Here is a 57,671-nt window from a genome sequence, read left to right on the forward strand (position 1 = left end):
CAGGTCGCATCACCTATCAAGCGCCCACACTTATCGGCTGTAAATTTTTAAAGAACAATTTCGTCTCAATCGCTTCGTTTTCGTTCGCAGCGATCAGCGAAGGAGGCGAATTATGAATGCGATCCGACCTCGCGTCAAGCATATCTGCAAAATAATTTACGCGCCCTCTCGAGGCTGCGTCAGCCTTCAAAAATTGCGGCAAATCGGTAGTAGGCAACTACATGACATAGAGTCACGCCCCCCCCGGGCAGCTACCGTATTACAGCGCGCCAGGCAACGTGCCTGGTACTTATCATCCACCCGGCTTTAAAGGCCCACGACTTCTCGCACGACGCATGCATTAGCCTGGGCGGCCAAGTCCACGCCACCTGGCTAACGGAGCGTCTAAGTCGCTTGGGGCGGTCAGCGACCATCGGCAGACGGACACAATGGTTCTCCGTCATCCACTCGCACACGCGCGGTTACACACTCTGTTGACAAATCAAGACGACCGGTCATATTATGCGTTCAACCTAGGAGCAAAGATCGATGGCCCGTCCGAGCATGAAGCAGGAAATCATTGAAGCCGGTCTTCAGACCCTTCATTTGTATGGATTCAACGGATCGGCGGTCGGCGACATCACTGGTGCGGCGGGCGTGCCTAAGGGCTCGTTCTACAACCACTTCGAGAGCAAGGACGCACTGGCCCTCGTCGCGCTGGACGCTTACTGGGAACGCGGCGCGGACCGGATCGCCGTGCTCGCCGATTCCAGCATCGACCCGGTCGAGCGTCTGCGCCACTATTTCGCCGCCCTCGCCGACTTCATCGCCGATAAGGATTTTCGCTACGGTTGCCTGATCGGCAATTTCAGCACGGAGTTGGCTTCGCACCATGAAGCGGTGCGAAGCCGCCTCGCGTCTTTATACGAAACCTGGACCCGCGCGATCGAAGCCTGCGTGCAGGAGACCATCGATGCAAAGCGCACGCCGCCAGCACTTTCCGCCCGCGACATCGCATCGTTCCTGCTGAATTCGTGGGAAGGCACGGTCCTCCGCGCCAAAGTGCAGCAGGATCGCGGTCCGCTCGACCTGTTCGCCAGCGTCATCTTCAGCACCCTGTTCAAATAACTCGCAAAAAGCCTTCGGGCTTTTTTTGCAGACCATCTAAAACGACCGGTCATATTGGAGTTCGGCATGAAACTGTTTGCGCCCTTCGCGTTGGGTCCGTTCCCTCTGAAGCATCGCGTCGTCATGCCGCCGCTCACGCGTATGCGGGCGGATGCCGATGGCGTGCCGTCGCCGTTGGCCGCGACCTACTACGGGCAGCGGGCCAGCGAGGGCGGACTGGTTATCGCCGAGGCCACGCAGATTTCACAGCAAGGCCAAGGCTATCCGCAGACGCCCGGCATCGTCACCGACAATCAGGTCGTCGCCTGGCAGCGCGTCACGCAGGCCGTGAAGGCACGCGGCGCGGTGATGTTTCTCCAGCTTTGGCACGTCGGCCGCATTTCCCATTCGTCGTTCCAGCGCAATGGTTCGCCGCCCGTCGCGCCGTCCGCCATCCAGCCCGCCGGCAACGCATTCACGAGCACGTTTGCGCGCGTGCCGTACGAAACGCCCCATGCGCTCGACGTGAACGAAATCGCGGCGATCGTCGCGGATTTCCGCAAGGCCGCAGAGAACGCGAAAGCCGCGGGTTTCGATGGCGTGGAGATTCACGGCGCGAACGGCTATCTCCTTCAACAGTTTCTCGAAGACAAGACCAACCACCGCACGGACCGCTACGGCGGATCGATCGAGAATCGCGCGCGCCTGCTTTTCGAGGTCATCGATGCTGTTGCCGACGTGTGGCCGCTCGAACGGATCGGGGTTCGCCTGTCCCCGTACTGCAACGTCGGTGACATTGCGGACAGCGATCCGCAGACGCTTTATCGATACGTCATTGGCGAGTTGTCCGAGCGGGGCATCGCCTATCTGCACCTGATCGAGTCGCAGACAAGTTGGGCATCCGCATCCGTGAGCACCACCCAGCGCGAAACGCCGAAGTCGATTGCCGCGCTTTTCCGCCCGTATTTCAAGGGCCCGTTGATCGCATCAGGCGGATTCACGCGCGAAAGCGCGGAGCGCACGCTCGTGGAAGGCCACGCGGATCTGATCGCGTTCGGCCGGCCGTTCATCGCGAACCCCGATCTGCCGGACCGTCTGAAACGTGGCGCGAGCCTGAACGAAGCCGATCAGAAGACGTTCTACGGCGGCGCCGAACACGGCTACACCGACTATCGGGAACTCGCCGAAACCGCGCTTTAAGCGCACTTCCACAAGCCCATCGCAATCGGAGACAGCAATTGGTCGAACACATAAAACAGGCACTTTCGCAGGGCATTCTCACGCTCACCATCGCGCGCGCGGACAAGAAAAACGCCTTGACCAACGATATGTACGGCGCGCTCGCCGACGCCCTGACGCAAGCCGAAAAAGACGACGCCATTCGCGTCGTACTCATTCAGGCAGACGGCGACATGTTCACCGCGGGCAACGACCTCGCGGAATTTGCCGAGCAATCCGCCGGAAACGGGCCGGAAGAATGCAGGTCGTTCGCTTCGTGCGCGCGCTCGCCAACGCGACGGTCACGATCGTCGCGGCGGTGAACGGCAAGGCGGTCGGCATCGGCACGACGATGCTGCTCCATTGCGATCACGTGCTGCTCGCCGACGATGCACAGCTCATCACGCCGTTCGTCAATCTCGCGCTCGTTCCCGAAGCGGCGTCGAGCTATCTGCTGCCGCTCACGATCGGCCATGTGAAGGCGTTCGAGATGTTCGCGCTGGGCGATCCGGTGGACGCCGCCACCGCGGTGTCATGGGGCGTCGCGAACCGCGTGGTGCCCGCCGCGACGTTGCGTGAGGAAGCGCAACACGTTGCGGAGCGATTCGCTTCGAAGCCAGTCGGTTCGCTCACGGCGATGAAGCGACTGATGCGCGACGCGGCCCGGATCACCGATCAGGTCAACAGCGAGCGCTTCATCTTCAGGAAGCGCCTCAAGAGCGCGGAAGCCAAAGAAGCCTTCGCGGCGTTCGCCGACAAGCGCAAGCCCGACTTCACGAAAATCTCGGGCTAACGCGTAACGTCCAACGATCATGCGGCGCAATTGCCGCCCGCATTCAACCGATCCATCCGGAAACGAACATGAAAATTGCCCTTCTCGCCGCGACCGGTCGCGCCGGTCTCACCATTCTTGCAGAGCTGGTCGCACGCGGCCATAGCGTCGTGGCCGTCGCGCGCAATCCTTCGAAGCTTCCCGAGCCGCTTCCGGGAACCGTGCAGGTCGTCCGCGATGATCTGGGCGATGCCGAGCGTCTCGCGCAAATCATTGCGGGCGTCGATGCCGTCGTCAGCGCGTTTGGTCCCGCGACCAGCGATCCGCGCTTCACGACCGACACGAGCTACACCGATCAACTGGTTGAAGTCACCGAACGGGTCATTGCGGCCGTCGATCAAGCCGCGATCCCGCGTTTGCTCGTCGTCGGCGGCGCGGGATCGCTGCAGTTCTCGCCGGGCGTGCGTGTGCTCGAATCCGGACATTGGCCCGCGCCCTACGTGCCGATCGCGACTTCGCATGTGAAGGCATTCGCCGCGCTGCGTGCATCGACGATCGACTGGACCTATTTCAGCCCGCCGATCCTGATCCAGCCGGGCGAACGCACCGGAAAATTCAGGCTGGGCAAGGACGATCTGATCCGCGACGCGGACGGCAAGAGCCACGTCTCGTTTGAGGATTATGCGGTTGCAGTAGTCGACGAACTTGAGCAGCCGCAGAACCGCCGCGCGCGCTTCACCGTCGGTTACTAGCGCGGCCTTACATGCCAATCTATTTGCCGACGATCTTAGTCTGCGGGTGTCGGCGATTCTGCTGGCTCTGCGTGGCAGGTCGGCAAATGAAACCTCTCGTCTCGCGGCTTTCATGAAGCCGCGGGCAGTTGAATGAACCGATGTGGACCGCTTGCCAACGTATACCTGCCGCTCAGGTTTGCAGGCCACGAAGCCGGCTCGGGGTTTCGCATGAAAGGCCGCGCCCACGGCAAGCGCCACGCCTGGTCGTCGGGCGCTAGTCGGCCATGAGCCGTCGTTGCCAAGCTGTCGTTTGGTGGCAGCTTTAGGCTTTGCAGCCGACATCGTAATTTTGGTTTTCGTCTGGCGAGCGAAGAGCTCATCAACGTCCAATAATGGACTACCGTCAGGATTCCTTTGCACGTCACGTTGACGCAATACGAACGGCCGGGTTCTCACTGCAGCGAAACCATGCGGCAATTGGCTCAAGGTCTAAGTCATCTTTATACGGACTGAGCCCCGGGCGCCTCATGGAATCTCCATCATCACTATCGCCTGCCGGTTTGCGGCATTTCCGAATCCTCAGCAGCCTGGACTTCGCCGGGACTAGGGATTCGCGTAGCCGTGCAAGAACGCCGACACCGCCGACGCAACAGCCTTCTTCAATCTGATCTCGTTTGGCTGCCGTTCAACACACCAAAGCTGGCGCTCCAGAATTGACGACTCACACAAAGCCTTAAAATGCAAAGCAAGCGTCGTTGAATCCACCGGCCTTATAGCTGAGTTTGCCAATAGTTCGTCGAATACCCGGATGAGCGCTTCGATCGTTCGCTTGGGTCCGTTTTCATAGAAGATCCGAGCAAGGTCAGGCAGTCTCCTGGCTTCACTGATGATCAGGCGATCCAGCGCGACCACGTTTGGCGTCGTGATCAGCCGAAGAAACTCAAGACCAAGCTTTGTCAGCGTCTTCTCAATGTTCCTCCCGTCGACCGGGACATCAATCAGTCGCTCAACGGCACTACGGCCCGCTTCAACAACGAAAGCCTCGAACAGTTCTTCTTTCGATGCAAAGTAGTTGTACAACGTGACCTTTGACCCACCGACGTCGGCCGCGATCATGTCCATTGAAACTGACGAAAAACCACGATCGACGAAAAGTCGTCCAGCTGATTCTATGTAAGCAAGTCGTCGGCTTTCTGTCTTGACGCGCAATTTCTATCTCGCATGCAATAACTGTACCCCATCGTACATTTTTATTGACCTCACGTCCAGGCCACTTATAACAGTGCACATTAGTACAGCTTTGTGGCCGTTCATGCCGACCTTAGCAACCGGTTTTCTAGCTGTCCATCTCTCCTCGCCGAGCAGGTGAAGTCGTGACAAGTTCTCCCCCTCCTCTCCGCCCACGCATCGACACCTGTGTCCTTCGCGCGTCATACGAATTGCGCGGCACTGCTCGCCCGGCAGCAGCGGCTGCATTCGGTCGGCCGCAGGGGCTGTTGCAGGCCATGTCTATCGGTGCAGCACGAACCGCGTCCGTATCCGTTCTGACACCTACTTGCCATGAGACACGCCTGGTGGAAGGCGCGCCAGACGAACAGACTGCCCGACATATCTGTACTTAATCGTACATTTATGTTGACTTTACCTCCGCCATTGCCGATCATATGTGTACGGTCAAGTACAGTTATGTCGAAGGGAGAAAGTCATGAGTTCGCAGTTTCCGAGCACACCCGAATTCGTCGGGCTTTATCAGCCAAGCCGCGTTGAGGCGGATGTGACGGACCTTGAGGTCGAGGGAACACTGCCAGACTGCATCAGCGGCGTTTTTTACCAAGTGGCGCCGGATCCCCAGTACCCGCCGATGCTCGGCAACGATATCTTCTTCAACGGTGATGGCGCCGTTTGCGCCTTTCGCTTTGATCACGGAAAGGTCAGCCTGAAACGGCGGTACGTTCAAACCGACAGATTGCGCGCGCAACGCCGGGAACGCCGCTCGCTCAATGGCGTTTACCGAAACGTCTTTACAAACGACCCGCAGGCAGCCCAGAACAACAGTACGGCAAACACAACCGTACTGAAGCACAACGGTGTCTTACTCGCGATGAAGGAAGACAACCTCCCATACGCGATGGATCCGGACACGCTCGAGACCTTTGGAGTGTGGGACTTTGATGGGCAAGTGCGATCTGCGACATTCACCGCTCATCCAAAAGTGGATCCCGAAACCGGCGATCTGCTCTGCTTCGCCTATGAAGCCAAGGGCGACGGCACTCCTGATATTGCCTACTTTGAGATCGGCGCATTCGGGGAGTTGAAGCGTGAAGTGTGGTTCAAGGCGCCGTACGCTGCGATGATTCACGATTTCGCGATCACCGAACATCATGTTGTCTTCCCTGTTATCCCTTTGACTGTCGACGTCGAGCGAATGAAAAACGGCGGCCCGCATTTTCAGTGGCAACCAGACCTTCCGCAATTGTTTGGAGTTCTTCCGAGGCTCGGTTCTGCTGACGACATTCGTTGGTATTACGGTCCGGCAAATGGGTTTCAAGGTCACACGCTGAATTCCTTTGAAGAGGGGAGCCGCATTCACGTGGACATGCCGGTGACGGGAGGGAATGTCTTTTACTTTTTCCCACAGGAAGACGGCTCTGTTCCGCCACCAGAAACGCTTAAAGCGTCATTGATGCGCTGGACTTTTGATCTGGACGCCACGATCAATAAAGTCGAGCCCAAAGCACTGATGGACTTTCCGTGTGAATTTCCACGCTGTGATGAGCGCTATACAGGGCGGCCGTATCGCCACGGATTCGTTCTCAAATTCGATCCAGGTTTGCCGTTTGACGGTGAAAACCTTGGTGCTCCACCCTTCCAGTTTTTCAACGAGATCGCACACGTCGATGTTGTATCGGGCGATACCGAAGCATGGTTCGCCGGGGACGCAGAGTGCTTACAAGAGCCGATTTTCGTTCCACGGAGCCCCGACGCACCTGAAGGCGATGGGTTTGTGATCAGCGTTCTTAACCATCTTCGATCGCAAACAAGTGAACTGGTGGTGCTTGACGGAATGAAGATGTCGTCGGGACCTGTGGCACGGATCAAGATTCCATTCCGGTTGCGCATGTCCCTGCATGGCAGCTGGTCCCCTCTTTGAGGGAAACCGATTAAGCCGCTTCTATTGAAATTATCACAAATGGAAGCGGTAAATGAGAGGAGGCCACAACATCATGAGTCGCATAGCATCCATAGGAATTTTACTGTTAGGCAGTACATTTTTTACAAATGCTTCGTTTGGCGCACCCGGGCTGGAGCAGACGGGTACGCCTATACAACAGTCGACTACGGCCACGCAGATCGAAGTACCAGCGCCCAGCGTTTCTGTCAAAGCCAGGGAAAGCCCGTCTCAGGAAGAACGCGAACGACAGAAAGCGAGGCTTGAAGAAAACGTTCGCACAATTGTCCGGTACGCGAGAGGCTTTTGATAGAGTTTTTTTAGCACAGCGCCTGCGAGCGTCAATCGGCAAGGCGTGGCTTGCCCAGCACCGGCTTCCTGGCGATGTGCGTGACAACCGGTCATGATGCTCCCGAAGCCCGACCAGATGTCGCTGGTTCTTGAATCGATCTACAGAAAGCTTTCGCGTGTTGATGCGTGCAACGCAGTAAATTTTCCTTACCACAGCCTGCATCCAGCACCAAATCATCGGCAGATAAATTGTCAGTTACGCTCCGGATAAATCCAAAATCCTTGCGACGTGAAAGCGGATTGAGATAGCGGTGATTACGATGCGCGATTGTCGAAAAAAGAAAGGGATGGTGGTTCGTGTTGGTTATGGCTCTCTTGCGAAAAGGAATTGATGAGTTCTTTCAATATCGTTTCGCAAAGAGCCTTCATACACGGACCCCCCAAATGTTTTCATTTTTTACCTTGAGCGCGAGTCTACGCCGTTTACCAAGGGACCAGAATTCCTGAATCGAGTGACCGCTTTGGGAGTTTTCGAATGGCTGGTTCGGGTCGACATCGCGTGTTCGATTTGAAGTCAGCACAGCGGGCATGGGTCGGAACTTATCTCTCGCCTGATACACTTGCTCGGAAACTGGTAAGAAAGAGGCGCATTTAATGACAACAATGTGGATGGTACGAGCGAAAGGCGGTCTGCTGTACGAAGAGTTCCGAGAGAAGGCCGTTGCCGCCATCGGTTGGGTACGAATCGCTGAAGAAGCGAGCAAGGGCGCGACGCGAGAGCAGTTGGCCGACGCTTACCGAGAGGTTTCACCTGGCACCAAGGAGGGAACCATCATCGCGGGCGTGTCACAAGTGTATCGGTTCATCCATGAAATCAAGAACGACGACTGGGTGGTAACGTATTCGACCGAAAATCGGACGTATCTCGTGGGGCAGGTAAAAGGGCCTTGTGAATACCGCCCTGAATGGACAGACTTGAACATGGCCTTAGCACGGCCGGTGGCATGGTTGCAAAAAGAGGTAGATCGCGACTTGCTCCTTACTGGCAGCAAGAACAGTCTTGGCTCGGTTCTGACGATATTTAAGGTACCGGAGTCGGCGCAGAGAGAACTACTCGCAATCGCGAAAGGGGCGGTCCAGATACCTCGACCGACAAGCGATGAACTCGTTGAGGTCGAAGTCAACGACCCTCTGCGACAGACTGAAGTTATCGCGTTTGAGCGCATCAAGGACCAAATCAACAGACTCGATTGGGACGAAATGCAAGAACTCGTTGCTGGCATCCTACGGGCGATGGGTTACAAGACCCAAGTGTCCCCTGCAGGTCCTGACAGAGGGAAGGACATCCTCGCTTCCCCGGATGGCTTCGGATTCCAACAGCCACGCATTGTGGTGGAGGTAAAGCATCGCGATGGAAAGATGGGAAGCGCACAACTCCGAAGCTTCCTTGGCGGCAGGCATAAAGACGACCGAGGCCTTTACGTCAGCACCGGTGGGTTCACGAAGGATGCGCTGTATGAAGCCGAACGGGCGGCGGTTCCCCTCATGCTCTGGAGCTTGGACGAACTTGCACGAGCACTGACGGACAACTATCAGACCGCTGATGCCAAAACCAAGCAACTGATGCCGCTGCGATACTTTTACATGCCGGCGTAGATTCGGTGCAGTGAGGCGATTATTTCTGCCATGCGGACGCGAGAGCCGCGATAACGCCAACGCTGTGGAGCGGGATCTGCTTCATTGTGCAGCAGACCTAGTCCGCGTCAAGTAGATCCCCTATCGATATGCGGGCGAAGGTACGGCCGGAAACCGGCCACCGAGGACAGCAAGGCGTCGCGTTTCGAATTAGCTCGGTCGTGATTGACGACGCGCATGACCTCTTCCGTGCAAGAAGAGACAGAGCGGCACGCCGTCGGTGAATTGCAGAGATGGGTCGCGCTCAGTCGCACGGCGCGCGTACTCATACCATGTGATATGAAAGAAGAAGATCGCCGCCCTGTTCAGCAGCAGCAGCGCGATTCTCACGCGACCAAAAAAAATTGGCGGAAAGCAGATGGAGTCGAACCATCCCGGGAACGGCTGACGTCCCCAACCGGGTTTGAAGCCCGGCCGCACCACCCGATGCGATTGCCTTCCTGTGACCACTCAACCTGCCAATGTCATCGCCCTTTGACCATATTTCACAGCCATTCATGCATACGGCTATCGGGTCTCAACACATGCAGTTCGCGCTGGAAACGAGTATATCCAACGCGATCGAAGAACTCCAGAATCTGAATCGCGCGTTTTCTCCCAAGACCCGACGCATCGCGAAACGCGGCCGCGCCCACGCCCTGCTCCTGAGCGAGCTTTGCCACCAGACGCGCAAGCTCATGCACGACATCCTGATCGTAAAACAGATCACGCACAATCTGATAAAGCCTGCCCAGCCGCGCCAATTTCCGCAACAGCGCGCGCACCTTTTCTTCGGATTCCTGCACGTCTTTCGCCAGATCGCGCACCCACGGCGGATCGTAGCGGCCTAGCGCGATCAAGGGCATGAGGCGCGCGGCCAAGGCTTCCTCCTGCGCATCCAGCGTCACCGCATGCGAGGGCAGATGCAGCCACGGCCCGCTTCTCGCGATACGTCCTTCGTCGACGAGCGCATCCACCGCCGCGCGCCAGACCGTATCGCTGACCAGCGGCGCCGCCATGCGCCGCAAGCGCGACGCGTCCGGCCCCTGCTCGTCGGGCGAGCGCGCATGAAAATCGCCCAGCACCTCGACGATGCGCGCCGCGAGACGCGTCCAGTGATCGCGCGCGAGCACGACCGCTTCCTCGGTGCGTCCTTGCGCGGCGATCGTCACAGCATCCGCGGGCAATGCGAGCGTATCGGCGGCCTGTCCGGTTAGCTGCGTGAGCGTCTCGAACGCGAGACCGCGCGGCGCTTCGGCAATCAGCGCATCGATGCGTCCTTCGTCGAGCCACACGCGCAACGCGTCGAGCCACGCGCACCGCTCCGGCGTGCGTCTGCGCCGCGACGGACCGAACGGATCGAGCACGCGCCCGCCGCCCACCGTGCGGCTCGCCTGCGCATTGCGCACGATAAAACGGTCGCCCGGCAGCGCATGCAGCGGCGCGTCGAACACGAGTTGCACGCGCGCCGTTTCGCCCGCGCCCAGCGCATCGCCGTCGAGCAGCGCGACGTTGGCGACGCGATGCGTCGTCACCAAATGGACGTGCAGCGGCGACCAGTGCGTGAGCGTGATGCCCGCATCGACGAGCAGATGCAGTTCGACGTCGAGACGCGTCGCCGTTTGCGCAAGCCGCGCGTCGACGATCCAGTCGCCGCGCGCGATCTGCGCCTTGTCGATGCCCGCGAGATTGAGCGCGCAACGCTCGCCCGCGCGTCCGGTGTCGGCGGCGCGGTTTTGCGCGTGGATGCTGCGCACGCGCACCGTTTCGCCGGCGGGCGCGAGCAGCATGGCGTCGCCGGTCTGCACGCGTCCCGCGAACACCGTGCCGGTCACCACCGTGCCCTGCCCCGTCAACGTGAATACGCGATCGACGGCCAGCCGGAACAGGCCGTCGTCGCGGCGCGCCTGCCACGCGGTCGCGCGCTCACGCAGGAACGCATCGAGTTGCGCGACACCCGCGTCGCCGGGCTGCGTCGCGTTCGTTTCGAAGCACGGCGCGCCCGCCAATACGCCCGGCGCGAGCCACGCGTCGATTTCCGCGCGCACTTGCGCGAGCCGCGCGGCGTCCACGCGATCGGTTTTGGTCAACGCGATCGCACCGTGCGTGACGCCCAGCAATTGCAGAATCGCCAGATGCTCGCGCGTTTGCGGCATCACGCCGTCGTCGGCGGCAATCACGAGCAGGGCGAAGTCGATACCGCACGCGCCCGCCGCCATCGTATGCACGAGTTTTTCGTGGCCCGGCACGTCGATGAAACCGAGCACGTCGCCGTTCGCGAGCGGCGTGTACGCATAGCCGAGTTCGATCGAAATGCCGCGCGCCTTCTCTTCTTTAAGGCGGTCCGTGTCGACGCCGGTCAGCGCGCGTACGAGCGTGGTCTTGCCGTGATCGATATGCCCTGCCGTACCGACGATCACAGGCGCAGCTCCGCGAATTGCGCGATGAAGGCCGCTTCGTCCGCGCCTTCGACGCAGCGCAGATCGAGACGCAAGGCGTCGTCGGCAATGCGGCCGATCACGGGACGCGGCAGCGCGCGCAACGCGCGCTCCAGCTTGAGCAACGCGCGCCCGCTGCCGCCCTTGCCCGCGTGGCGAATCGCGAAGCCGCTGCTCGGCAGCAGATCGACGGGCAATGCGCCGCTGCCGATCTGGCTGAACATCGGTTCGATATTGGCCGTGTAGCCGTCGCCGAGCGCGCGCTGCAAAGCAGGCAATGCGCGCGTGGCGGCGTCGTGCATCTCCTGCGCGGGACGCGTGAGCAGACGCAGCGTAGTGAGCCGTTCACGCAGCAGTTCGGGCGCGCGATAAAGCCGCAGCACGGGTTCGAGCGCGGCGAGCGTGAGCTTGCCCACGCGCAGCGCGCGCTTGAGCGGATGCTTCTTGATCTTCGCGATGAGTTCCTTGCGCCCGACGATCAAACCGGCCTGCGGTCCGCCGAGTAATTTGTCGCCGCTGAAGGTCACGAGATCCGCGCCCGCTTCCACGGTTTCGCGCACCGTGGGTTCGGCGGGCAGGCCCCATTGCGTGAGGTCCGCGAGCGTGCCACTGCCGAGATCGACCGCCACGGGCAAACCATGCTGACGCGCGAGCGGCGCGAGTTCGTCGAGTTCAACGATCTTCGTGAAGCCACTGATCGCATAGTTGCTGCAATGAACTTTCATCAGCAGTGCGGTGCGTTCACTGATCGCAGCCTCGTAGTCTTTCAGATGCGTGCGATTGGTCGTGCCGACTTCGCGCAGACGCGCGCCCGCGCGGCTCATGATGTCGGGAATGCGAAACGCGCCGCCAATCTCCACGAGTTCGCCGCGCGAGACGATCACATCCTTGCGCGCGGCCAACGCCGAGAGCGACAGCAGCACCGCCGCCGCATTGTTGTTGACGACGGTCGCCGCTTCCGCGCCCGTGAGTTCGCAGATGAGTTCGTCGATCAGATCGTCGCGATCGCCGCGCTTGCCGGTCGCCAGATCGAATTCCAGATTCGCGGGTTGCGTGAGCGCCTGCACGACGGCGCCGACCGCTTCGTCGGGCAATAACGCGCGGCCCAGATTCGTGTGGAGCACGGTGCCGGTGAGATTGAACACGGCGCGCAGCGCGCTTTGTGCGCGCGCCTGCAAGGTGGTCGAAGCGGCGGCGATCACGCGGGCGATGGAAAACGGCGCGGCGTCGGCGCTGGCGTTCGCGTCGGGTTTCAAGGTGCCCGCCTGCGCTTCGCGCCGCCAGCCGTCGAGGGTCGCGCGTATCGCCGCGAGCACCTGCGTGCGCCCGTATTCGACGATCAGCGGTTGCGCGTCTTCAGACGCGATCACGCGTTCCACCGCAGGCATCTGCGCGAGCATCGCGTTGAGCGCGCGCGCATCGGTCGTGCCGGACTCGCCGGACTCGTCGGACGAAGCCCCGTGTTGCAGTTCCGTTTCGCTCATGGGCGGCGTGGGCGTCATTGCTCGGCAGGCGCTTCGGGATACAGCAGCGGATTCGCACTCGCGCGCCGGTAACCGGCCTCGCCCATCAGCAGGTCGAGCGTGAGGCTGGCGAGATCGTCGGCGAGCGGTTCGAAGTCGAGGTCTTTGTCCTGATAGCCGATCTTGCGGTACGTATGGCATTCGTCGCACGATTCGGCCTTCACGGCGTCACTGCCGCCTTCGATGCCGTGATACGCGATGCCCTTGGTCGAATCGCAGTTCGTGCATTTCACGCGTACCACGTGGTGCTCGGTGGCGCACAGGCTGCATTGCGTGAAGCGATACCCCTGCAACGCGCCGCCCACGCGCACGATGCTCGCGACCGGCGGCGTGCCGCACACGGGACACACGCCTGGCGCATCGACATACGGCACGTCGCGCGTGTTCAGGCGGCTCGCGAGATCGGTCCAGACCACTTGCAGCGCGGCCATGATGAACGGCGCGGTGGCCGGCGACACTTCGGCGTGACGCTGCGCGAGCAGCGCGTCGGCTTGCGCGTCGAGCTGCGCGTCGCTCATCGCGCGCAGGCTGTCGAGCACGTTCGCAAGCGCGGGCGTGACCGCGCCCGCCGCTTCCACGCGGTCGGCGAGACGGCGCAGCACCTCGCGCCATTGCGGATCGCGTTCGCCGCCGAGCGCGGGCAGGATCGGCATCGAATGGCGTTGCGCGTGATCGATGGCCTCGCGCTCGGGCATGCGTGCATCGAAATGATCGAGCGCCTGCTGCTGCGCGTCGACGAGCGCCGCCATCAGACGCATATAGCCGCCGATGGGATTGTGATCCGCGAGCTTGCGCAGCCGCGCGGCGCGTTCCTTGAACAGGGTGCCGCGTTCGGGCAGACGAATGCGCGGAATCGCGGAAGGATCTTGTGCCTGAATCTGCTCAGGGTCGAGAATGCGTTGCGTCACGGCGAGTCTTCTCCCACACCTACTCCGACAAACAAAAAGCCGCCGCGCCTTCGCAGGCGGGCGGCTTGCCGGCGGCGCGCGCCACGCGCCATGCGCGAGCGCACGCGCGCCTTATTTGATGCTCTCGCGGAACCAGCGCGGATGATGCTTGCGCGCCCAGCCCCACGTCACATAACCGCGCGTCATGGCGCCGATCGAACCCTTGACCCACAGCGCCGCATAGATATGCACGACGATGGAGACGATCAGCACGAAGGCCGCGGCCGCATGCACGACGGAGGCCACGCGGATCACCGTGATCGGGAAATAGAACGAGAAATAGCGACGCCAGATCACGATGCCGCTCACGAGCAGCAGCACGAGGCAAACCACCAGCGTGAAGAATAACAGCTTCTGTCCCGCATTGTATTTACCGATTTCCGGCAGCTTGTCCTCGCGGTTATTGAGCACGTCGTCCATCTGTTTGAGCCATTGAACGTCGGCTTTGTCCAGATAGTTGTGATGCCAGAAACGCAGCGCGAGAATCATGAACGACACGAACATCACCAGGCCGATGAACGGATGCAGAATGCGCGTCCACTGACCGCCGCCGAACAGCGCGGAGAGCCAGAACATCGCCGGATGAAACATCGCGAGGCCGGAGAGCGCGAGCAGCACGAACGTGATCGCCGTGATCCAGTGATTGCTGCGCTCGTTGGCCGTGTAACGCTGGATCAGACGCGGTTCAGAATCGTTCATCGTTGCGCTCCTCGGGAGGTTCGCCGCGGGACTCGCGAATGCGCCGCGCTTCGTCCACGGCGGCCTGTTCGTCTTCGGCATGCGTTTCGTTCGGGCCGATGCGCGTGTAGTGGAAGAAACCCGCCAGCGCCGCGACCGCGATACCCGCGAGCGCGAGCGGCTTGGCGAGGCCCTTCCACACACGCACGAGCGGACTGATGCGCGGATGGTCCGGCAGACCGTGATAGAGCGACGGTTTGTCGGCGTGATGCAGCACATACATCACGTGCGTGCCGCTGACGCCCGGCGGGTCGTACAGCCCCGCGTTCTCGAAGCCGCGTTCCTTGAGGTCTTCGATGCGCTCGGCCGCGTGTACTTTCATGTCCTCCTTGGTGCCGAACACGATCGCGCCCGTCGGGCAGGTCTTCACGCAGGCGGGCTCCTGGCCCACGGCCACGCGGTCGGAACAAAGCGTGCATTTATACACGCGATGTTCGGTCTTCGAGAGCCGCGGAATATTGAACGGACAACCCGTGATGCAATAGCCGCAACCGATGCAGTTTTCCTCGTGAAAATCGACGATGCCGTTCGTGTACTGCACGATCGCGCCCGGCGAAGGACAGGCCTTCAGGCAACCCGGATCCTCGCAATGCATGCAGCCGTCCTTGCGGATCAGCCATTCGAGGTTGCCGTCCGGGTTCTCGTATTCCGTGAAGCGCATCACGGTCCACGAGTGCTCGCTGAGATCGCGCGGATTGTCGTACACGCCGGTGTTGATGCCGACTTCGTCGCGCAGGTCGTTCCATTCCATGCAAGCGGTCTGACACGCCTTGCAGCCGATGCATTTGGTGACGTCGATGAGCTTCGCGACCGCGCCCGTGACGGGCTCGCGCACGCCCGGCGGCGGCGTGGTGGTGGCCGAGAGGCGTTTGACGTCGAGTGACTGTAGTGCCATGTTCCCCCCTTAGGCCTTTTCCACTTTCACGAGGAAAGACTTGAACTCGGGCGTCTGCGAATTGCCGTCGCCGACGGGCGGCGTGAGCGTATTCGTCAGATAGCCGGGTTTCGTCAGTCCCGTGAAGCCCCAGTGCAGCGGCACGCCCACGGTGTGCACCTTCTTGCCCTCGATCGTGAGCGCCTTGATGCGCTTGGTGACCACGGCCACCGCGATCAGATAGCCGCGGTTGCTCGACACCTTGACGCGTCCGCCGTCGACCACGCCCACTTCCTTGGCCAGCTCCTCGCCGATCTCGACGAATTGCTGCGGCTGGATGATGGCGTTCAGCCGTGCGTGCTTGGTCCAGAAGTGGAAGTGCTCGGTGAGGCGATACGTGGTCGCGACGTGCGGGAAGTTCTGCGCGGTGCCGAACGTCTTGCGGTCATCCGGGAACACGCGCGCCGCCGGATTGCTGGTGGCCTGCGCATTGTTGGGATGGAACGGGTTGTAGCCGAGCGGATTCTCGAAGGGCTCGTAATGCTCGGGGAACGGTCCTTCGTTCATGCCGTCGCGCGCGAAGAAACGCGCCACGCCCTCGGGGTTCATGATGAACGGACCCATGCCGAGATCAGGCGCTTCATCGACCTTGTAGTCGGGCACGTCCGCGCCGGTCCACGCCGCGCCGTTCCAGCCGATCAGCTTGCGGGTGGGATCGAACGGCTTGCCCGCCGTATCGCACGAGGCGCGGTTGTACAGAATGCGCCGGTTCACGGGCCACGCCCACGCCCAGTTGAGCGTCTGACCGATGCCGGTCGGGTCCGAGTTGTCGCGCCGGCCCATCTGGTTGCCCGCCTGGGTCCACGCGCCGCAGAAGATCCAGCAGCCGCTCGCGGTCGTGCCGTCGTCCTTCAGTTGCGCGAAGCCGGCAAGCTGCTCGCCCTTCTTCACGAGCACCTTGGTCGCGTCCTTCGGGTCGGTCTGATCGGCGAGCGCCTTGCCGTTGTATTCCTTCGCCAGTTCCTCGGGCGTGGGACTCGCGGGATCGGAATACGGCCAGCTCAGCTTGACGATCGGATCGGGCAGCTTGCCGCCATCCTTCTGATACGCCGCGCGAATGCGCAGGAACAGTCCGGACATGATCTCCAGATCGCTCCGCGCCTCGAACGGCGGCTCCGCGCCCTTCCAGTGCCATTGCAGCACGCGGCTCGAACTCACGAGCGAGCCGTTTTCCTCCGCGAAGCAGGTGGTGGGCAGACGGAACACCTCGGTCTGGATCGACGCCGTATCGACGTCGTTGAAGTCGCCGTACTTCTTCCAGAACTCGGACGTTTCGGTCGCGAGCGGATCCATGACGACGAGCCACTTGAGCTTGCCGAGCGCGGACAGCGTCTTGGCCTTGTCGGGCGCCGACGCAATCACGTTGAAGCCCTGGCAGATATAACCGTTGACCTTGCCCTGATTCATCAGCTCGATGGTCTGCAGCAGATCGTAGGGCTTGTCGAGCTTGGGCAGCCAGTCGTAACCCCAGTTGTTTTCCTGGGTCGCGTTGTCGCCCCACCACGCCTTCATGAAGCTCACGAAGAACGCGCCGTAGTGCTGCCAGTAGCTCAGCTGATTGGGCCGCATGGGCTGCGAGGCGCGCTTCTTGATGTAGCCGTCGTAGTCCTGCTCGGCCTCGCTCGGGAGCGTCATATAGCCCGGCAGCAGGTTCGACATCAGCCCGAGGTCGGTGAGACCCTGGATGTTCGAGTGCCCGCGCAGCGCGTTCATGCCGCCGCCCGCAATGCCGATGTTGCCCAGCAGCAGCTGCACCATCGCGCCGGTGCGGATCATCTGCGCGCCGATCGAATGATGGGTCCAGCCGAGCGCGTACAGAATCGTCCCGGCGCGGCCCGGCACGGCGGTGCTCGCGAGCATTTCGCAGACCTTCAGGAATTTATCCTTCGGCGTGCCGCAGACCTTCTCCACCATTTCGGGCGTATAGCGCGAGTAATGCTGCTTGAGCAGCTGATACACGCAGCGCGGATTCTGCAAGGTGTCGTCGGTCTTCACGAAACCGTCGTCGCCGATTTCGTAGTTCCACGACGCCTTGTCCGGATACGCGTGCTTCGCCGGATCGTAGCCCGAGTAGATGCCGTCGTTGAACGCGTAATCGTCGCGCACGATGAACGAGAAGTCCGTGTAGTTCTTCACGTACTCGTGCTGGATCTTGTCGTTCGTGAGCAGCCAGTTGATGACGGCGCCAAGGAACGCGATGTCCGTGCCGGTGCGAATCGGCGCGTAATAGTCCGCGACCGATGCCGTGCGCGTAAAGCGCGGATCCACCACGATGAGCCGCGCCTTGCGGTGCGCCTTCGCCTCCGTGACCCACTTGAAGCCGCACGGGTGCGCCTCGGCCGCATTGCCGCCCATCACCAGAATCACGTCCGCATTGCGAATGTCGACCCAATGGTTCGTCATCGCTCCACGGCCAAACGTCGGGGCAAGACCTGCCACCGTCGGGCCGTGTCAGACACGCGCCTGGTTGTCGAATGCCAGCAGGCCCATCGAGCGGGCCACTTTATGCGTGAGATAACCGACTTCGTTGCTGCCCGCCGACGCGGCCAGCATGCCGGTGGTCAGCCAGCGGTTGACGGTCTTGCCGTCCGCCGTTTTCTCGACGAAATTCGCGTCGCGGTCTTCCTTGAGCAACTTCGCGATGCGGTCGAGCGCCTCGTCCCACGAGATGCGTTTCCACTCGTTCGAGCCCGCCGCGCGGTATTCCGGATACTTGAGCCGGTTCGGGCTGTGGATGAAGTCGATCAGGCTCGCGCCCTTCGGGCAGAGCGTGCCGCGGTTGACCGGATGATCGGGATCGCCCTCGATGTGAATGATGCTCGCGGTGGCGTTCTTCGCGCCGTCGCCGAGACCGTACATGAGGATGCCGCAGCCTACCGAACAGTACGGGCAGGTATTGCGGGTTTCAGTGGTGCGCGCCAGTTTGTATTGTCGGACTTCGGCAAGTGCGTCGGCGGGCGCGAAGCCCATTAACGCGAGGCTGGATCCTGCCAGCGACGTCGCCGTGACCTTGAGGAACTGACGCCGGGACATCTGCAACATGATTGCGTCCTCGGCTTTCTGGTTGTGGGTCGTTTCAGTATAAGACGTTTTGGGCTCCGGATCGCGCGAGATGCACCGCGCGCACAGGTGCGGCGCGCCCGGGCACCCAGCTTGCTATATTCGTGTGACGAGCGCGTGGAGCCGCCGGCCGCGCCGGCGCTGGCGCGAGGCGCGCCCGCGGCGGGCGACCGGGCCGGATCTGCGGGCTGCCGAAGTGCGGTTCGCGCGGCATCGGTTGCGTGTTCCGCCACAGACCGGGCGCCACTGCCGCTGGCCGCATGCCCGTCACCTTGTCTTCAGGACGAACCGCGAGACGTCGATCATGGCAACTATTTCCTCCGAGCGGCTCGAAACGGCCGCACGCAAAGAAGCGTCGTGGGCCGTGGGCGCCTGCCGCCAGTTCATCGCCGACCGCTGCCCGTCGCTCGCCGCCAGCATCGCCTTCTATTCCGCGTTCTCGCTCGCGCCCACGCTCGTCATGGTGATCGCCGTGGCGGGCTGGTTCTTCGGCGCGGATGCCGCGCGCGGCCAGCTGTTCCGCGAAGTCCACAACGTGCTCGGCAACGACGCCGCCGCCGCCATCACCACCATCGTGCAGAACGCCCATCGCGCGGGCGACGCGGGCGGCGTGGCCGCGCTGATCTCGCTGGCGATGCTGGCGATCGGCGCTTCCGCAACGTTTTCGTCGCTCAATTCCGCACTCAATATAGTGTGGCCGCTGGAAGGGCCGCGCGCCTCGTCGGTCATCGCGCTCGTGCGCGTGCGGCTGATCTCGTTCGGCCTCGTACTGGGCGTGGCTTTTCTTCTGATCGTTTCGCTCGTGCTCGACGCGGGCATTACCTTCGTCGGCCAGTGGCTGATGGGCGAGTCGACGTACTTGATCATCGGCAACATCGTGCAACTGGTGGTCGGGCTGCTGGTGCTCGCGGTCGCGTTCGCGGGATTGCTGCGCTTTCTGCCCGATGCGCCCGTGCTCTGGCGCGATGCGCTGGTCGGCGGCCTCGTCGCGGCGGTGCTCTTTTCCGTCGGCAAGAAACTGTTCGCGCTCTATCTGGCGCACGCGGGCATGGCCACGGCGTTCGGCGCCGCCGGTTCGCTGGCCGTGCTGCTGATGTGGCTGTACTTCTCGGCGGCGGTGCTGCTGCTCGGCGCGGAATTTTCCGCCGCGCGCGGCCGCCTGCACGATCCGCGCGGCGCGTGGGGCATGCTCGAGGAAACGCCGCCGGGCAGCCGTGCCAAGCTCGCTTCGGTGCTGGCCGCGTCCACCATCGCGCCGATGCGCGAAGCGGCGGCAGGCTTGCAGACGGCGCGCGCCGCGGCGGCGGAAGGTGCGAATGGCGTGAAAGGCGTGAATGGAGTGGTCGGGGCGGGTGGCGTCGGCAGCGTCGATGGCGCAACGCTCGATGCCGCGGTCGGCGCCGCGCCGCCATATGCCGCCGCCGTCGCTGCGAGCGTGCAACCCGGAAAAACGCCGCGCCCGGCCGATGCGCCGCTGCACGCGATCGGCAAGGCCCGCGCCACGGGCGGCGCCTTTGCGCGCCTTCACGGCGGCAGCCTGCAGATCCGCCGCTCGGTCGTGCGCATGGAAGACAGCGCGACCTACGCCGCCGCTTTGACGCTGGTCCAGGCCGGTCGCACGGTTGCGGCCGCCGATCGCTATGTCAAACGCCATCCCTGGAGTTCGGTCCTGCTCGTCGCGAGCGCGGCGGTCGCCATGACCGCCGCCGCGGGGCGCCGTCACGCCGGCGTCCATCGCAAGGACTGAGCCAGGCGGCGACCTCGCGCCATCGGCTTCACGCGCCCTCCTTCCCGCACGCCAGACGGGCGCTCGACCGGTACAACCTCACGCCTTTGCAGCGCAACCAGGGCACATCCCTAGTTGCACCATACTTACCCGTAAACCGCATTAGGCGAGGTTGCACATTTCGCGACTTGTATCAGAAACGACAATAATGCAGAGTCAACAATCCAATATTTCATTATCCGGAATAATCGCTCAATAGCCCGTCTCACAAGGCTTCCTGGGGTGGTGTCAGCTTTTTGCGACACTGATTTTTTTTCAGTTCAAGGGAATTGCACCCCTGCGTTATTCTCCATCGCGCAACAGCAACAATTAAACCAAACATCTGCGTGGAGAAAACTGGATGAAACGAATCGCACTCTCGACCCTTTCCGTGGCCCTGCTGGCCGCAGCGGGCGCAGCACACGCTCAAAGCAGCGTGACCCTGTATGGCGTGATCGATGAATCGATCCAGTGGGCTCACAACACGGTCGACGCCAACGGCAACAACGCGAATCTGTTCGGTCTGTACGCCGGCAACATCTCGGGCGATCGCTGGGGCCTCAAGGGCACGGAAGATCTGGGCGGCGGCCTGAAGGCCATCTTCCAGTTGGAAAACGGCTTTGACCTGAACACCGGCGCGGCCGGCCAGGGTGGCCGTATGTTCGGTCGTCAGGCATTCGTCGGTCTGACGCATGACCAGTACGGCACCGTGACGCTGGGCCGCCAGTACGACCCGCTGGTCGACATGGTTCAGCCGCTGACCGCCGACAACTACTTCGGCAGCACGTTCACGACGCCGGGTGACATCGACAACAACGACAACAGCTCGCGTACCAACAACGCGATCAAGTACGTCTCGCCGGTTCTGAGCGGCTTCCAGTTCGAAGGCATGTACGCACTGGGCGGCGTCGCTGGCGCAACGGGTTCGGGCCAGACGTGGGCGGCAGCCGCCACGTACGGCATCGGTTCGTTCAACATCGCAGCGGGCTACTTCCGCGCCGACAACTCGTCGAGCTTCGCAGACCGTTCGACGTCGGCATGGAGCACGGTGTCGACCTCGGGCGCCGTGTTCGACAACCAGATCACGGAAGGCTTCCAGACGGCCAAGTCGCTCGGCATCGCTTCGGTGGCCGCGCAATACGTCGCCGGTCCGTTCACGTTCGGCGTGCGTTACAGCAACGTCCAGTTCAAGCCGGACGCGTACTCGACGGCTCTGAACCCGGGCTTCGCTTCGACCGAGCGTTACAACATCGCTGCCGGCTTCCTCGGCTATCAAGTGACGCCGGCCATGCTGCTGGGCCTCGGCTACACGTACACGCACGGCGCGGGCAACGTGTCGAACACGTACCACCAGGTGTCGATCGGCGCGGACTACAACCTGTCGAAGCGCACCGACCTGTACGCACTGGCTGCTTACCAGCACGCCAACGGCAAGCAGCTGAACGCAGACGGCACGACGTCGACGGCCGGCGCGGCAATCGGCTCGTACGGCTACAACTCGGCTTCGAGCTCGCAAGAGCTGGTCAGCCTCGGCATCCGCCACAAGTTCTAATCAGTCTGCCTGGCCGGGCGCGAGCCCGGCAGCGCGAAGAGACCTCGCAGCTAAAAATCACACGCTGCACGAGCCAGCCTCAGGCGAAAGCCGGGCTGGCTTTTTTATTGCCTGCTCGCCATTGAACCAGCGTTGTTGACTCGCGTCAGGCCGCTCGGTTTGCGCGAGCGCACAGCCGGGCCGTGCCGCGTTCGCTCAACGCAGCCTGCCCAACGCCGCCACCGCCTGATCGACGAATGCCTGCGCAAGCGGCGCGCGCGCCGCGTCCACATGATGCGCCACGTAAAGCGGCTCCGGCAGCGCGGGCGTAAAGCGCTTGACCGCCACGCGCGCGCTCGCGGCCGCTGCCGTGAGCGGATCGATCAGCGCGATACCCAGCCCCGCTTCCACGAGCGTCACGACCGCCTGCGCGAGGCTCGCCTCGACGCCCAGACGGCGCGTCACGCCCGCCTCCGAAAACGCACGGTCGATACGCAAACGCGCCTCCGTACCCGCCGCGAACGAAACGAACGCCTCGCCCTCGCAATCCGCCGCGCTCACCGCTCGCTTGCGCGCAAGCCGATGACCGCGCGGCACGATGCAGCGCATCGGCCACTCGCCGAGCGGTTCGAGCCGCACCGAACGCGGCGCCGCCACCGCGCCGACGAACGCCAGATCGCAGCGCCGCGCGGCGACGCGTTCAAGCGCGAGCAACGGCTCCAGCGCGAGCAGCGCCACGTCGACGCGCTCGTGTTCGTGCGCGAACGCCGCCGCCACGCGCGGCAGAAAATCCGCGCCGAACTCCGGCGCGCCCGCGATGCACAACGCCCCCCGACGCTGCTCGCGAATCTGCGCCGCCGCTTGAATCACGCGCTCGAATCCCGTGAAGGCCCGCTCGACTTCCTCGTGCAGCGCATGCGCGTGCGCGGTTGGCCAAAGGCGTCCGTTGCGACGCTCGAACAGCGCAAATCCCACGCCGGCTTCGAAGTCTGCGAGCAGTCGGCTCACCGCCGGTTGCGAAACGCCGAGGGCCGCCGCCGCGCGCGTCGCGGTGCGCGTCTGCATCAGCGCGCGAAACGCTTCGATCTGGCGGATGCTGGGTTCGGAATCAGGCATAACACGGGAACATGAATAAATTAGAAACGACAGATTCAAGCTATCGAACATCACGGCGATTGGCGTTATCGTTCTTTAAAAAACGGTGCAAAATCGCCATCTCAATCGATAACATCTGAACATACATCATACGCGCGTGACCTCGCCCCACGTTTCTCGCGCACAAATAAAAATCCCCGCGGGCGCGATGCCAACGGGGATTCTTTGGGTACTACCGCAATGCTGACGCAAGCCGCGACCGCGAAGTCGCGGCGAAGGCGATTAGCCTGCTGCTGCGTCCTTCAGTTTCTTCAGTGCGCGTGCCTTGACGCGGACCGATGCCGGCTTGGCCGGGAACCAGCGCTCTTCACCCGTGAACGGGTCCTTGCCGAAGCGCTTCTTCTTCGCCGGCACGGCCTGAACGACGATCTTCAGAAGACCCGACAGCGTGAATTCGCCGGCGCCCTTCTTGTGGACCGAACCCAGGATCGTGTCTTCCAGCGCGGCGAGCACGGCCTTCGTGGCCTTCGGCTCGACGCCAGCGCGCTCAGCAACGTGAGCAGCCAGCGAGGCCTTCGTGAAGGTGTCCTTGATCGGCGACGAAACGCCGGACGCCTTCACGGCGACCTTCTTAGCTGCGGCCGTCTTGGCGGGCGCTTTCTTTGCGGCAACTTTCTTGGTGGCCGGGGCTGCTGCCTTTTTGGCCACTTTCTTTGCGGAAGTCGGCATGTTTCTCCTACCAGTGTTGGTCAGTGAGTCGACGAAGCACAGCGGGATGCAAATGCTTCAACGGCGGATTCTACAAGCGTGCAAGCGTTTTGCGTGATTCTTTTGCATCGCAGATGCAAATTTGTTGCTCCGCGCTGACTGCCTGACGCATTTTGACACCTGTTTACAGGGGTAAACGCGCTCTCGCACGTCCCGCATGCGACGCGCCCGCGTCCGCGCGACACAGCCGCGATGGCGCGAAAACGCCACACGTATGGCGTTTTCGCGACGCTCGAGCCGTTTTTGCGTCGTGTAAAAAGCGCGTCGACGGGGTAAAGCTCCGTCCGCAATGTGCCGTAACAGCTTTTACGACGTCTTCAAGCGCGCCGCGAGCACACCGAGCGCCGCGTCGATCTGCTCGACCTCCACCGCGCCATAGCCGAACAAAAAACCGTGCCGCGCGGGGGCGTGCAGATGAAACGGCGCGAGCGGATGCAGACCGATCGACGCCGCGCGCCCCGCCGCCACGAATGCGGTTTCGTCGGCGCCCGGCGCGAGATGTGCGGCGAGATGCAGGCCCGCCGTGTTCGGCAGCACGGGGTCGAGCCAGCGCGCGAGCGGCCCCTGCAAATGCGCGAGCAAGGCCGCGCGCCGCGCCGCATAGGTCTGATGCATGCGGCGCAGATGGCGCGCGAAATGACCGTCGAGCATGAAGTTCGCGAGCGCCGTCTGCGTCAGCGCGCAACCGTGACAGTCGGCGACCTGGCGCGCGCGCATGAGCGGCCTCGCAAGCGCGGCGGGCGGCACCATGTAGCCCACGCGCAACTCGGGAAAAATCGTCTTCGAAAACGTGCCCACGTAGGCCACGAAACCGGCTTGATCGAGACTCTTGAGCGGCTCCAGCGAGCGCCCTTCGAAGCGGAACTCGCAGTCGTAGTCGTCTTCGATCACGAGCGCGCCGCGCGCCTGCGCCCATTCGAGCAAGGCCACGCGACGCGCGAGACTCATCGGCATGCCGAGCGGAAACTGGTGCGACGGCGTCACGTAGACGAGGCGCGCCGTTTTCGGCAGCTTGCCGACGATCAAACCGTCGCCGTCGACGGGCACCGGCACGACCTGTGCGCCCAGCGACGCGAAGATGTCGCGCGCGGGCGGATAACCGGGATCCTCCACGGCCACCGTATCGCCAGGACGCAGCATCACGCGCGCCAGCAAGGTCAGCGCCTGCTGCGCGCCCTGCGTGACGATCACCTCGTCCCCGCTGCTCTCCACCGCGCGGTTGAACGCAAGATAACGTGCGATCGCGAGACGCAGACGCTCCTCGCCCGCCGGATCGCGATACGCGCCGTGGCCGCGCGCCTGCACGCGCAGCGCCTCGTTCACGCAGCGCCGCCAGGCGTCGAACGGAAAGCGCGACTTGTCGGTCACGCCGCCCGCGAAATCGCAGAGGAGCCGCGCATCGGGACGCGGCAACGCGAGCATGCCGTCGCGCGCGCCGTCCTCCACACGCCACCACGGCTGCGCCTGCACGCCCGTCGGCGCGTGGGCCTGGCGGCTCGTCGGCTGGTTTGTGGGGTGGTTCGTATCGGCGGCCTGCGCCGCGCCGATCTGCGCATTCGTCTGCACGGGCGCACGCGCGGGCAGGCGCTCGAGCGCATCGGCGACGAAGGTGCCCGAGCCGCGCCGCGCGACCAGATAGCCTTCGGCGAGCAGGCGCTCGAACACGTCGAGCGTGGTCTTGCGCGAGACCTTCAGTTGCAGCGCGAGATCGCGCGTGGACGGCAGGCGCGTGCCACCCGCCAGCCGCCCTTCGACGATGCGCTCGCGCAGTTGCCGGTAGATCTGCCCGGCGAGGTCGCGGCGGCCTGAAACGGTGACGTGGAGATCCATGCGAGAAACGCGAAAGCGGTCGATGCGGATGAACGGCGCGGTCGTCGTGACGATGTCGATCCGCCGGCCGGAGTGAGCATCTGAAATATTGCCAGAATGACGCGAACGGCGTGACGCGAATGGCGCGCGCCATGCAAAACGCCCGGACGTGCACGACATCCGGGCGTTGCGTTCGCGCGCGCCGCAATGCGGCAGCGTCCGGTGTTAAGCAGTGGCTGAAGGCTCGCGTGCGTCGCCTTCGACCTTGACGCTGCTCGCGTGATGCTCGCGCGAAAGACGGCGCATGAGCGGCAGCAGCAGCACGGCGATCAGCATGCCGAGCGCCGCGAGCCAGCCGAGCCCCGTAAACAGCCGCGTATAGAGCGGCAGCGACGTGACGGCGTCGAGTTCGCCCGACGGCATCTGCGCGAGATTCGCCACCACGCTGCCCAGATACTGCGAAATGCCCGTGGCCACCAGATACGCGCCCATCATGAAGCCGCCGAGGCGCGCGGGCACGTAGCGCGCGACCATCGCGAGGCCGAGGCCGCTCACGAGCAGCTCGCCGAGCGAATAGAGCCCGTAGCCCGCCACCATGAACCACGACGACACGCGCCCGTCCACGGCGTAGCGTCCGCTGCCCGCGAACACGAAGAAGCCCGCGGCGACCACGGCGAAGCCGATCGCGTATTTGACGGCCACCGGCACGTCGCGGCCGCGCTTCGCGAGCGACGTGTAGAGCATCGCGAGCGGCGGCGAAAGCAGCATGATCCAGATCGGATTGAGCGCCTGGAATTGCGCCGGGCTCCAGCTAAAGAGCGCGTGCCCGAACAACGAGAATTGCGGATCGACGTTGCGCAGCGCGAACAGCGTCAGCGACGTCGACATCTGCTGATAGAAGATGAAGAACAGAATCACCTGGAACACGAGGATCAGTGCGGCGACGAGGCCGGCGCGTTCGGCGCGTTCGCAGCGCACCAGCATCCAGACGAACACCAGCAGCACGACGACGCCCGCCGCATAGACGCAGGCAACCGCCACATCCTTGTGCTGGAGCACGAACAGCGTGGCCGCGCCCAGCGCCACGCCGCCGACGGCCACGAGCGCCGCGCGGCCGAGGCGCAGCGGTTCGTCGTCGGGTGCGGTGCCGATATGCGCGAGCGTGCGGCGCATCAGCAAGAAGTTGAGCACGCCGAACACCATGCCCGCGCAGCACACCGCGAAGGCCGCGTGCCAGCCCCAATGATCCTTGATCCACGGCGTGGCGAGCATCGACACGGTCGAGCCGACGTTCACGGCCATGTAGTAAATGGTGAACGCGCTGTCGAGGCGCGCGTCGTCGCCTTCGTAGATACGGCGCACGAGGTTGGCGGCGTTCGACTTGAACAGCCCGTTGCCGACCACGATCACGCCCAGCGACGCGAACATGTGGTGCAGGCTGTCGTTGGGCAGCGCGAGCATCAGATAGCCGATGGCGAGCACGACCGCGCCCGCGACCATCGTGCGGCGCGCGCCGAGCACCTGGTCGCCGATCCAGCCGCCGATGGCCGGCGCGGCGTAGACGAGCGCCGTGAAGGCGCCCCAGGTGAGATTGGCCTGGCTGTCGGTAAAGCCGACCTGGCCGACCATGAAGAGCACAAGCAGCGCGGCCATGCCGTAATAGCCGAAGCGCTCCCACATTTCGATCAGAAAGACGGTCGTAAAGGAGCGCGTCTGTGAGATGGGTGGTGTCATGACGAGTTCCGCAAAAACTGGGGTGGCCCGGATTGTACGCATGTGCGGGCGGCATGGCGCGTTGCTTGTGCGTTGCCTGTGCGTTGCCCGTGCTCCGTGGCGCTGCGTTTCGATCCGCACCGTGTCCGCGCATGACGTGCACCGTGTTTCAGCGCGCGGGAAAGGCCCGTGCGGGGCGCTCTTCTCACCGCCTTCGCCGCGCCTTGCACCACGCCCGTGCGCCGCAGCCTCTTCCGCATTTTTGATAAGCGTCCGGTGACGCTGGCAGCTTTTGCGCCATTTTTGGCGCTCTGGCGCATGCGCGTCTGCCTAAAGTGATCACGTTGGCGCGTTGGCGAAGTTCCACGCCCTCACGCCCGGTTCAACTCACTTATCGGAAAACAGCATGGCGCTCCAGATCGGCTTTCTTCTTTTCCCCAACGTCCAGCCGCTCGATCTCTGCGGTCCGTGGGACGTATTCGCCTCGATGCCCGACACCTCGGTGCGGCTCGTCGGCAAGACGCGCGACGCAGTGGTCGGCGCGACGGGCCTGCGGCTCACGCCCGACACGACCTTCGACGACTGCCCGCCGCTCGACGTGATCTGCGTGCCGGGCGGCAGCGGCGTCGGCCCGCTGCTCGACGACGACGTCACGCTTGACTTCGTGCGCCGCCAGGCAAGCGGCGCGCGCTACGTCACGTCGGTCTGCACCGGCGCGCTCGTGCTGGGCGCGGCGGGCCTGCTGCGCGGCCGCCGCGCGACCACGCACTGGGCCTTTCACACGCTGCTGGAGCCGTTCGGCGCGATCGCCGTGCAGGACCGCGTGGTGCGCGACGGCAACCTGATCACCGGCGGCGGCATCACGGCGGGCATCGATTTCGCGCTGACGCTCGCGGCGGAACTGATCGGCGTGGATGCGGCGCAGGACCTGCAACTGGAGCTCGAATACGCGCCCGCGCCGCCGTTCGACGCGGGCAATCCCGCCACCGCGCCGGCCGCCGTGGTCGAGCGTGTGCGCGCGCTCAACGCCGCATCGCTGGCCGAGCGCACGCGTCTCGTCGAGCGCGCGGCCGCGAAACTCGCGTCCGGGCGCGCGCTTTGATCGACATCAGCGACATCAACGACATTGGCAACACCCGCGCCGCGCGGAGGGCATAAACGGCATGAGCGGAGTCCTCCGCATCCGTGCGCGCTCACGCGGCGGCCCTGCGCAGCACGCGATAAACACAGCGCAAAAGCCGCGCGGCAAGCCAGGGTCGGCCTTGCTACCGTCTTCGGCACGGATCGTATACATTGGGTCGCGGGCCGTCAGGGCCCGTCGACGGCGTCCGCGTTCGCGCGGACACCGCTTCTCGCATCCTTGCATCACAAGCCCTAAACCAGCGGTACAAATCAACCAAGAGGGGTATCAATGCGCTCCACCACCAGCAAGCTGACTCTCGCCGCGGCCGTCGCCGCATTCGCGCTCGGCGTCGCCGCGCCGTCCTTCGCCCAGGATGCCAGCGCGCCGGCCGCCACGCAGGCCGCGCCCGCTGCCTCCGCGCCGCTCACCAAGGAACAGAAAGCGCAGAAACGCAAGGAAGCGCGCGCGCAGCACAAGGCCGAACGCAAGGCCGCCCGCGCGAAGAACAACGCGGAACTGAAGAAGCTCGAGGACGCCGGCTACAAGCCCGCGAACAACGACCCGAACTACCCGCAAAACATCCAGGACGCACAGAAGAAAGCCGCCGCGGCCGCAGGCGCGAGCCAGTAACGCGTGTGCACGGGAACCGGCGCGGTCGGCCGGTTTCCGTTTTCAAACACGACCGGACGCCGATCTCGCGCCGATCTCGCGCCGATCTCGCACCCATCCCGCACCGATCCCGCGCCATTCGATCGCCGCACCCAGCGCGCACCACGCCCTTCTCCGCCCACCGCCGCGCCGCATTTCCCCCCGCTTTTTCCAGCCTCTTCGCGATCCCGCGACGACGCCAACACCTCATCGACACGATGACGAACCGCGCCATCGCGCCCGCCGACGAGTCGTTTCGCGCGCACCTTCGGCGCATCGCCGTGCCCGATATGGGACGATCTTTTCCGCCATCGGCCAAACCATCGCGTGACGCAGGGCCAGACCCGCGCCGACCCGATCACCGATATCCAGGCTGTTCGAGCCGCACGCACCGACACGATTCGCCTCGCCCGCCGCCGCCCGCTCCTCGCGCATGACGGCCCGCGAGTTCCACCCGGAGTCCACGTCATGAATGCAGCGAATCCGCAGGCCGGCACCCCGCCGAAACCCGAGTCGACGCCGAAAAAAGGCATCCCCATCGGCTTGATCGCGGGCGTCGTCGCGCTCGTCATCGTGCTGCTGCTGCCCTTGCCGGCGAGCCTGCCCGTCGCGGGCCAGCGCATGCTCGCGATCCTCGCCTTCGCCGTGGTCGTGTGGCTCACCGAAGCCGTCTCCTACGAAGCGAGCGCGATCATCATCACCTCGCTGATGGCGTTTCTGGTCGGCACGGCGCCGACCATCGAAGACCCGACTGTCTACTACGGCACCTCCAAAGCCATCACCATGGCGCTCGCCGGCTTCTCGAACTCGGCGCTCGCGCTGGTGGCGGGCGCGCTGTTCATCTCGGCGGCGATGACCGTGACCGGGCTCGACAAGCGCATCGCGCTCGTCACGCTCTCGCTGATCGGCACGACCACGCGGCGCATCCTGATCGGCGCGATCGCGGTGACCATCGTGCTCTCGCTCGTGGTGCCGAGCGCCACCGCGCGCAGCGCCTGCGTGGTGCCGATCATGGTCGGCGTGATCTCGGCGTTCGGCGTGGACAAGCGCTCGAACATCGCGGCCGGCATCATGATCGTGGTGGCGGAAGCGACCAGCATCTGGAATATCGGCATCCAGACGGCCGCCGCGCAGAACCTGCTGACCGTGGGCTTCATGGACAAGATGCTCGGCGCGCGCGTGACCTGGCTCGACTGGCTGATCGCGGGCGCGCCGTGGGCGATCATCATGTCGGTGGTGCTGCTCGTGCTGGTGCTCAAGATGCTGCCGCCCGAAACCGACGCCATCGCGGGCGGCAAGGAAGCCGTCGAGAAGTCGCTGCGCGAACTCGGGCCGATGACCGGGCCGCAGAAGCGCCTGCTGGGCGTCTCCATCGGCCTGCTGTGCTTCTGGGCCACGGAGGGCAAGCTGCACCCCTTCGACACCACCTCGGTGACTTACGTGGGCCTCGTGCTGCTGTTGCTGCCGCGCTTCGGCGTGATGGACTGGAAGACCGTGCAGAGCCGCATTCCCTGGGGCACGGTGATCGTGTTCGGCGTGGGCATCAGTCTGGGCACCGCGCTGCTCACGACCAAGGCGGGCCAGTGGCTCGGCGACCTCGTCGCGCATCACACGGGCCTCGATACGGCCGGTCCGTTCATGGCCTTCGCGATCCTGTCCGCGTTCCTGATCGTGATCCACCTCGGTTTCGCGAGCGCGACCGCGCTCACGTCCGCGATGCTGCCGATCCTGATCGCGGTCCTGCAATCGATGTCGGGCGACTTCAACCGGCTCGGCGTGGCGATGCTGCTCGGCTTCACGGTGAGCTTCGGCTTCATCCTGCCGATCAACGCGCCGCAAAACATGGTGTGCCTCGCCACCGAAACCTTCACCGCGAAACAGTTCGCGAAAGTGGGCATCGTGCTCACGATCGTCGGCTATCTGCTGTTGCTGCTGTTCGCGGCGACGTGGTGGCGCTGGCTCGGCTGGATCTGAGCGCACGTCCGATCGACATCAAGACAACACGGCGCGCCGCCGCTCGCGGCCAGGCGCGCCGCTTCATGCAATCAGGAGCCGCACATGGAAGTCGCAATCGCCGATGCACGCCGCTTCGCCGTGGACGTGCTCACGCATCTCTCGGTGCCCGCCGACATCGCCGCCGATATCGCCGACCACCTGATCGAATCCGACCGCGTGGGCTACGCGAGCCACGGCCTGTCGATCCTGCCGAACTACCGGCGCGGTCTCGAAGCGGGCCTCGTGGTCGCCGACGGACGGCCCGAACGCGTGGTCGACCGCGGCGCGCTGATCGCCTACGACGGCCATACCGGCTTCGGCCAGCACGTCGGCAAGGTGGTTATCGACGATGCCATCGCCCGCGCGCGCGACCACGGCCAGTGCATCGTCACGCTGCGTCATACGCACCATCTGGGCCGCATGGGTCATTACGGCGAAATGGTCGCCGAACAGGGCTTCGTGCTGCTCGCGTTCACCAACGTCGTGAACCGGCCGCCGATCGTCGCGCCGTACGGCGGCCGCGAGCCGCGTCTCACGACCAATCCGCTCTGCTTCGCGGGACCGTTGCCGGGCGGGCGTCCGCCCTTCGTGGTCGATATCGCGACCAGCGCGATCGCCGTGAACAAGGCGCGCGTGCTCGCGGAAAACGGCCTGCAGGCGCCGCCCGGTTCGCTGATCGACGCCAACGGCCAGCCCACCACCGACCCGAACGTGCTGCTCGCCGAGCCGCCCGGCGCGCTGCTGCCGTTCGGCGCGCACAAGGGCTATGCGCTCGGCCTCGTGGCGGAACTGCTCGCGGGCGTGCTCTCGGGCGGCGGCACGATTCATCCCGACAATCCGAGCAACGGCGTGGCGCACAACAACATGTTCGCGCTCGTGCTCGATCCGCAGGTGGACTTCAACGCGACGTGGCGTTCGCAGGAAGTCGATTCGTTTCTCGACTATCTGCTGAGCTGCCCGCCGCAGGACCCGACGCAACCCGTGCAGTATCCGGGCGAGTACGAGGCGCACAATCGCGCGCTGCATCAGACCACGATCGATCTGCCCGATTCGGTGCGCGAGCCGTTCGGCGATCTGGCGGCGGAATTCGGCGTCGCGCCGCTCGCGGCGATCTGAGCGGCGTCTGAACCGCATTTGAACGGCGAATCGACCATGAAACAAGGGGCGCCTGAGCGCCCCTTGTGTTTTACCGCTGCATTTCCAGCAGTATCTGGCGGATTCGCGCGCCGCGCATCACACCGCGACCGCGCCGACGTAGTTCTCGGCCATCGCCATGGCCGCCGCGCGCGACGTGGTCACGTGCTCCAGTTCCGCGACCTGCAGACGCTGTTCGAACGGCGACGCATCGTCGAGACGGTGCATCATGCGCGTCATCCAGTACGAGAAGTGCTCGGCGCGCCAGATGCGGCGCAGCGCGGTTTCGCTGTACGCATCGAGCAGATCGGTGCGGCTTTCCTTGTAGAAGGCGACGAGCGCGGCCGTCAGCACACGCACGTCGGCGACCGCAAGATTGAGGCCCTTCGCGCCCGTCGGCGGCACGATATGCGCCGCGTCGCCGGCGAGGAACAGGCGGCCGTGCTGCATCGTCGTCGAAACGAAACTGCGCATGCCGACGATGTTCTTCTGGAAGATCTTGCCCTCCACCACCTGATGCCCGTCGTGCGAATCGACGCGCGCATGCAGCTCCGCCCAGATGCGGTCGTCGGACCAGTTGTCGACGTTGTCTTTCGGATCGCACTGGAAATACATGCGCTGCACGTTGGGCGAGCGCGTGCTGACGAGCGCGAAGCCGCGGTCGTGGCGCGCGTAGATCAGCTCGTCGGACGACGGCGGCGCTTCCACGAGAATGCCGAACCAGCCGAACGGGAACACACGTTCGTAATCCTGGCGCAAGGCCGCCGGAATCGCGGCGCGCGACACGCCTTGCGAGCCGTCGCAGCCGATCACGTAGTCGCAATGCAGCGTGTGCTGCTCGCCGGCGTGGTCGAAGCGGATCGACGGCGCATCGGTGTCGATGCCGTGAATCGAGGTGTTGCTGACGTTGAAGAACAGCTTGCCGTCCGCCTGCACGCGCGCGGCGACGAGGTCCTTGAGCACTTCGTGCTGCGCGTAGACGGTGATCGACTTGCCGGTCAGATCGGTGAGATCGATGCGGCGGCGCTTGCCTTCGAACGCCAGCTCGAAGCCGTGATGCAGCGCGCCTTCAGCCTTCATGCGCGCGCCGACGCCGGCTTCGCTGAGCGTGTCCATCGTGCCTTGTTCGAGCACGCCCGCGCGGATCGTCGATTCGATCTGCTCGCGGCCGCGCATGTCGAGCACGACCGAGTCGATGCCGCGCAGATGAAGGAGGTGGGAAAGCAGCAGGCCTGCGGGCCCGGCGCCGATGATGCCAACTTGAGTGCGCATGCGGGTTGTCTCCATTTGCATGTTGATTTTGCGCAAGTTTGGCGGGCGCAGGCGATATCGCGCAACGCGATATCGAGAATAGGGACTATCTCAATTGCGAATAACGGGCCGAAACGCAGGCCGAACACGCGCGGCGCGCACGCGTCGGACGGAATGGAATTTGCTGCAGCGCGCCAACGCCTTGTTACTGACCACTTCGAAAAACGATCTCAACGCCATGCCGAATTCGTTCGCCTCTCGTCGCCTTGCCGTCAACGAAGTTTTTCCGCGTGTTTTCCCAATTTCCGATCGGAAACAAACGCACACGAAGCTGAAACACCGCGCCGCCGCGCTGTGCATCGCGCTCGCACTCGGATGCGGCGCACACGGCGTGGCGTTCGCGCAAACAGCGACGCAAACAGCACCGCAAACGGCGCCGCAAACCGCGCAGGAAACGACCGCTCTGCCGCTGCCGCCGTCCGAGCTTTACGGCCAGCTTTATCGCGACGTCGAACTTGCGCAGGTCTATCCGGACAGCAAAACGTTCGCGGACATGACGCCAAACGAAGCGCCCGCCAACATCGTCGAGGCCTACGCAAGCTGGCGCACCGAGCACGCGAACATCACCGACGCCGATGCGCGTAAAACCGCGCTGCGGCAGTTCGTCGAGCAGCATTTTTCCGCCGCGAAAGTCGCCACCGACAGCTATGTCGCCGATCCGAACCAGAACGTCGTGAGCCATATCGACACGCTCTGGGACGTGCTGCGCCGCAACCCCGACGCGGGCCAGCAACCCTATTCGTCGCTACTGCCGCTGCCGAATCCGTACGTGGTGCCGGGCGGCCGTTTCAACGAGATTTACTACTGGGATTCGTACTTCATCATGCTCGGCCTGGAAGCGAGCGGGCGGCACGATCTCACGCGCGACACGCTCGACAATTTCGCCACGCTCATCGACCGCTACGGCCACATTCCGAACGGCAATCGCACCTATTACCTGAGCCGCTCGCAGCCGCCGTTCTTCGCGCAGATGGTGGCGCTCGTCGCGCAGCGCGACGGCGACGGCGACGCCGTCTATGTGCGCTATCTGCCGGAACTGCGCAAGGAATACGACTACTGGATGGCGGGCGCAGACACGCTCAAGCCCGGCGAAGCCGCGCAGCACGTCGTGCGTCTCGCGGACGGCACGCTGCTCAACCGCTACTGGGACGCGCGCGCCACGCCGCGCGACGAGTCTTACCGCGAAGACGTGCTGACGGCCCAGGCCGCGCCGCAGCGCGACGCCGCCGACCTGTGGCGCAATCTGCGCGCGGGCGGCGAAACCGGCTGGGATTTCAGCTCGCGCTGGTTCGCCGACAACCACACGCTCGCGACCATCGACATCACCTCGCTCGTGCCCGTCGATCTCAACGCGCTGCTCGTCGATCTCGAACGCACGCTCGCGAAAGCCTATGGCCTGAAGGGCGACGCCGCGCAAGCCCAGGCGATGACCCGGCGCGCGCAACAACGCAGCGCGGCCATCGAACGCGTGCTCTGGGACCCGCAACTGCACGCGTTCAGCGACTACGATTTCGTGCATCACACGCTCACGCACCGGCTGACGGCGGCGACGGTCTATCCGCTCTACACGGGCGTCGCCACGCGCGCGCAGGCGCGCCAGGTGGCCGCCGCCGTGCGCGCGGGGCTGCTGCGGCCGGGCGGACTCGCCACCACGCAGGTGTCGAGCGGCCAGCAATGGGACGAACCGAACGGCTGGGCGCCGCTGCAATATCTCGCGATCGCCGGGTTGCGCCGCTACGGCGAACGCGCGCTCGCGCAGACCATCGCCACGCGCTGGATCGCGACCAACCTCGTCTATTACCGACGCACCGTCAAGCTCGTCGAAAAGTACGACGTGAGCGCGGCGGCCGCGAAGGCGTCGTCGGCGGGCGGCGGCGAATATCCGCTGCAGGACGGCTTCGGCTGGACCAACGGCGTGCTGCGCGCGCTGCTCGTGATGTATCCGCATACGGAAGGCGCGACGATTCCGGCTCAGTGATTCGGGCACCGATTCACGCTGATTCGCGCCGATCTCGCACAAGCGAATCGGCGCGTCTACGAGGATCCCGCCGACCTGTTCGCGCATCTCGACGAAATCGCCGCGCGCAATTGGCGCGGACTGATGCGGACTGATGCGGACTGATGCGCATGAATCGCCGATCAATCCAGCCCAAGCGCCGTTCGCACCGCAACGCGTAGCAGCGAACAGACGCCGCGCCATCCACGCCACAATCTGAAACGATTCGGGCCGCGCGCCGTATCTGTCTGCACGGGTCCGCACGGCTCGGCACGCAAAAACGCCCCGCAATGCAGCATCGGCCCATGCACCGCGTCCGTGCAGCGCGATGTGCGACGCGCCCACGCCGCCGCGCCAAACCGGCCGCAGCGTGCATACAGCGCGCCTTCGGCGTATGCTCGACCTCATGACCGCAGAGCAATCTGCACACTGGCAGCCGGCTTGCGCCGTCCGAACCGCCATGAACGTCTCCGATCCCGCCTCAGCCGCCGAACCCGGTCCCCGCACAGGACCGCGCGTCACCGTGGTCGTGCTCACGCGCAATCACGTGCGCCAGACCATCGACACCGTCGCGCGCCTCACCGCGCTGCCCGAGCGCCCCTACGTAATCGTCGCCGACAACGGCTCGACCGATTCCACCGTCGGCCTGCTCGCGTCGCTGTTTCCGCAGGTCCGCATCGTTCAGGCGCTCGGCGACCTCGGCATGGCGGGCTTCAATCGCGCCATTTCGCTCGCGCCGACCGAGTACGTCGCCTGCTGCGACGACAGCACGTGGTTCGCGCCCGGCGCGCTCGCGCGCGCGGCGCTGCTGCTCGACGAGCATCCGCAGGTCGCCGTGCTCAATGCCCGCGTTGTCGGCGACGACGAACGCGAAATCCACCCGGCCTGCCTGATGCTGCACGCCACCTCGCCCGCCGCCGACGAGCCGCCCGGCCCCACGCTCGCGGGCTACATGGCGGGCGCGTGCATTGTCCGCACCGCCGTGTTCCGCGCGCTCGGCGGCTATGAAACGCGCCTCTCGCACGGCGGCGCGGAGGAACTGGCCGCGCTCGACCTGCTGGCCGCCGGCCATGCGATCGTCTATTGCGAGCAGGCGCTTGCGCATCGCGAACCGCTCTATCGCGGCTTCACGCGCGCGCAGCACTGCGCGCTTGCGCGCAACGCCGCGTGGGTCGCCTGGATGCGTCTGCCGATGCGCGACGCGCTCGCCGCCACCGGCCGCGCGCTGGCCGTGTTCGCGCGTCAGCGCTCGCTCGGACCCGCCGGTTTCGCGCTGCTGCGCGGCGTGTTCTGGACCCTCGGACGCCGCCGCCGCGTGCCCGCGCATGTGGTGCAGCTCACCCGCCAGGTACGCCGCGCCGAGCGCCAGGTGCGCGCCGGCATTCCCGCCGTGGCCGAAAAGTACGACCGCGCGGGCCAGCGTGCGTGGTAAGCTGCGCGCGAACAGTGCCGCCCCGGCAAGGGGCGCCGGCCGCGGGCGCGCGCCTTGCGCGCCCCGATCATCTGAGAGACCTCAACGCGAAACAAGGACCATGACGACGTCCGGCTCCGCCCTGCAACCCGACTCAGGCCTCGCCGCCGAAGGCCATAGCGGACGCCGCTTCGAAGCGCTCGTGCAGCCGATCGAGGACTACGCGATCTTCCTGCTCGATCCGCGCGGCTACGTCGTGAGCTGGAACAACGGCGCGGCGCGCATCAAGGGCTACGAGGCCCACGAGATCATCGGTCAGCATTTCTCGCGCTTTTACACCGACGAAGCCAACGGCCGCCGCTGGCCCGAGCACGAGCTCGAACAGGCCGCGCTGCACGGCCGCTTCAACGACGAAGGCTGGCGCGTGCGCAAGGACGGCTCGATGTTCTGGGCCAACGTCGTGATCACGGCGCTGCGCGAACAGGACGGCTCGCTCGCCGGCTTCGCCAAGGTCACGCGCGACCTCACGGCCGAGCGCCGCCAGGTCGAGGCGCTGCGCCTGTCGGAAGAACGCTTTCGCCTGCTGGTCGAAAGCGTCAGCGATTACGCAATCTTCATGCTCGACCCGCAAGGCCGCGTGGTGAGCTGGAACAGCGGCGCGACCAACCTCAAGGGCTATCGCCCCGCCGAAATCGTCGGTCAGCATTTTTCCGTGTTCTATCCGCCCGAGGAAGCCGCCGCCGGCGCGCCCGAGCGCGAACTGCGCCGCGCCGCCGAAATGGGGCGCTGCATCAACGAAGGCTGGCGCGTGCGCAAGGACGGCTCGATGTTCTGGGCCAACGTCACGCTCACGGCCATTCACGACATGCACGGTCGCCTGACCGGTTTCGCCAAGGTCACGCGCGATATGACCGAAAGCCGCCGCACCGACGAACTCGAGCATTCGAGCGAGCAGATGAAGCAGTTCCTCGCCATGCTCGCGCACGAGCTGCGCAATCCGCTCGCGCCGGTGCGCAACGCCATCGCCACGATGCGGCTGATGCCGGGCGCGAGCCCCGAAATCGACCAGGCGCGCGATCTGATCGACCGGCAGATCGTGCATCTCACGCGGCTCGTCGACGATTTGCTCGACGTGGGCCGCATCACCTCCGGCAAGATCGAATTGCGCGAGGCGCCGCTCGATCTCTGCGAAGTGATGCGCCATGCCGTCGATGCCGCGCGGCCCTTCACGGCGGCGCGCCGCCAGCGCGTCGACGTGCACATGCCCGACGCGCCGATCGCCATGACCGGCGACCACACGCGCCTCGTGCAGGTGCTGCAGAACCTGCTGCACAACGCCTCGAAGTTTTCGCCCGACGAGAGCCGCATCGTCATCGACACGCAGAGCGCGGCGCGCACGGTGCAGATCCAGGTGCGCGACGAAGGACGCGGCCTGCGGCCCGACACCTTCGAGTCGATCTTCGGCCTCTTCAGCCAGGACCGCTCGATGCCGGGACCGAGCGAGAACGGACTCGGCATCGGCCTGATGCTGTGCCGCTCGCTCATCGAGCTGCACGGCGGCACGATTTCGGCGGCGAGCGACGGGCCCGGCATGGGCAGCACGTTCACGATCCGTCTGCCGCTGTCGCGCGCGAGTGCGCAGAGCGCGGGCGCGAATCCGCTCGGCGACGGCCTGATCAGCACCGTCGAGCCGATCGCGAGCGCGCACGACGCGGCCGCGCCGCTGCGCGTGCTCGTGGTCGACGACAACCGCGATTCCGCCGACAGCCTCGCGATGCTGCTGGAGTTGAAGGGCCACGACGTGCGCGTGGCCTATAGCGCCACCCAGGCGCGCGAATGCGTGAGCGACTTCACGCCCGACGCCGCGCTCATCGACATCGCCATGCCCGAGATCGACGGCTATGCGGCGCTGCGTTTTCTGCGCGCGCACCCGCCGCTCGCGCACACGCTGTTCGCGGCGATGACCGGTTTCGGCCAGGCCGCCGACGTCGAACTCACGCGCGCGGCGGGCTTCGAGATGCATCTCGTCAAACCGGTGGACGCCGCGCTGTTCGACGAGCTGCTCGCGCGCGCCGCCGTGCGCCGCGCCGCGCTCGCGCCGCTGGGACCGCTCGGGCCGCTCGGCCCGCTGGAACTGCCGCCGTCGAGCTGAGCGTTACAGCGCTCCCGGCCCGTACTTCGCGCCCCGTATTTCAGGGCATTTTCGGCACGAAATCCCGATACTCGATCTGCGCGCCGCGTACGACGATCGCGGTGGACTCCGGCACTTCCGCCCACGCGTCCGGCAGATCGACGATCGGCTCCGAGACGAGCAGATAGGCATCCTCGCCGACCGCATTGATGCGCGGATCGTCGGGATACAGCTCGTGCAGATGCTTGAACGACGTGCTATGAAACAGCGAACGCGAATTGCGCTCGCTCGAATAACGCACCGCCACGAGTTGTTCGCCGTCGCTCGCGCACACCGTCATGTTGAGCGCCGGCTCGATGCCGTGCGCCTTCGCCGTCGCCTCGACGAAACCCGCCATGCGTTCGAGCGCGAGCACGGGATCGAGTTCGAGACCGAAAGTCATCGCCAGATAGAACATCGCCTCCGAATCGGTCGAGCCTTCGAGCGCATTGAAGCGGCCCGGATCGATCGCGACCAGCAACTCGCGCCGCACCAGCGGAAAACTCTCGATCAGCCCGTTGTGCGCGAACATCCAGCGCCGATGCCGGAACGGATGGCAATTGGTTTCCTGCACCGGCGTATGCGTCGCGGCGCGCACGTGCGCGAGGAACATCGGCGCCTGCACGGCGCGCGCGAGTTCGCGCAGATTGCGGTCGTTCCAGGCCGGATGCACGCTGCGATAGCGATACGGAATGTCATGCGGATGCTGATACCAGCCGAGACCGAAGCCGTCGCCGTTGGTCGTGGTGGCGCCGAGCGTCGAATGCAGGCTCTGGTCGATCAGCGAATGGCGCGCGCGAAACAGCACGGTTTCGAGCGGCACGGCGTTGCCCGTGTAGGCGAGCCAACGGCACATGGAGTCACTCCTTCGTCTGACGATGTCGATGAGGGCGGCCGCGCCGGGCGCTTTCGCCCGCTCAGTTCGCGACGTGAAGCCCGGCAATCGGCGTGAGAAAGCCCGTGAGTCCGGTGAGTATGATCTGCACGCCGATGCACAACAACAGGAACGACGAGACGCGCATCGCCACGCGCGTGCCTTCCACGCCCAGATAGTGCGCGAGGCGCGCGGCGCGACTGTAGACGTAATAGATCACGACCATCACGAGCACCGAAATCGCCACCGACGCGATGCTCGACAGCAGCCATGCCGACAGCTTGTGCGTGCGGTTCGCGTTTAGCGCGATGGCCGTGGCAATCGAGCCGGGACCGGTGGTGAGCGGAATCGTCAGCGGAAAGAAAGCCTTGCCGGTCGCCGACCACGCGCTCACCGGCTTGACCGCCGGATCGTTCGCCACGGGCGGCTCCGGTTCGGGCGCATTGAGCATCTGCCAGCCGGAAACGGCCACCGCGAGACCGCCGCCGATACGCAGCGCCTCCATCGAAATGCCGAAGAAATGCAGGATCGGCGTGCCGACGAAAAAGGCCGCGAGCAGCACGAAACAGGCGTTGGTGGCGACGCGCTTGGCGAGCAGGCGGCGCTCCTCGTCGGTGAGCGTCGAGGTGCGGTCGAGAAAGACGAACGCGATGCCGATAGGGTTGATGATGCTGATCAGTCCGGTGAAACCGAACAGAATGTCGGAAATGAGGCTCTCGATCATGAAGGCAATCCGGTAAGGCCCCACGAGGGCCAGGCTGCGTGCAGTGTACCCAAAGCGATGCGCGGCGTGTCCCGACGGTGCCTGCCCGCGCGCGGGCCGCCGCACGCTTGATGCGACGCAACAACGATACCCGCGTACCGGCGCGCGCCGCAGGCGGGAGATCAGGGATTTTTGGCAGCTTTACGGGGCGCGTTCGCGGGAATAGAGTGGCGGGACCGCACCCGGACGCAACGTTTGCCTTCTTCCCAAGGAGTCGCCATGTCACTGAGGTTGCTTGCCGCCCTGCCCTTCATCGGCATCCTGCTGGGCGTGCCGTTCGTGAACCATACCGAGCCGCTCGTGCTCGGCATGCCGCTGGTGCTGGCGTGGATCGTGATGTGGGTCGTGCTGACCTCGGTGATCATGGCGATCGTCTACCGGCTCGATCCGTCGAACCGCGTCGCGCTCGACGGCGAATCCGACCTGCCGCGCGAGGTGCGATCATGAGCGCGCTTCTCATCATCGTGGCGATTACGATCGTGGCGCTCGCGCTCGGCATGCGCGCGCGGCGCGGCCACGACATGAATCTCGAACAGTGGTCGGTGGGCGGACGCAGCTTCGGCACCGCGTTCGTGTTCCTGCTGATGGCGGGCGAGATCTACACCACGTTCACGTTTCTCGGCGGCAGCGGCTTCGCGTACGGCAAGGGCGCGCCCGTCTATTACATCCTCGCTTACGCGACGCTCGCGTACATCCTCTCGTACTGGATGCTGCCGCCCATCTGGCGCTTCGCGAAGCAGCACCGCCTCGTTTCGCAGCCGCATTTCTTCGCGCGCAAATACAACAGCCCCGCGCTCGGCGTGCTGGTCGCGTGCGTGGGCGTGCTCGCGCTGGTGCCGTATCTCGTACTGCAACTGAAGGGCCTCGGCATCATCGTGACGACGGCCTCGTACGGCGCGATTTCGTCGACGGCGGCCATCTGGATCGGCGCGGCCGTGGTGACGGCCTACGTGATCGTCTCGGGCGTGCGCGGCTGCGCGTGGAATTCCGTCGTGAAGGACACGATGATTCTCGCCATCGCCGTGTTCCTCGGCATCTATTTGCCGATCCATCATTACGGCAGCCTCGGCGAGATGTTCCGCGCCATCGATGCCGCCAAACCGGGCTTCCTCACTTTCCCCGCGAAGGGCCAGAGCGTGACGTGGTTCCAGTCGACGGTGCTGCTCACGGCGCTTGGCTTCTTCATGTGGCCGCATACGTTCGGCTCGGTCTACACCGCGAAGGACGACCGCATTTTCCGCCGCAACGCGATGATCCTGCCGCTGTATCAGCTGATCCTGCTGTTCGTGTTCTTCTGCGGATTCGCCGCCGTGCTCAAGGTGCCGGGCCTCAAGGGCGGCGACATCGATCTCTCGCTGTTCCGGCTTTCGCTGCAAACCTTCGACCCGTGGTTCGTCGGCGTGATCGGCGCGGCGGGCGTGCTCACAGCGCTCGTGCCGGGCTCGATGATCCTGACCACGGCATCGACGCTGCTCGCCAACGACGTCTATCGCGGCGCGATGATGAAAACCACCGACGACGCACGCGTCGCGCGGCTCGCGCGCATGTTCGTGCCGGTGATCGCGCTGGTGGCGGTCGGCTTCACGCTCAAGGGCGGCGATACGATCGTCGCGCTCCTGCTGATGGGCTATAACTTCGTGACGCAGTTGTTCCCGGCGCTGGTGTGCAGCCTCGCGCCGCGCAATCGCGTGACGAAACAAGGCGCGTTCTGCGGGATTCTCGCGGGCGCGCTGGTGGTCGCGCTGACCACGCTGATGCACGTGAGCGTCGCGCAACTGATCCCCTTCGCGCCCGATGCGCTCAAGGACATCAATATCGGCTTTCTGGCGCTCGGCGTGAATATCGTCGTGCTCGCCGCCGTGAGCGTGGTGACGCAGCCGCGCACGCACGCGGATCACGAGCATGCGGGGGCGCATTGAGGGTGGGGGTTGACGGGCTGGCGCCGCATGCAAAAAAGGCCGTCTTGCGACGGCCTTTTTTATTTTGCTGACTTCGCAGCAGCGCTCGAAGAACCCGTCGCCTTCGCCAGTCCCGGCGTGGCGGCGCGCGCTTCGGCCAGCAACGTGTCCCAGTCGTCCGGCGGTCGCTTGCGGTCCAGCATCTTGCCGAACACCCGGTAGGCGTCGCTCGCCGAGCCATAGGCGCGCCGGGTCCGATCGTCGTTCACCCAGCCAAGAATGATCGTTCGACTCGGTTTGTGAAAGCGAAAAAACAAGCGATATTGCTGGAAAAATTTCGCGCGGAACCAGTGTTTGCGCGCATCGCCCAAGGTGTCGCCTTGCCGGTATTCCGCCTTCTCCGGATCGTCGGGGATCAGTTCCCAGGCAAGCTTCGCGATGGCCGCGAGCCGCCTGGTCGCGTTCTTCGTCAGGTAATCTTCCGGGAGCTTACGCTTGAGCGCCTCGACTTCTTCCAACAACGATTCGAGCTGATCGAGAAAGCACGGATGGGCGAAGATCGCCCATCCATTGACCACGAGTATCGGTGTCTGCGCGTGTGATGCCCCCGCCGTGGTCATTCGTCATCCGGGGAAAGGGCCGCATCGAGGTCGATCTCGACGCCTTGCGTCAACGTCCGGACACGCGCCACGTAGGCCGGCGGAAACGAGCGCAGCGTCTCCGGCCGATGCTGGATTTCGCGCGCGAGAAAATCCAGAAACGGCGCGAACGCTGGATCTTCTTCGTCCTCGGGCGCGGCGCGCTCCATCACGACTTCGCCCGACGACTTGACCCTGTAATGAATCTTGTCGCGCTTGCCGAGTTTCAGCGCGCGCCGGATCGGCTCCGGCACCGTAGTCTGATAGCGGTCGGTCAGCGAGGATTCCGCCTCGACCATCAGGTCCGCGTCGCGCACAAAAGAAGAGGCCATGATCGACTCCCATTGCATCCGTTCGTCATACATGCAATGGTAATGCAAACGCATTGCCTAGGCAATGCAACTGCATTGTCGTCGTTCAAGTCAAGCTCGAATCACGCTCGAACCCGTCAAATGCGGGGAAATGCGGGCCTTATCGCTTCCCCGCGCCATACAGCGTCGAATCCGCGAATCCCTCCGCGCCCAGCACGCGGCCGACCAGAATCAGCGCCGTGCGCTCGATATCGGTGGCTTGCACTTTCGCGACGATATCCGCGAGCGTGCCCGTCACGCGTTCCTCGTCGGGCCAGCTTGCCCGATAAACCACGGCCACCGGACAATCGTCGCCATAATGCGGACGCAGTTCCTCGACGATGCGCGCGATATGCCGCACGCCCAGGTGAATCGCCATCGTCGCGCGATGGCGCGCGAGATCGCCGAGCGCTTCGCCTTCGGGCATCGCGGTCTTGGTGGCGTAGCGCGTGAGAATCAGCGTCTGCGAAATGCCGGGCAGCGTGAGTTCACTGCCGAGCGTCGCGGCGCAGGCCGCCGTCGCGGTCACGCCCGGCACGATTTCATAAGGAATCCCGAGTTCCCGCAAACGACGGATCTGCTCGCCGATCGCGCCGTACAGCGACGGATCGCCCGAGTGCACGCGCGCGACGTCGTGTCCGGCGCGATGCGCACCATCAAGCAGCGCGACGATCTCGTCGAGCGTGAGCGGCGCGGTGTCCACCACCTGCTGCGCGCGGTGGCCGTCGAGGACGGCGGGCGGCACGAGCGAGCCCGCGTAGAGAATCACGGGACACGTGCGCACGAGGCGCTGGCCCTTCACGGTGATCAGTTCGGGATCGCCCGGACCCGCGCCGATAAAGTAGACGGTCATGCGTTGAAATCCTGCGTGTTAATCGGTGAATCGAAAGCTCGGAGCAACAAAAGCGCGAAGCGCGTCGATGGCCTCTTGCGGCGCGTCGAATTCGCGCTGTGCGGACGGCAGCGTCGGACGCCGCATCATCACCACGGGCAAGCCGCGTTCGCGCGCGACCGCGAGCTTCGCTTCGGTGGCCGCCCCGCCGCTGTTCTTGCTGACGATCACATCGAAGCGCCCCGCCGCGAACAGCGCGCGCTCGCCTTCGGGCGTGAACGGCCCGCGCGCGTCGATCACCTCGGCGCGCGCGTGGCCGGGATGTGCATCGAGACAGCGGATCGTCCAGTGCTGATGCGCGGGAATCTCGTCGAAATGCGCGAGCGGTTCGCGGCCCAGCGTGAACAGCGGACGCGCGAACGGTGCGAGCGCGTCCGTCACGCCGGTCCAGCCGTCGACGAAACGCCAATCGTCGGCCGCTTCCGGCTGCCACGGCGGGCGGCGCAGCGCCCAGTACGGCAGGCGCGCGTCGGCGCACGCCTGCGCCGCGTTCGCGCTGATGCGCGCGGCGTACGGATGCGTGGCGTCGAGCACGAGCGAGATCGCTTCGTCGGCGAGATAGCGCGCGAGTCCTGGCGCGCCGCCGAATCCGCCCACGCGCACGGCGCACGCGAGATCGGCGGGCACGCGGCCCAGACCCGCGAGGCTGTACACATGCTCGGGCGCGAGCGTGCGCGCGATGCGCAGCGCGTCGCCGGTGCCGCCGAGCAACAGGAGACGAGGCGCGCGCGCGCTCATGGCTTGCGCACGTCGTAGAGCGTGACGGGCAGCGCCTGGCGCCAGGTATCGAAACGCCCGAGCGGTTCCGCCTCGCCGATGCCGATGCGCGTGAGCGTGCCGCCGTGCTGCGCGCGCCACGCGACGAGCGCCGCCTCGCTCTGCACGGTCACCGCGTTGGCGACCAGCCGCCCGCCCGGCGCGAGCCGTTCCCAGCAGGCGTCGAGCACGCCCGGCACCGTCACGCCGCCGCCGATAAACACGGCGTCCGGCGCGGCGAGGCCCGCGAGCGCATCGGGCGCACGGCCCGCCACCAGTTGCAGCGCGGGCACGCCCAGCGCGTGGCGGTTGTGCTCGATGAAGCGCTGACGCTGCGCGTTCGCTTCGATCGCGATCGCGCGGCAAGCGGGATGCGCGCGCATCCATTCGATGCCGATCGAGCCGCTGCCCGCGCCCACGTCCCAGAGCAGCGCGCCCGGCGTCGGCGCGAGGCGCGCGAGCGTGAGCGCGCGCACATCGCGCTTGGTGAGCTGGCCGTCGTGCTGGAAGGCGTCGTCGGGCAGGCCGGGTGTGAGCGTCCAGGCATCGGCACGCCGGGCGTCGTCGGCCTCGCATTCGAACGCGACCAGATTGAGCGCGGCGCATTCGTCCACTTGCCACGCATCGGCGCGGCCTTCGATGCGACGTTCGAGCGCACCGCCCAGATGCTCGAACACGCTCAGGCGCGTCGCGCCGAAACCCTGCGCGGCGAGCAGCGCCGCGAGCGCGGCGGGCGTGCGGCCGTCGGCGCTCAGCGCAAGCACGCGCGAGCGCGCGAACAGATGGCGGCGCAGCGCGTCGAGCGGACGGCCGACGAGCGACACCGCCGCCACGTCCTGCAAGGCCCAGCCGAGCCGCGCCGCCGCCAGCGACAGCGACGACGGCGCGGGCAGCACCGCCATTTCATCGATCGGCACATGACGCGCGAGCGTCGCGCCCACGCCGAAGCACATCGGATCGCCGCTCGCGAGCACGCATACGCGCGACTGCGATTGCGACGATTCGCGCAGCGCCAGCAGCGGCGCGACGCTGAACGGCTGCGGCCAGGCCTCGCGGCGCGCCCCCACGCGCGCGGGCAGCATCGCGAGATGACGCTCGCCGCCCGTCACGACATCCGCCTCGAACAGCGCGCGCCGCGCGGCGCGTCCGAGTCCCGCGTATCCGTCGTCGCCTATGCCGATCACCGTCAGCCACGCCCGCCTGCCCTGCATCCGATCTCCGTTCCGGGTTGCGCGCGCGCCGTTTCGTCTCGCGGAGCACGCTGGAAAACGGGCATAATACCGCTTCCGCCGGCGCCGGACGGGCCTGAAAACCTCGACGGCATAAAAGGGAACACAGCAAAACTGTGGCCGCCCCCGCGACTGTGAGCAGCGAGACCGCATCCACCCGAGCCACTGGTTTTACCGGGAAGGCCGATGCGGCCGCCGACCTGCGAGCCAGGAGACCTGCCGGCCGAACGACTGTTCGTGCGAGCCCATGCCGGGCGGGGTGTACCGGCGGCCATCGTCCCGCCAGCGCATGCCGCGCCGGGGCGCTCCGCCTCGCGCGACGCAACCACGGTGTCCCTTGAATTACGATTCGCAGCCCGCTTCGTCCCCTGCCACGCTTGCCGAGGCGCGCCGCTCGGCGTGTCCGGGGCTCGTGCGCGTCGTCGCGGCGCGTGACGGCGGACTGTGCCGCATCCGTCTGCCCGGCGGCGTGCTGAGCGCCGCCCAGGCGCGCGCCATCGCGCACGCGGCGCGCACTGATGCCGACGGCACGCTCGAACTGACCAACCGCGCCAACGTGCAGATTCGCGGCGTCCGCGCGGGCCAGGAAGCGGCGCTCACGGCCGCGCTGATCGCCGGCGGCCTCGGCCCCGCGAACGGCGTGCAGACGCCCGCGAATCTGTGCGCCGCCGACGAGTTGCGCAATCTGATGCTGAGCCCGCTCGCGGGCCTCGATCCGCACGCGCTGTTCGACACCACGACGCTCGCCGCGCCGCTCGTCGCGATGCTGCAAAACGAGCCGCGCTTCGCCGCGCTGTCGCCGAAATTCGCCCTGCTGATCGACGGCGGCGAGTCACTCGCGGCGCTCGATCATCCGCACGATATCTGGCTCGCGGCCACGCGCGAAGGCGACGCAACGCGTTTCGCGTTCGGTCTCGCCGGTTGTCCGGACGACGGCGCGACCGGCTCCATCGCCGCCACGCAGGTTCAGGCGCTGATCCGCGCGCTGCTGCATGCGTTTCTCGATCTCGCCGCGCCCGAACAATTGCGCATGCGCGACGTGATCGCCTCGCACGGCGCCGCTGCATTGCTCGACGCCGCGCAACGTCATGCCGATTTCGCGATCCCGACGCCACAGCCCGCCGCCGATCACCACGCGCCCGCGAACTGGCAGCGCCCGCGCGTCGATCTCACGCGACGCCTGGGCGCGCACGCGCTGCACGCGAACGGCGACGGCTACGTCGGCGCGCAACCGCCGCTCGCGCGCCTCGACGCCGCCACGCTCGACGCGCTCGCCGACCTCGCCGAACGCCACGGCGACGCCACGCTGCGCATCACGCCGTGGCAAGGCGCGCTCGTGCCGCACGTCGCGCGCGCGGCGCTGATGCCCGTGCTCGACGCCCTGCGCGCGCTCGGCCTGAGCGTCGACGCCGCCGATCCGCTCGCGCGCACGATCGCCTGCACGGGCTCGGCGGGTTGCGCGAAAAGCCGCGCCGACACCAAGGCCGACGCGCTGCGCCTCGCGCCGCATCTGCCGCCGCACGTGCAGGCGCACCTGAGCGGCTGCGAGCGCTCCTGCGCCGCCGCGCACCGCGCGCCGTTCACGCTGCTGGCCGCCGCGCCGGCGCATTACGACCTTTACGAGCGCGACGCGAGCGCAGCCGGTTTCGGCCGCCTCGTCGCGCGCCACCTGACCCTCGAAGCCGCCGCGCATGCCATCGCGCAGCGCGCCCCGGAGCCTTTTTGATGTCTGATTACATCCGCGACGGCCAGGCGATCTATCGCGAGTCGTTCGCGACGATCCGCGCCGAAGCCGATCTCGCGCACATTCCCGCCGACCTCGAAAAACTCGCCGTGCGCGTGATCCACGCCTGCGGCATGGTCGATGTCGCCGCCGACCTCGCGTTCTCGCCGGGCGCGGGCGACGCCGGCCGCCGCGCGCTCGCGCACGGCGCGCCGATTCTCTGCGACGCCAAAATGGTCGCGTTCGGCGTCACGCGCGCGCGCCTGCCCGCCGACAACGCCGTGATCTGCACGCTCGACGATCCGTCCGTGCCCGCGCTCGCGCGCGAACTCGGCAACACGCGTTCGGCCGCCGCGCTCGAACTGTGGCGTCCGCATCTCGAAGGCAGCGTCGTCGCGATCGGCAACGCGCCCACGGCGCTGTTCTATCTGCTCGACATGATCGCGGCCGGCGCGCCGCGCCCCGCGCTGATCCTCGGCATGCCCGTGGGCTTCGTCGGCGCGGCGGAATCGAAAGCCGCGCTCGCCGCCTCGACGCTCGGCGTGCCCTTCGTGGTCGTCCACGGGCGGCGCGGCGGCAGCGCGATGGCCGCCGCCGCCGTCAACGCACTCGCTTCGGAGATCGAATAAATGTTCGAGCACGAACCGAATCCCACGCCGCGCACCGGCCGGCTGTACGGCATCGGCGTCGGTCCCGGCGATCCCGAACTGCTCACGCTGAAGGCGCTGCGGCTGCTCAAGGCCGCGCCCGTGCTCGCCTACTTCGTCGCCAAGGGCAAGAAGGGCAACGCGTTCGGCATCGTCGAAGCGCATCTCGGCCCGGAGCAGGAGCGCCTGCCGCTCGTCTATCCGGTCACGACCGAAACGCTCGAACCGCCGCTCTCGTACGAGACCATCATCGCCGACTTCTACGACGACGCGGCGCGCACCGTGGCCGCGCATCTCGACGCGGGCCGCGACGTGGCCGTGATCTGCGAAGGCGATCCGTTCTTCTACGGCTCGTACATGTATCTGCACGACCGCCTCGCCGCGCGCTACGAAGTCGACGTCGTGCCCGGCGTGTGCTCGATGCTCGGCGGCGCGGCGGTGCTCGGCTCGCCGCTCGTGTACCGCAACCAGAGTCTCGCGGTGCTCTCGGGCGTGCTGCCCGAGGATCAACTGCGCCGCCGTCTCGCCGACGCGGACGCCGCCGTCATCATGAAACTCGGCCGCAACTTCGAGAAAGTGCGCCGCGTGCTCGCCGATCTCGGGCTCGCGAAGCGCGCGCTCTACGTCGAGCGCGCGACCATGGCGAACCAGCGCATCGTGCCGCTCGACGATGTCGATCCGATGGCCTCGCCGTATTTTTCGCTGCTCGTGGTGCCGGGGGAAAAATGGCAAGCATGAACGCCGAACTGCGCGCGCCCGCCGTGATCGTGCTCGGCCCGGGCGCGCTCGCCACCGCGCAGCGCGTGAAGGCGTGCTACGCGGGCGCGCAGATTCATGCGCTGCAAGACCGCGCGCCGGGCGACATCGCGTTCAGCGAACTCGGCGAGCATCTGCGCGAGCTGTACCGGCGCGGCACGCCGCTCGTCGCGCTGTGCGCGGCGGGCATCGTGATCCGCTGCCTCGCGCCGCTGCTCGCGAACAAGGGCGCGGAGCCGCCCGTGCTCACGCTCGCCGAGGACGGCAGCGCGGTCGTGCCGCTGCTCGGCGGCCTGACCGGCGTGAACGTGATGGCGCGCGAGATCGGCGCGGCGCTCGGCATCGCGCCCGCCATCACGACGAGCGGCGAACTGCGCTTCGGCACCTGCCTGCTCAATCCGCCCGACGGTTATGCGCTGTCGAGTCTCGCGCAGGGCAAACGTTTCGTGTCCGATCTGCTCGCGGGCGACGCCACGCGCATCGAAGGCGACGCGCCCTGGCTCGATCACGTCGATCTGCCGCGCGACGCTGCGGCCGCGCATGCGATCCGCGTGAGTCCGCACGTCTGGGACGGCGATCCCGCGCAACTCGTGATTCATCCGCGCAGCGTCGTGGCGGCCGTGCGCGCCGCGCACGAACGGCTCGCGGATCACGTGCAGGCCGCGCTCGACGAGCACGGTCTCGCGACGGCCTCGCTCGCGGCGCTGCTCGCGCCCGCCGCGCTGATGGGCGACGCGTCGCTCACGCAGGCGGCGACGGTGCTGCGCGTGCCGCTGCGTTTCGTCGATCTCGCCCATGACGCGGATCACGCGCGTGCCGCGCACCTGATCGACGCCCTGAAACTGCACGACGCCACGCCGCACGCCGACGACGCGCACGGCATCGCGCTCGCCGTCGCGCGCGCGCCGCTCGACGCGGCCACGCTCGGCCAGGCGCGCGGCAAGCTCACGGTGCTCGGCCTCGGGCCGGGCCGCGCCGACCTGCTCACGCCGATGGCGCGCGCCGCGCTCGACGACGCCACCGACATCGTCGGTTATGCGACTTACGTGGACATGGCCGGCCCGCCGCGCCCCGGCCAGCGCCGCCACGCCACCGACAACCGCGAGGAATTGCAGCGCGCGCGTCACGCCTTCGAACTCGCGTGCGAAGGCCGCCATGTGGCCGTGGTGTCCTCGGGCGATCCCGGCGTGTTCGCGATGGCCGCCGCCGTGCTCGAAGCGCTCGAAGGCGCCGACGATCCGCGCTGGCAGCGCGTCGAACTACAGATCGTGCCGGGCGTCTCGGCCGCGCTCGCGACTGCCGCTCAGGCCGGCGCGCCGCTCGGCCACGACTTTTGCATGCTCTCGCTCTCGGACAATCTGAAGCCGTGGTCGGTAATCGAAAAGCGTCTGCATCACGCCGCGCTCGCGGACCTCGTGATGGCGTTCTACAACCCGATCTCGCGCGCGCGTCCGTGGCAGCTCGACCGCGCGCTGGAGATCGTGCGCGCGGTGCGCTCGCCCGAGACGCGCGTGGTGCTGGGCCGCGACGTCGGCCGCCCAGGCGAGACGCTGCGCACGACGACGCTCGGCGAACTGCAATCGTCGGATGTCGATATGCGCACGATGGTGATCGTCGGTTCCTCGACCACGCGCGGCTTCCCGCGCGGCGGCGCGCAGGAAGCGCTGCGCGAATGGGTCTACACGCCGCGTTTCTATGCGGAATAAATCGCAAGGCGACTCGTTGAGTCCGCACTGAAGTTTTGTCGCGGCGCGCCGTTAACGCAGGGAATCTGTTACTCACCCTGGCGCGCCGATGACCGACACTCTTGCCACCGCTTCCGCTGCGGCTTCCGAAGTCGCTTCTGAAATCGCATCTGCGACTGCTGCAGTTTCCGCAACTCCCCACGACGCCACGCCGCTCACGCCCGCCGATCTACCGGTCGGCCAGCCGCTCGACTGGCCCGTCGTCGACGAGGACGGCACGCTGCTGCTGGATCGCGGCGCGTCGCTGGTCGGCGACGCCGAACGCGACTTCCTGTTCCGCCATTTCGCGCCCCGCCGCGGCGACCTCGACGCGTCCGCCGCCGGGTCGTCCGCCACGCCCGCCGCGGCCCCCAAAAGCGACGAACCGCCCGCCACGCTGCCGAGCGTGCGCGATCTGCATCTGAACATCGGCGCGCTGATGGGGCTGCGCCCGCAGCAAGGCGCGAGCGGCGCGCCCATGCATCCGTGCAAGCTGATCGGCTTCGCGCCGAACGAGGCGATCTTCGTCACGCTGCCTTATGCCGATGGCCGCCCGATCGAGATCACGCCCGGCGAGAACGTCGAACTGGTCGCCATCGCGAGCCAGGCCGTGTATCGCTTCGTCTGCACGATCCACGCGATCTATCAGGCGCCGCTCGGCTATCTGGTGCTCTCGAAGCCCGCCAATATCCGCCTGCTGCGCGAGCGCAAGTCGATTCGCGTGCGCGCGCAATTTCCGGTGCGTTACGGCATCGGCGCGGACAGCGAGGGTTATCAGGGCGTGGCGCTCGCGCGCGGCATCAGCGCGCTCGGGCTCTCGATTGCCGCGCCGTGGGCGCTCGGCAAAGTGGGCGAACGGCTGCGCGTGGCGTTCCGTTTGCGTTCGGGCGATCTCGACACCATGATCGAATCGAGCGCGGTGATCCGCAACGTGCAGCAGGAAGACGGCACGCCGCCGCTGAGCACGCTCGGCCTCGAACTCGACGGCCTCACGCCCGCCGAGCAGATGGCGATGAAGGTCTACGTGTTCGATCGCCAGGACGACGTGCTCTACTGGACCGGCGCGGCGCGCTGAGCGCGCTGAACGCGCCGTTCCGCCTTCAGGCGAGCATTGCGTCGGCGTCGATGCACGCGCCGCCCCACGCCTGCGCGAGCGCGCGGCAGCGTCCGAGACGCAGCGCCGACGCCTCGCAATCGACCACGGTCACGTGATCGGCGTGCGCGGGACGCGCGGGAAATTGCGTCGTGCGGCCATCGCTGAACAGCCACAGATGACGCGCGCGTCCAGGATCGCGGCGCGCGGCGCGTTCAAGCAGTTGCGACGCGCGCGCGAGGCCCGCTTCGAGCGGCGTGCCGCCGCCCGCGCCCACGGGCTCGATCCAGCGCTCGTTCCACCAGCGCGGCACGGCGGGACCGAAACGCAGTTCGGCGCGCGCGCCGCCGAAGCAGATCAGCGCCACTTCCACGCGTTCGCCGCGCGCGCGATCGAATAGCGCGATCAGCAGCCCTTTCGCGAGCGCGAGTTGACCGCGCGCGAGCATCGACGCGGAACAATCGAGCACGAAGCAATGCAGCGCGCCGCTGCCGGTTTTGCGCGGCGCATAGCGCAGATGCGCGGCGCGCAGCGCTTCGCCGCGTTTGGCCATGAGCGTGGGCGGCCAGGCGATGCGCGCGTTCGGCGCGGCATCGCGTGTGAGACGCGCCTGCGCGCGTCCGGGGCCATCACGCCGCCGTGCGCCGCCCTGTGCCTGGGCGGCGGCCCTTGCCCGGCGGCTCAGCGTTTTTTTGCGGGCAGCGGGATCACGCCTTTGACCTGGCGCGCGGCGACCGGCTCGGGCGCAAGCTCGCCCCAATCGGCATCAGAATCGGTCATGATTTCGGATTCGCGCTGATGATCAGAAGCATCGCGCGATGGCTCCGGCGCCTGCGCATTTCCACCCGGCGCAGGCGGCTCCGGCATCGCGCGACGGCGATGCGCGAGCACCGCGTCCGCGACCGCATCGACGTGATCCGGCGTGATCTGCGCCGCGCCTTCGAAGGCCGCGAGCGCACGCGCCGCGCGCAGCATCACGAGATCGGCGCGCAAGCCGTCCACGGCCGCTTCCACGCAGCGTTGCGCCGCGCGTTCATGCACCGCATCGCTCCAGTCGAGCGCATCGAGCGCCGCGCGCGCGGCGCGCAAACGCTGCGAGAGTTCGCGCTGCGCCGCCTCGTGCGACGCGCAAAACGCCTGCGGATTCGCATCGAACGCAAGCCGCGCCTTGACGATGCGCTGACGCTCGCTCGCATCGTGGCAATTCTCCAGCTCGACCATCAAGCCGAAGCGGTCGAGCAATTGCGGACGCAGCTCGCCCTCTTCCGGATTCATCGTGCCGACCAGCACGAAACGCGCGTCGTGCGTGTGCGAAACGCCGTCGCGCTCGACCGTGTTCACGCCGCTCGCGGCGGCGTCGAGCAACGCGTCGACAAGCGCATCGGGCAGCAGATTCACTTCGTCGACATAGAGCACGCCGTCATGCGCGCGCGCGAGCAGTCCCGGCGCGAAGCGCACGGCGTTCTCGCGCAGCGCGGCTTCGAGATCGAGCGTGCCGATCAGCTTCTCCTCGCTCGCGCCGAGCGGCAGCGTGACGAACGCGCCATCGGGCAAGAGCGCCGCCAGCGCGCGCGCCGCCGTGGATTTCGCGGTGCCGCGCGGGCCGCTCACGAGCACGCCGCCGATCGCCGGGTCGATCGCCGCGAGCAGCAGCGCGCGCTGCAACGGCGCCTGGCCGACCAGCGCGGCGAAGGGAAAGGCGGGACGGGTCCCCGCTTCGTTCATGATTCGGCTCATGCTTCGGATTCCTTCATTGTGCTTCCATCTTCTGCCCGGCTTCGAGCAAACGCTGCTCGACGCGCTCGCGATGCTCGCCCGGCTGCTGCCACAAGCCGCGCTGCATCGCCTCGATCAGACGTTCGCAGATCGCGTGCAGTGCGTGCGGATTGTGGCGCTCCATGAACGCGCGCGTGTCGTCGTCGTGCACGTAGGCATCGGCGACCAGCGCGTATTGATGATCGCCCACCACGCGCGCGGTCGCATCGTAACCAAACAGATAATCGACGGTCGCGGCCATTTCCGCCGCGCCCTTGTAACCGTGCCGCTTCACGCCGTCGATCCACTTCGGATTGACCACGCGCGAACGGATCACGCGCGCGATCTCCTCGTGCAGCGGACGAATGCGCGGCGCGGCGGGATTGCTGTGATCGGCGTGATAGAGCGTGGGCTGCGCCTGCGAGAAGTGGCGCGCGGCGGCGGCCATGCCGCCCTGGAACTGGTAGTAGTCGTTCGAGTCGAGCAGATCGTGCTCGCGGTTGTCCTGATTCTGCAGCACCACGTCGATGGTCGCGAGGCGCTTGCGGAACGCGTCGCGCGCCTCGTCGCCGGCGCTTTTCTGCGCGTAGGCGTAACCGCCCCACGCTTCGTAGGCCAGCGCGAGATCGGCGTCGCTCTGCCATTGCCGATGATCGATCATCGATTGCAGACCCGCGCCATACGCGCCGGGCTTCGCGCTGAACACGCGCCAGCCCGCGCGGCGACGCGCTTCGGCCGCCTCCATGCCGTCGGTGATCAAGGCGTCGCGCTCGCGCTGGATACGCGCGCGCAGCGGGTTCAAATGCTCGGGCTCGTCGAGTTCGGCGACGGCCTGCACGGCGGCGTCGAACAGATGCATCACGTTGGGAAACGCGTCGCGGAAAAAGCCCGACACGCGCAGCGTCACGTCGATACGCGGACGATCGAGCGCTTCCACCGGCATGATCTCGAAGTCGATCACGCGCTGACTGCCCGCCGCCCACTTCGGCCGCGCGCCGATCAGCGCGAGCGCCTGGGCGATATCGTCGCCGCCGGTGCGTATCGTCGCCGTGCCCCAGACCGACAGGCCGATCGCGCGCGGATAATCGCCGTGCTCCTGTAGATGCCGCTCGATCAGTTGCTGCGCCGACTTCATGCCGAGCGACCAGGCCGCCTGCGTGGGCACCGCGCGCGTGTCGACCGAATAGAAGTTGCGCCCCGTGGGCAGCACGTCGGGACGGCCGCGCGACGGCGAACCGCTCGGGCCGGGCGGCACGAAACGGCCTTCGAAACCGCGCCGGAGCTGACGCAATTCTTCGTGGCCGCAGGCGTCGAGACGCGGCAGCACGTCGTCGCGCAAACGCGCGAGCACGCGCGCGGCTTGCGGCCAGACTTCGGCATCGATCTCCGCGCCTGCGTCGCCGCACACATGCGCGATGAAGCGCGCCGCCAGCATGTCGAGCCGCTCGCGCGTATCGCCCGCGTGACGCCACGGCGCGTCGCTGAGCCGCGCGAGCGCGTCGGCGCGCGGGCCGGTCCACGGCGCGGCCCAATCGACCGTCGCGGCATCGAGCAGATGATCGATGCGCAGATCGCGCGCAAGCGCGTCGATCAACCCCGCGTTCGCGCCCTGCCCGTCGCCGCATGCGTAACGGCCGAGCGCGAGCAGCGTGTCGCGCCGCTGCGTGCCTTGCGGCGACGCGCCGAACGTATGCAGCCCGTCGCGGATCTGCGCTTCCTTCAGCTCGCACAGATAGGCGTCGGCGCGCGTGAGCAGTGCGTCTTCGGCGTCGGCGCTCGTGGGCGCGTCGATGCTCAATTCCTCGTGCAGCTTGTGCTCGACGATCGTCGCGAGAATGGTTTTGCGCAGCAGCTTCGCGCGGCGCGGATCGACCATCAAGGCTTCGTAATACTCGTCGACCTGACGTTCGAGATCCTGCAGCGGCCCGTAGTTTTCGGCGCGCGTGAGCGGCGGCATCAGGTGATCGACGATCACGGCCTGCGCGCGGCGCTTCGCCTGGCTGCCCTCGCCCGGATCGTTGACGATGAACGGATACAGATGCGGCAGCGGGCCGAGCACCATGTCGGGCCAGCACGTGTGCGCGAGCGCGACGCTCTTGCCCGGCAGCCATTCGAGATTGCCGTGCTTGCCGACGTGCGCGATCGCATCGATGCCGAAGCTCTCGCGCAGCCAGAAGTAGAACGCGAGATACGCGTGCGGCGGCACGAGGTCGGCGTCGTGATAGTTCGCGTAACTGTCGTCGCCGCGCGAACGCGACGGTTGAATGCCGACGAACACCTGGCCGCAGCGCCAGCCCGCGATCATGAAGCGTCCGCGGCGCACGCCCGGGTCCTGCTCGGGCGCGCCCCAGCGCGCGATCAGCGCGTTTTGCGCCTCCGCGGGCAGTTGCGCGAAATAGCGCCGATAGTCGTCGAGCGCGAGACTCTGAAACGCGGGCCGCAGCGCACGCGTGTCGGGATCGTTGGTCACGCCCTGCGTGAGCGTGTCCATGAGCGCTTCGCCGTCCTCGGGCAGATCGGCGACGCGATAGCCTTCGTCGCGCAACATGCGCAGGATGTTCACCACCGACGCGGGCGTATCGAGCCCCACGCCGTTGCCGATGCGCCCTTCGCTCATGGGATAGTTGGCGAGCACGAGCGCGAGTTTTTTCTGCGCGTTCGGCTGCGTGCGCAGGTGGCACCAGCGGCGCGCGAGTTCGGCCACGAACGCCACGCGCTCCGCATCGGGCTGATAGCGCACCACGTCGACCTGCGTGTGCTTGCAGTGATACGCGAGACCCTTGAAGCTGATCGCGCGCGTAATCACGCGGCCATCCACTTCCGGCAGCGCGATATGCATGGCGATGTCGCGCGAATTCAGGCCGTGATTGTCCTTGACCCAGTCGTCGCGATTGCCGCCGCTCAGGATCACCTGCAACACCGGTGCGTCGCCCGCGAGCGCGAGCGGTTCGGGGTCGTCGAGCGCCGAGGCCGCGAACGCCGTGGTGTTGAGCACGAGCGCGATGTCGTGTTCGGCCGCGAGACGGTCGAGCACGTCGCGGCTGATCGCGTCCTTGAGCGAGGTGATGGCAAGCGGCAGCGGATTGAGTCCGCGCGCGAGCAGCGCATCGATCAGCGCATTGAACGCGGCCGTGTTCGCGGCCTGCAGATGCGCCTTGTAAAACAGGATCGCGACGACGGGCGCGCCGGGCGTCCAGCGCGCGCGCCAGTCGTCGGCGGTGGCCACGTCACGCGCCGGATGATAGATCGCGGCGGCGGGCAGCACGACCGGCGGCGCCGGCTCGCGGCCCCAGTCGAACGCGCGCCACGCGAGCGCGCGCAGAAAACCTTCGGCATTCGCCGCGCCGCCTTCGCGCAGATAGCGCCACAAAAGACGGCAAAAATCCGGCTCGGCGCGACTCCTGGCGATCAGGTTCGGATCTTCCTGCAAGTCGCCCGAGAACATCGCGAGCAGTTGCCCGCGCTGCTGCGCGAGCGACACGACCTGCTCGATGCCGTACGGCCAGTAGGCTTCGCCGCC

The 57,671-nt window shown here is 65.8% G+C and carries 43 protein-coding genes, 1 tRNA gene, 1 pseudogene and 1 riboswitch (1 of these 46 running past the window's edge); of the genes and pseudogenes, 22 read left to right on the forward strand and 23 right to left on the reverse strand.

The genetic code is table 11. The features are described 5' to 3' along the window. Positions 1-528: 528 nt before the first annotated feature. The 4 genes and pseudogenes from BMY06_RS28360 to BMY06_RS28375 all read left to right on the forward strand — a co-directional run bounded on the left by BMY06_RS28360 (position 529) and on the right by BMY06_RS28375 (position 3,828). The gene (locus BMY06_RS28360) at positions 529-1,107 is read left to right on the forward strand and encodes a TetR family transcriptional regulator C-terminal domain-containing protein (RefSeq protein WP_074986639.1); all 579 of its coding nucleotides are present in this window, start codon (positions 529-531) and stop codon (positions 1,105-1,107) included. A 66-nt stretch (positions 1,108-1,173) separates the two neighbouring features. Beyond that, the gene (locus BMY06_RS28365) at positions 1,174-2,286 is read left to right on the forward strand and encodes an alkene reductase (RefSeq protein WP_074986640.1); all 1,113 of its coding nucleotides are present in this window, start codon (positions 1,174-1,176) and stop codon (positions 2,284-2,286) included. Positions 2,287-2,324: 38 nt separating this feature from the next. Next, positions 2,325-3,097 (forward strand): annotated as a pseudogene (locus BMY06_RS28370) (enoyl-CoA hydratase-related protein). A gap of 68 nt (positions 3,098-3,165) precedes the next feature. Continuing rightward, positions 3,166-3,828, forward strand: coding sequence for an NAD(P)-dependent oxidoreductase (locus BMY06_RS28375; protein ID WP_065057945.1), 663 nt, complete (start codon positions 3,166-3,168; stop codon positions 3,826-3,828). A gap of 585 nt (positions 3,829-4,413) precedes the next feature. Here BMY06_RS28375 and BMY06_RS28380 read toward each other — a convergent pair. Continuing rightward, entirely contained in the window at positions 4,414-5,019 is a 606-nt protein-coding gene (locus tag BMY06_RS28380) for a TetR/AcrR family transcriptional regulator (RefSeq protein WP_074986641.1), read from the reverse strand. Between the two features lie 496 nt (positions 5,020-5,515). Here BMY06_RS28380 and BMY06_RS28385 point away from each other — a divergent pair, with 496 nt between their 5' ends. Together BMY06_RS28385 and BMY06_RS28390 are read left to right on the forward strand one after the other, a co-directional pair. After that, positions 5,516-6,961, forward strand: coding sequence for a carotenoid oxygenase family protein (locus BMY06_RS28385; RefSeq protein ID WP_074986642.1), 1,446 nt, complete (start codon positions 5,516-5,518; stop codon positions 6,959-6,961). Positions 6,962-7,924: 963 nt separating this feature from the next. Beyond that, complete coding sequence (locus BMY06_RS28390; RefSeq protein WP_074986643.1) at positions 7,925-8,926, forward strand: restriction endonuclease; 1,002 nt, start codon at positions 7,925-7,927, stop codon at positions 8,924-8,926. Positions 8,927-9,310: 384 nt separating this feature from the next. Here BMY06_RS28390 and BMY06_RS39730 read toward each other — a convergent pair. From BMY06_RS39730 to fdnG, 7 genes are all read right to left on the reverse strand, one after another. Further along, a tRNA-Sec gene (locus tag BMY06_RS39730) sits at positions 9,311-9,406 on the reverse strand. 44 nt (positions 9,407-9,450) lie between these two features. After that, entirely contained in the window at positions 9,451-11,364 is a 1,914-nt protein-coding gene (gene selB, locus BMY06_RS28395) for a selenocysteine-specific translation elongation factor (protein ID WP_074986644.1), read from the reverse strand. After that, complete coding sequence (gene selA / locus BMY06_RS28400) at positions 11,361-12,866, reverse strand: L-seryl-tRNA(Sec) selenium transferase (RefSeq protein ID WP_074986713.1); 1,506 nt, start codon at positions 12,864-12,866, stop codon at positions 11,361-11,363. Before selA ends, selB begins: the two co-directional genes overlap by 4 nt. Positions 12,867-12,880: 14 nt before the next feature. Further along, positions 12,881-13,813 (reverse strand): formate dehydrogenase accessory protein FdhE, encoded by a 933-nt coding sequence (fdhE, locus tag BMY06_RS28405; protein WP_065059525.1) that lies wholly within the window; start codon positions 13,811-13,813, stop codon positions 12,881-12,883. A gap of 111 nt (positions 13,814-13,924) precedes the next feature. Beyond that, the gene (locus BMY06_RS28410; protein ID WP_065059524.1) at positions 13,925-14,551 is read right to left on the reverse strand and encodes a formate dehydrogenase subunit gamma; all 627 of its coding nucleotides are present in this window, start codon (positions 14,549-14,551) and stop codon (positions 13,925-13,927) included. Beyond that, positions 14,538-15,485 carry a formate dehydrogenase subunit beta gene (gene fdxH / locus BMY06_RS28415; RefSeq protein ID WP_065059523.1) on the reverse strand — a complete coding sequence of 316 codons (948 nt, stop codon included), beginning with the start codon at positions 15,483-15,485 and terminating at the stop codon, positions 14,538-14,540. Before fdxH ends, BMY06_RS28410 begins: the two co-directional genes overlap by 14 nt. Positions 15,486-15,494: 9 nt before the next feature. Next, positions 15,495-18,566, reverse strand: coding sequence for a formate dehydrogenase-N subunit alpha (fdnG, locus tag BMY06_RS28420; protein ID WP_080180677.1), 3,072 nt, complete (start codon positions 18,564-18,566; stop codon positions 15,495-15,497). 322 nt (positions 18,567-18,888) lie between these two features. Here fdnG and BMY06_RS28425 point away from each other — a divergent pair, with 322 nt between their 5' ends. Both BMY06_RS28425 and BMY06_RS28430 read left to right on the forward strand, forming a co-directional pair. Next, positions 18,889-20,331, forward strand: a complete 1,443-nt coding sequence (locus tag BMY06_RS28425) for a YihY/virulence factor BrkB family protein (protein ID WP_065059520.1) — start codon at positions 18,889-18,891, stop codon at positions 20,329-20,331. Positions 20,332-20,710: 379 nt separating this feature from the next. Beyond that, positions 20,711-21,901 (forward strand): porin, encoded by a 1,191-nt coding sequence (locus BMY06_RS28430; RefSeq protein ID WP_074986645.1) that lies wholly within the window; start codon positions 20,711-20,713, stop codon positions 21,899-21,901. A 195-nt stretch (positions 21,902-22,096) separates the two neighbouring features. Here the strand turns inward: BMY06_RS28430 and BMY06_RS28435 are convergent, their stop codons facing one another. The 4 genes from BMY06_RS28435 to BMY06_RS28450 all read right to left on the reverse strand — a co-directional run bounded on the left by BMY06_RS28435 (position 22,097) and on the right by BMY06_RS28450 (position 27,286). Further along, positions 22,097-22,996, reverse strand: coding sequence for a LysR substrate-binding domain-containing protein (locus tag BMY06_RS28435; protein ID WP_074986646.1), 900 nt, complete (start codon positions 22,994-22,996; stop codon positions 22,097-22,099). A 261-nt stretch (positions 22,997-23,257) separates the two neighbouring features. After that, entirely contained in the window at positions 23,258-23,704 is a 447-nt protein-coding gene (locus BMY06_RS28440; RefSeq protein WP_065059517.1) for an HU family DNA-binding protein, read from the reverse strand. A gap of 345 nt (positions 23,705-24,049) precedes the next feature. Continuing rightward, positions 24,050-25,573 (reverse strand): MocR-like pyridoxine biosynthesis transcription factor PdxR, encoded by a 1,524-nt coding sequence (gene pdxR, locus BMY06_RS28445; RefSeq protein ID WP_065059623.1) that lies wholly within the window; start codon positions 25,571-25,573, stop codon positions 24,050-24,052. A 204-nt stretch (positions 25,574-25,777) separates the two neighbouring features. Further along, on the reverse strand, positions 25,778-27,286 hold the full coding sequence (locus BMY06_RS28450) for a peptide MFS transporter (protein ID WP_074986647.1): 1,509 nt from the start codon (positions 27,284-27,286) through the stop codon (positions 25,778-25,780). 385 nt (positions 27,287-27,671) lie between these two features. Here BMY06_RS28450 and BMY06_RS28455 point away from each other — a divergent pair, with 385 nt between their 5' ends. The 4 genes from BMY06_RS28455 (at position 27,672) to BMY06_RS28470 (ending at position 32,147) form a co-directional block, all read left to right on the forward strand. Further along, on the forward strand, positions 27,672-28,367 hold the full coding sequence (locus BMY06_RS28455) for a DJ-1/PfpI family protein (protein ID WP_074986648.1): 696 nt from the start codon (positions 27,672-27,674) through the stop codon (positions 28,365-28,367). Positions 28,368-28,676: 309 nt separating this feature from the next. Next, entirely contained in the window at positions 28,677-29,018 is a 342-nt protein-coding gene (locus BMY06_RS28460) for a hypothetical protein (protein WP_065059514.1), read from the forward strand. 486 nt (positions 29,019-29,504) lie between these two features. Then, positions 29,505-31,010 carry a DASS family sodium-coupled anion symporter gene (locus tag BMY06_RS28465; protein ID WP_065059513.1) on the forward strand — a complete coding sequence of 502 codons (1,506 nt, stop codon included), beginning with the start codon at positions 29,505-29,507 and terminating at the stop codon, positions 31,008-31,010. A gap of 84 nt (positions 31,011-31,094) precedes the next feature. Beyond that, complete coding sequence (locus BMY06_RS28470; RefSeq protein ID WP_074986649.1) at positions 31,095-32,147, forward strand: Ldh family oxidoreductase; 1,053 nt, start codon at positions 31,095-31,097, stop codon at positions 32,145-32,147. A 117-nt stretch (positions 32,148-32,264) separates the two neighbouring features. Here the strand turns inward: BMY06_RS28470 and BMY06_RS28475 are convergent, their stop codons facing one another. After that, entirely contained in the window at positions 32,265-33,437 is a 1,173-nt protein-coding gene (locus BMY06_RS28475; RefSeq protein ID WP_074986650.1) for a 4-hydroxybenzoate 3-monooxygenase, read from the reverse strand. A gap of 370 nt (positions 33,438-33,807) precedes the next feature. Here BMY06_RS28475 and treF point away from each other — a divergent pair, with 370 nt between their 5' ends. The 3 genes from treF to BMY06_RS28490 all read left to right on the forward strand — a co-directional run bounded on the left by treF (position 33,808) and on the right by BMY06_RS28490 (position 39,035). Next, positions 33,808-35,454 carry an alpha,alpha-trehalase TreF gene (gene treF, locus BMY06_RS28480; RefSeq protein WP_244144439.1) on the forward strand — a complete coding sequence of 549 codons (1,647 nt, stop codon included), beginning with the start codon at positions 33,808-33,810 and terminating at the stop codon, positions 35,452-35,454. 478 nt (positions 35,455-35,932) lie between these two features. Then, positions 35,933-36,904, forward strand: coding sequence for a glycosyltransferase family 2 protein (locus BMY06_RS28485; RefSeq protein ID WP_065059510.1), 972 nt, complete (start codon positions 35,933-35,935; stop codon positions 36,902-36,904). A gap of 100 nt (positions 36,905-37,004) precedes the next feature. Next, positions 37,005-39,035: a PAS domain-containing hybrid sensor histidine kinase/response regulator gene (locus tag BMY06_RS28490; RefSeq protein ID WP_080180678.1), complete on the forward strand. Its 2,031-nt coding sequence runs from the start codon at positions 37,005-37,007 to the stop codon at positions 39,033-39,035. A gap of 40 nt (positions 39,036-39,075) precedes the next feature. Here BMY06_RS28490 and BMY06_RS28495 read toward each other — a convergent pair whose 3' ends face one another. Together BMY06_RS28495 and BMY06_RS28500 are read right to left on the reverse strand one after the other, a co-directional pair. After that, entirely contained in the window at positions 39,076-39,909 is an 834-nt protein-coding gene (locus BMY06_RS28495; RefSeq protein ID WP_074986651.1) for a class II glutamine amidotransferase, read from the reverse strand. A gap of 61 nt (positions 39,910-39,970) precedes the next feature. Next, positions 39,971-40,651, reverse strand: coding sequence for a MarC family protein (locus tag BMY06_RS28500; protein ID WP_065059508.1), 681 nt, complete (start codon positions 40,649-40,651; stop codon positions 39,971-39,973). 258 nt (positions 40,652-40,909) lie between these two features. On the opposite strand from BMY06_RS28500, the gene BMY06_RS28505 reads away from it, so the two are divergent. After that, on the forward strand, positions 40,910-41,137 hold the full coding sequence (locus BMY06_RS28505) for a DUF3311 domain-containing protein (RefSeq protein ID WP_065059507.1): 228 nt from the start codon (positions 40,910-40,912) through the stop codon (positions 41,135-41,137). Beyond that, complete coding sequence (locus BMY06_RS28510; RefSeq protein ID WP_074986652.1) at positions 41,134-42,609, forward strand: sodium:solute symporter family protein; 1,476 nt, start codon at positions 41,134-41,136, stop codon at positions 42,607-42,609. Before BMY06_RS28505 ends, BMY06_RS28510 begins: the two co-directional genes overlap by 4 nt. Before the next feature lie 59 nt (positions 42,610-42,668). On the opposite strand, the gene BMY06_RS28515 is transcribed toward BMY06_RS28510, so the two are convergent. From BMY06_RS28515 to BMY06_RS28535, 5 genes are all read right to left on the reverse strand, one after another. Continuing rightward, a complete protein-coding gene (locus tag BMY06_RS28515) occupies positions 42,669-43,208 on the reverse strand; it encodes a type II toxin-antitoxin system YhaV family toxin (RefSeq protein WP_074986653.1) in 540 nt (179 codons plus the stop codon). Further along, positions 43,205-43,558 carry a type II toxin-antitoxin system PrlF family antitoxin gene (locus BMY06_RS28520; RefSeq protein ID WP_244144440.1) on the reverse strand — a complete coding sequence of 118 codons (354 nt, stop codon included), beginning with the start codon at positions 43,556-43,558 and terminating at the stop codon, positions 43,205-43,207. The genes BMY06_RS28515 and BMY06_RS28520 overlap by 4 nt, the downstream gene beginning before the upstream one ends. A gap of 139 nt (positions 43,559-43,697) precedes the next feature. Continuing rightward, positions 43,698-44,429, reverse strand: coding sequence for a precorrin-4 C(11)-methyltransferase (cobM, locus tag BMY06_RS28525; protein ID WP_065059504.1), 732 nt, complete (start codon positions 44,427-44,429; stop codon positions 43,698-43,700). 18 nt (positions 44,430-44,447) lie between these two features. Further along, a complete protein-coding gene (locus BMY06_RS28530; RefSeq protein WP_074986654.1) occupies positions 44,448-45,206 on the reverse strand; it encodes a cobalt-precorrin-6A reductase in 759 nt (252 codons plus the stop codon). Next, positions 45,203-46,435, reverse strand: a complete 1,233-nt coding sequence (locus BMY06_RS28535; RefSeq protein WP_074986655.1) for a bifunctional cobalt-precorrin-7 (C(5))-methyltransferase/cobalt-precorrin-6B (C(15))-methyltransferase — start codon at positions 46,433-46,435, stop codon at positions 45,203-45,205. Before BMY06_RS28535 ends, BMY06_RS28530 begins: the two co-directional genes overlap by 4 nt. Before the next feature lie 62 nt (positions 46,436-46,497). Continuing rightward, a riboswitch (cobalamin riboswitch) is annotated at positions 46,498-46,691 on the forward strand. A gap of 51 nt (positions 46,692-46,742) precedes the next feature. Here BMY06_RS28535 and cobG point away from each other — a divergent pair. From cobG to BMY06_RS28560, 5 genes are all read left to right on the forward strand, one after another. Next, positions 46,743-48,179, forward strand: a complete 1,437-nt coding sequence (gene cobG, locus BMY06_RS28540; RefSeq protein WP_080180679.1) for a precorrin-3B synthase — start codon at positions 46,743-46,745, stop codon at positions 48,177-48,179. Then, entirely contained in the window at positions 48,179-48,805 is a 627-nt protein-coding gene (locus tag BMY06_RS28545) for a precorrin-8X methylmutase (RefSeq protein WP_065059500.1), read from the forward strand. Before cobG ends, BMY06_RS28545 begins: the two co-directional genes overlap by 1 nt. Continuing rightward, positions 48,806-49,561 (forward strand): precorrin-2 C(20)-methyltransferase, encoded by a 756-nt coding sequence (locus BMY06_RS28550; RefSeq protein WP_074986657.1) that lies wholly within the window; start codon positions 48,806-48,808, stop codon positions 49,559-49,561. Beyond that, the gene (gene cobJ, locus BMY06_RS28555) at positions 49,558-51,285 is read left to right on the forward strand and encodes a precorrin-3B C(17)-methyltransferase (RefSeq protein WP_173816888.1); all 1,728 of its coding nucleotides are present in this window, start codon (positions 49,558-49,560) and stop codon (positions 51,283-51,285) included. Before BMY06_RS28550 ends, cobJ begins: the two co-directional genes overlap by 4 nt. Before the next feature lie 88 nt (positions 51,286-51,373). Then, entirely contained in the window at positions 51,374-52,378 is a 1,005-nt protein-coding gene (locus tag BMY06_RS28560) for a flagellar brake protein (RefSeq protein WP_080180680.1), read from the forward strand. 25 nt (positions 52,379-52,403) lie between these two features. On the opposite strand, the gene BMY06_RS28565 is transcribed toward BMY06_RS28560, so the two are convergent. The 3 genes from BMY06_RS28565 to cobN form a co-directional block, all read right to left on the reverse strand. Beyond that, the gene (locus BMY06_RS28565) at positions 52,404-52,949 is read right to left on the reverse strand and encodes a vWA domain-containing protein (RefSeq protein ID WP_074986658.1); all 546 of its coding nucleotides are present in this window, start codon (positions 52,947-52,949) and stop codon (positions 52,404-52,406) included. A 128-nt stretch (positions 52,950-53,077) separates the two neighbouring features. Further along, a complete protein-coding gene (locus BMY06_RS28570) occupies positions 53,078-54,133 on the reverse strand; it encodes a magnesium chelatase ATPase subunit I (RefSeq protein WP_244144441.1) in 1,056 nt (351 codons plus the stop codon). Between the two features lie 13 nt (positions 54,134-54,146). After that, positions 54,147-57,671, reverse strand: partial view of a cobaltochelatase subunit CobN gene (gene cobN, locus BMY06_RS28575; RefSeq protein ID WP_074986660.1) — the 3' portion only. Its footprint extends 264 nt past the window's final position; the window shows 3,525 of its 3,789 coding nt (coding positions 265-3,789); the start codon falls outside the window, past its right edge; the stop codon is at positions 54,147-54,149.

Source organism: Paraburkholderia tropica, assembly GCF_900109265.1.
Classification (GTDB): Bacteria; Pseudomonadota; Gammaproteobacteria; order Burkholderiales; family Burkholderiaceae; genus Paraburkholderia; species Paraburkholderia tropica.

Bases quoted from the DNA above. Each gene is read 5' to 3' on its own strand.
- BMY06_RS28535 (WP_074986655.1), bottom strand. From the start codon at position 46,435: ATGCAGGGCAGGCGGGCGTGGCTGACGGTGATCGGCATAGGCGACGAC.
- BMY06_RS28510 (WP_074986652.1), top strand. From the start codon at position 41,134: ATGAGCGCGCTTCTCATCATCGTGGCGATTACGATCGTGGCGCTCGCG.
- BMY06_RS28505 (WP_065059507.1), top strand. From the start codon at position 40,910: ATGTCACTGAGGTTGCTTGCCGCCCTGCCCTTCATCGGCATCCTGCTG.
- BMY06_RS28570 (WP_244144441.1), bottom strand. From the start codon at position 54,133: ATGAGCCGAATCATGAACGAAGCGGGGACCCGTCCCGCCTTTCCCTTC.
- BMY06_RS28360 (WP_074986639.1), top strand. From the start codon at position 529: ATGGCCCGTCCGAGCATGAAGCAGGAAATCATTGAAGCCGGTCTTCAG.
- cobM (WP_065059504.1), bottom strand. From the start codon at position 44,429: ATGACCGTCTACTTTATCGGCGCGGGTCCGGGCGATCCCGAACTGATC.
- cobJ (WP_173816888.1), top strand. From the start codon at position 49,558: ATGAACGCCGAACTGCGCGCGCCCGCCGTGATCGTGCTCGGCCCGGGC.
- BMY06_RS28465 (WP_065059513.1), top strand. From the start codon at position 29,505: ATGAATGCAGCGAATCCGCAGGCCGGCACCCCGCCGAAACCCGAGTCG.
- fdxH (WP_065059523.1), bottom strand. From the start codon at position 15,485: ATGGCACTACAGTCACTCGACGTCAAACGCCTCTCGGCCACCACCACG.
- BMY06_RS28565 (WP_074986658.1), bottom strand. From the start codon at position 52,949: ATGGCCAAACGCGGCGAAGCGCTGCGCGCCGCGCATCTGCGCTATGCG.
- BMY06_RS28365 (WP_074986640.1), top strand. From the start codon at position 1,174: ATGAAACTGTTTGCGCCCTTCGCGTTGGGTCCGTTCCCTCTGAAGCAT.
- BMY06_RS28470 (WP_074986649.1), top strand. From the start codon at position 31,095: ATGGAAGTCGCAATCGCCGATGCACGCCGCTTCGCCGTGGACGTGCTC.
- BMY06_RS28455 (WP_074986648.1), top strand. From the start codon at position 27,672: ATGGCGCTCCAGATCGGCTTTCTTCTTTTCCCCAACGTCCAGCCGCTC.
- BMY06_RS28440 (WP_065059517.1), bottom strand. From the start codon at position 23,704: ATGCCGACTTCCGCAAAGAAAGTGGCCAAAAAGGCAGCAGCCCCGGCC.
- BMY06_RS28560 (WP_080180680.1), top strand. From the start codon at position 51,374: ATGACCGACACTCTTGCCACCGCTTCCGCTGCGGCTTCCGAAGTCGCT.
- BMY06_RS28410 (WP_065059524.1), bottom strand. From the start codon at position 14,551: ATGAACGATTCTGAACCGCGTCTGATCCAGCGTTACACGGCCAACGAG.
- BMY06_RS28490 (WP_080180678.1), top strand. From the start codon at position 37,005: ATGACGACGTCCGGCTCCGCCCTGCAACCCGACTCAGGCCTCGCCGCC.
- BMY06_RS28495 (WP_074986651.1), bottom strand. From the start codon at position 39,909: ATGTGCCGTTGGCTCGCCTACACGGGCAACGCCGTGCCGCTCGAAACC.
- BMY06_RS28460 (WP_065059514.1), top strand. From the start codon at position 28,677: ATGCGCTCCACCACCAGCAAGCTGACTCTCGCCGCGGCCGTCGCCGCA.
- BMY06_RS28545 (WP_065059500.1), top strand. From the start codon at position 48,179: ATGTCTGATTACATCCGCGACGGCCAGGCGATCTATCGCGAGTCGTTC.
- BMY06_RS28530 (WP_074986654.1), bottom strand. From the start codon at position 45,206: ATGAGCGCGCGCGCGCCTCGTCTCCTGTTGCTCGGCGGCACCGGCGAC.
- BMY06_RS28390 (WP_074986643.1), top strand. From the start codon at position 7,925: ATGACAACAATGTGGATGGTACGAGCGAAAGGCGGTCTGCTGTACGAA.
- BMY06_RS28500 (WP_065059508.1), bottom strand. From the start codon at position 40,651: ATGATCGAGAGCCTCATTTCCGACATTCTGTTCGGTTTCACCGGACTG.
- BMY06_RS28375 (WP_065057945.1), top strand. From the start codon at position 3,166: ATGAAAATTGCCCTTCTCGCCGCGACCGGTCGCGCCGGTCTCACCATT.
- BMY06_RS28520 (WP_244144440.1), bottom strand. From the start codon at position 43,558: ATGGCCTCTTCTTTTGTGCGCGACGCGGACCTGATGGTCGAGGCGGAA.
- BMY06_RS28515 (WP_074986653.1), bottom strand. From the start codon at position 43,208: ATGACCACGGCGGGGGCATCACACGCGCAGACACCGATACTCGTGGTC.
- cobG (WP_080180679.1), top strand. From the start codon at position 46,743: ATGCCGCGCCGGGGCGCTCCGCCTCGCGCGACGCAACCACGGTGTCCC.
- BMY06_RS28430 (WP_074986645.1), top strand. From the start codon at position 20,711: ATGAAACGAATCGCACTCTCGACCCTTTCCGTGGCCCTGCTGGCCGCA.
- selA (WP_074986713.1), bottom strand. From the start codon at position 12,866: ATGAGCGAAACGGAACTGCAACACGGGGCTTCGTCCGACGAGTCCGGC.
- pdxR (WP_065059623.1), bottom strand. From the start codon at position 25,573: ATGGATCTCCACGTCACCGTTTCAGGCCGCCGCGACCTCGCCGGGCAG.
- BMY06_RS28550 (WP_074986657.1), top strand. From the start codon at position 48,806: ATGTTCGAGCACGAACCGAATCCCACGCCGCGCACCGGCCGGCTGTAC.
- BMY06_RS28435 (WP_074986646.1), bottom strand. From the start codon at position 22,996: ATGCCTGATTCCGAACCCAGCATCCGCCAGATCGAAGCGTTTCGCGCG.
- BMY06_RS28385 (WP_074986642.1), top strand. From the start codon at position 5,516: ATGAGTTCGCAGTTTCCGAGCACACCCGAATTCGTCGGGCTTTATCAG.
- BMY06_RS28450 (WP_074986647.1), bottom strand. From the start codon at position 27,286: ATGACACCACCCATCTCACAGACGCGCTCCTTTACGACCGTCTTTCTG.
- BMY06_RS28425 (WP_065059520.1), top strand. From the start codon at position 18,889: ATGGCAACTATTTCCTCCGAGCGGCTCGAAACGGCCGCACGCAAAGAA.
- BMY06_RS28475 (WP_074986650.1), bottom strand. From the start codon at position 33,437: ATGCGCACTCAAGTTGGCATCATCGGCGCCGGGCCCGCAGGCCTGCTG.
- BMY06_RS28485 (WP_065059510.1), top strand. From the start codon at position 35,933: ATGAACGTCTCCGATCCCGCCTCAGCCGCCGAACCCGGTCCCCGCACA.